The organism is Nitrospirota bacterium (assembly GCA_016180645.1).
GTDB lineage: Bacteria > JACPQY01 > JACPQY01 > JACPQY01 > JACPQY01 > JACPAV01.
This window is the reverse complement of sequence record JACPAV010000008.1, coordinates 1-57,671: the sequence shown is the minus strand read 5'-3', so window position 1 is coordinate 57,671 and position 57,671 is coordinate 1. Positions and strand designations below refer to the sequence as shown.

The following is a 57,671-nucleotide window of genomic DNA, read 5'->3' as shown; positions in this document are numbered from 1 at the left end:
ACGTCACGCTCCTCTTCGCCCGGGCGATGTATGAGCGAGTTTCGGAAGCCTTCATGGAAGGTCTGGAGAAACGACTGGCCGCGGGCGGCGAAATCGGCTCGGTGTGCAGCGTTGCCAGTTTCTTCATCAGCCGGATCGACTCCGCGGTGGATGGTCAGATCGAGGCGCGGCTCAAGGGGGAGATCCGGGCAGTCGACCGGTCGCTTCTGAAAAGCCTCCTCGGCAAAACGGCCATCGCGAATGCCAAGCTGACCTATCAGCGCTACAAGGAGTTCGTTCGGTCAAAGCGGTGGCAGGCGCTCGCGGCCAAGGACGCCAAGACGCAGCGCCTCCTCTGGGCCAGCACGGGAACGAAGAACCCCACGTATCGGGATGTACTCTACATCGAGGAACTGATCGGGCCGGACACGGTGAACACGGTTCCCGGCGCCACGCTGGATGCCTATCGCGAGCACGGCCGGCCGAGGGCGAGTTTGGAGGAGCATCTGGAAGAGGCCCACGACTCGATGGAAATCCTTGAGCAGGTCGGCATCTCGATGGACCGCGTGACCGACAAGCTTTTGGATGAAGCCGTCACGCTGTTTTCGGACGCCTTCGACAAGCTGCTGGCGGCGGTTGAGAAAAAACGCGAGATCGTGTTGGGACCGCGCCTGGATCGTCAGACCTTTACGCTGCCCCCCGATTTGGACAAGGCCGTGAAAACGACCGTGGAGGATTGGCGCAAGGGAGGGAAGATCCGCCGTCTTTGGGCGCGCGATACGGGCCTCTGGACAAGATCCGATGAATCGAACTGGATGGGATGGCTCGGCATCACCGACGACCAGCTCGCACATTTGGACCCTCTGAAGCGGTTGTCCGACGAGGTCCGAACAGCAGGCTATTTGCACGCGCTCCTCCTGGGGATGGGGGGGTCGAGTCTCGGTCCAGAGGTGCTGAAAAAGACGTTTGGACGGATCGCAGGATTTCCGGAGTTGCTCGTTCTCGATTCGACGGACCCTGCGCAAATCGCCTCCTTCGAGGGGCGGATCGATCTATCCAAGACCCTCTTCATCGTCTCCAGCAAGTCCGGCAGCACGCTGGAACCAAATATCTTCAAGCAATACTTCTTCGAAAAGGCCAGGAAAGCGTTGGGCGAGAAGGATGCAGGTCGTCGATTCATCGCCATTACGGACCCGGGATCCAAGATGCAGGCGGTGGCGGAAGGCGATGGATTCGGCCATGTCTTTTTCGGAAGGGCGAGCATCGGTGGGCGCTATTCCGTGTTGTCCGATTTCGGCATGGTCCCGGCGGCGATCATGGGTCTGGATGTATCGAAAGTTCTCGATCGGGCCGAGGAGATGGTTCATTCGTGCGCTTCGTGCGTGCCGCCTGAAAGCAATCCCGGCGTGGCGCTGGGAATCGTTCTCGGTGAAGCGGTGCGCCAGGGGAAAGACAAGGTGACACTCATCGCGTCGCCGGCCGTGGCGGCCTTGGGCGCTTGGTTGGAACAACTGCTGGCGGAATCGACCGGGAAATCCGGCAAAGGACTCATCCCGATCGACATCGAGGAGCCGGGACCGCCCTCGGCCTACGGCCAGGATCGCGTGTTCGTCCATATGCGGCTCGATTCGGCACCCGACCCGAAACAGGATGTGGCCGTGGACGCTTTGGAAAAAGCGGGCCACCCGGTCGTGCGGATCCACATGGCCGATCCGTACGAAATCGGGCAGGAATTCTTTCGATGGGAAATCGCCACCGCCGTAGCCGGCTCGATCCTGGGAATCCATCCGTTCAACCAACCGGATGTGGAGGCGAGCAAGATCGCCACGCGTCGCTTGACGTCAGAATATGAGAAGTCAGGCACCCTGCCCGGGGAAACACCCCTGTTTAGATCGGATGGGCTGGCACTGTACGCGGACGCAATGAATGCCGCGGCACTCAATCGTGGGGTGGGAAAATCGCGTACGCTTTCCGTGTATTTGAAGTCGCATCTTGACCGACTGGGTGCGGGGGACTACTTCGCGCTCCTGGCCTACGTCGAAATGACGGAGGCGCACGAACGCACTTTGCATTCGATCCGCCACGCAGTGCGGGATTCGAAACGGGTGGCCACCTGTCTGGGCTTCGGTCCTCGCTTTCTGCATTCAACGGGTCAGGCCTATAAGGGTGGACCCAACAGCGGGGTGTTCCTACAAGTTACATGCGACGATGCGGCAGATCTGCCCGTACCGGGGCAGAACTACACGTTCGGCGTCGTGAAAGCCGCCCAGGCCCGGGGCGATTTCGAGGTCCTGGCGGAGCGCGAGCGGCGGGCGCTTCGGGTCCACTTGGGAAAAGATGTGGAGTCGGGCTTGGCTTTGTTGGGGAAAGTCATTCGCGAGGCTCTGCGGTAGTATCGAAAGGGAGGAACGTATGAAGATGGGAATGGTCGGCCTCGGCCGGATGGGGGCCAACATGGTTCGGCGCCTCCTTCGAGGCAAGCATGAATGCGTTGTCTTTGACCTGAGCGCGGACAATGTGAAGGCGATGGCCAAAGAGGGAGCGACTGGGGCGGCGTCCCTCGACGATTTCACTTCCAAACTTGGCAAGCCAAAGGTCGCCTGGGTCATGGTGCCGGCGGGGAAGCCGACCGAAGAAACCGTATCGGCGCTCGCCAAAGGCATGGGAAAGGGGGACGTCATCATTGACGGCGGCAATTCGTATTTCAAAGACGACGTTCGCCGGTCGAAAACGCTTGAGCCCAAGGGGATTTCCTACGTGGACGTGGGAACCAGTGGAGGCGTCTGGGGTTTGGAGAGGGGCTACTGCATGATGATCGGCGGTCCGAAGAATGCGGTCGATACGATCACGCCAATCCTGAAGACGCTGGCCCCTGGAAAAGGCGATACGCCGCGAACGCCGGGTCGCGAGAAGAAGTCGGGAACCGCGGAGGATGGCTACCTCCACTGCGGGCCTGCGGGGGCGGGCCATTTTGTGAAGATGATTCACAACGGGATTGAGTACGGTCTGATGCAGGCCTACGCCGAGGGATTCGATATTCTGCGGAATGCCAACGCCAAAGAGGTGGCGGAAGATTGCCGATACGATCTGGACATCGCGGACATAGCGGAGCTGTGGCGGCGGGGAAGCGTGGTCGGCTCGTGGCTTCTCGACCTGGCGGCGATGGCCCTCGTGGAAAACCAGAGCCTCTCCAACTACACGGGATTCGTTCAAGACTCCGGGGAGGGCCGGTGGACGATCCAGGCGGCCATCGAGGAGGCGGTGCCGGCCGATGTTCTTTCGGCCTCGCTTTACGCCCGGTTCCGTTCAAGGCAGGAGCACACGTTTGCGGAGAAGATCCTCTCCGCCATGCGGCAGAAGTTCGGGGGGCATGTGGAACGGCCTACGGGAGGATGAAGGCGGAGAGGGAGAGGGAAATATGGTAACGAAAGACCTGACCCCAACGCAAGGGACGCAGAGGCCGGGAGACCCTTGCACGGTTGTGATCTTCGGCGGCGCGGGAGATCTGACCAAGAGGAAGCTCGTGCCGGCCCTCGTCAATCTCGTAAAGAGCGATCTCCTGTCCCGGGATTTCGCGATGATCGCCGTCGCCCGCGAACCGATGACAACGGAAGAATTCCGGAAACGAATGGATCGGGATATCCGGGAGTACGCCACCTCCGCCGTGGACGGCGCCATGTGGGAATGGTTTGATCGCCGGATCTATTACGTCCCTGGGGAGTTCAAGGATCCGGCGCTGTACAAGAAGCTTGGCGAGGTTCTGACTCAGGCCGAGAAGGAACACGGCACGCACGGTCATCAACTGTTTTACATGGCCACGCCTCCGGTCTTCTTCGGAGAAATCGTCCGCCAACTGGGCGACGCGGGCCTGGTGCGCGAAGACAACAGCCGGTGGCGAAGGGTGGTCTTCGAAAAACCGTTCGGCCGGGATCTCGATTCCGCGCGGGCGCTGAACCGCGAACTCACAAAAGTCCTCGACGAACAGCAGATCTACCGGATCGACCACTACCTGGGAAAGGAAACGGTCCAAAATATGCTTCTCTTCCGGTTTGCCAACGGAATTCACGAGCCCGTGTGGAATCGGAACTTCGTCGATCACGTCCAAATCACCGTCGCGGAGACCGTGGGCGTCGAGCAACGCGGCGGATATTACGAGGAAGCGGGCGCATTGCGGGACATGGTTCCCAACCACCTCTTTCAGCTTCTGGCCCTCACCGCCATGGAGGCGCCGATCTCCTTCGAGGCTGATGCCGTGCGGGATGAGAAAGTGAAAATTCTTCGGTCGATCCATCCACTTGCCCCCGAAGACATCCTGACAAGCAGCGTAAGGGGGCAATACGGAGACGGCATGATCGGCGACAGGAAACTCCCCGGCTATCGCTCGGAGCCTCACGTCTCGCCCCAATCGCACACCGAGACGTTTGTGGCCCTGAAACTCTTCGTCGAGAATTGGCGGTGGGCGGGCGTTCCCTTCTACCTGCGAACAGGGAAGCGTCTGCCCAAACGCATCAGCGAGATTGCCATTCACTTCAAACGGGTCCCGTACGTCTTGTTTCGGGACACGCCCGTCGAACTCGTCGAGCCCAACCTGCTCGTGGTCCATATCCAGCCGGACGAAGGCATCTCCCTGCGGTTCGAAGCCAAAATCCCGGGGCCACAGATGCGCATGGGTCCGGTCAACATGGACTTCCGGTACGCCGACTACTTCGGAGCGGCGCCCACGACGGGCTACGAGACTCTTCTCTATGATTGCATGATCGGCGATGCCACGCTCTTCCAGCGCGGAGACATGGTGGATGCGGGCTGGACGGTCGTCTCGCCCGTCCTCGATGTCTGGAAGGCGCTGCCGGCGCGGCAGTTCCCGAACTATCCCTGCGGGACGTGGGGGCCGAAGGAAGCGGATGAATTGCTGAGACGGGATGGCCGGCAGTGGCGGATGATCGAGGACAGCGGCGGCAAGTGAGGTTCCAATCGGGCGAACGGAAATCATTCCCCCTCGCCCTGGCCTACTCCGCCGAAGCAGCTTCGGCTGCGAAGGCTGGAAAGGGGAGAGGGAGGGGGTGAGGGTCCGCACCAAGCGCCGCGGATCAAAGCCCACCGCGAAAGCCCTCCGCATCCTCGCCGGTGATGTCGGGGGTACAAACACCCGCCTAGCCTGCTACGATACGGATGGTCGCCGCTGGTCGGCCGTGGCCGAGCAAGTTGTTCCCAGCCGTGATCATCCGGGACTGGATGCGATCGTCACCGCATTTAAGTCCTCACGTCGCCTGCGCTTCGACCGCGCATGCATCGGGATCGCGGGTCCCATTCGGGATGGTCGGTGCGAGGCCACCAATCTGCCATGGGTGGTGGATGCCAAACGGCTCGCATCGGAGCTCCGTCTTCCGCACGTTCGGCTGATCAACGATTTGGAGGCCAACGCCTATGGGACCGGGGCGCTGGAACCGGCTGATTTCGAAATTCTCAATATCGGAAAGGCAGGCGCCACGGGCAATATGGCGGTCATATCGGCGGGAACGGGACTCGGCGAGGCGGGCCTCTTTTGGGACGGCACGCTGCATCGTCCCTTCGCATGTGAAGGCGGCCATTCCGATTTTGCGCCCGCCAACGAACTTCAGGTCGGTCTTTGGACGTTTCTGTCGAAGGGGCAGGGTCACGTGAGCTGGGAGCGAGTGCTATCCGGCCCCGGCCTCCACAACATCTATCGCTATTTGCGGGACGCGGGGCGGGGGGACGAACCTTCGTGGCTCAAGGAGGATCTGGCCAAGGGAGATCCCTCGGTCGCGATCTCGAAGGCGGCACTCGCCGCCCGGTCGGATCTGTGTGTCCGCGCGCTCGATCTGTTTGTCGAGCTTTACGGCGCCGAAGCGGGAAATCTCGCGCTCAAGGTGATGGCCGTAGGAGGCGTATGTGTGGGCGGCGGAATCGCGCCGAAAATCATTGAAAAAATGAAAAGTTCTGCTTTCATGGCCGCGTTCACCGCCAAGGGGCGCATGCGGACACTCTTGCAGGACATGCCGGTCCGTGTCATCTTGAACGACCGAGCAGCCCTGCTGGGCGCCGCTCGATGCGCCTGGCTGGGCGTCTGACGAAGGACAAGACAATGATGACTCGGAAAACACTCGCGCACTTCTTTGCGGAGGAGGTCCGTGCGCATCCCGCGGTTCCGGGGGCGCTGGCCGGAATCGTGTCCCAATTGGCCCTCGCCTCGAAGGTGATCGCGCGGGAGACGGCCCGAATCGCGTTGCACAATCGTACCGGGTCGGCCGGCGAGGCGAACATCACCGGGGACGAGCAGAAGAAGATGGATGTGTACAGCAACGATATCGTACTCAAAGCCCTCCGAGGCGCTCCCGGAGTGGCCGCATTCGTTTCCGAAGAAATGGATGAAATCCAGGTCTTGTCCGATGCGGCTGAGGCGCAATTCATTGTATGCGCGGATCCCTTCGACGGTTCATCCAACACCGACATCAACGGGTCCGTCGGCACGATCTTCGGGATCTATGGCACGAAGTCGGCGGGTCCACTCGATCCCTCGCAGGACATTTTGCGGAAGGGTTCGGAGCAAGTAGCGGCGGGGTATGTCATGTACGGCACGAGCACCCTTCTGGTATTGACCCTTGGGCATGGAGTGCACGGCTTCACCCTGGATGGCGATGTGGGCGAATTTGTTTTGACACATCCGGACATTCGATGCCCGGCGAAAGGAAAGTACTACAGTGCGAATGTGGGAAATCACAGGGCGTGGGACGGCAGCACCAGGCAGTTTGTGGACTACATCACGGAAAAGGATCCGGCTACGAAGAGGCCGTACTCGCTCCGGTATTCCGGGGCGCTGGTAGGAGATCTCCACCGCATTCTCCTCGAAGGGGGCATCTACTTCTACCCCGCGGACGCGAAGAACAAGAGTGGAAAACTGCGGCTTCTCTATGAATGTGCGCCGCTGGCGATGGTGGCGGAGCAGGCCGGCGGAAAGGCCACGACGGGGGACCAACGAATCCTCGACCTGCGCGCGGAGTCGGCCCATCAGCGCGTGCCCCTGGTGATCGGGAGCGCGGAGGACGTGGCTTTGTTTGGCAAGTTTTCACAAAACGGAAAGGCGCAATAAAGGAGGCGAGACCATGAAGGATCGCGTACGCGAAATATTGAGTTGGTATGGCAGCGACAATCCGGGGACGCTGACCAATCTGGCCCGGCTTTTGAATCACGGGAAGCTCGGGGGCACGGGCAAGCTGGTCATCCTCCCGGTGGACCAGGGATTCGAACACGGACCGGCGCGCAGTTTCGCCCCCAATGCTCCCGGATACGATCCGAGGTATCACTTTCAACTCGCTCTCGATGCGGGCTGTAATGCCTATGCCGCTCCGCTCGGCTTCATGGAGGCGGGCGCTCGGGAATTTGCGGGCGATCTCCCGTTGATCCTCAAGGCCAACAACAAGGATTCTCTCCATGAGGACAAAGACCCGGATCAGGCGATGACCGGTTGCGTGGAGGCCGCCCTCCGGCTGGGGTGCGCCGCGGTGGGACTGACAATCTACCCGGCTTCGAACAAGAGTCTCAGCATGTATGAGCACGTTCAGGCCATTGCCGAAGAAGCGAAGCGCAACGGTCTCGCCGTGGTGGTCTGGTCCTATCCCCGGGGGACGGGCCTGACGAAGGAAGGAGAGACGGCCATCGATGTGTGCGGCTACGCGGCTCAGATCGCCTGCCAGCTTGGGGCACACATTGTCAAAGTGAAGTTTCCCGCGAGCCACATTGAGCAGGCGGCGGCGAAGAAGGTCTACGAAAAAGAGAAGATCCCTGTCGAGCAGCCGGTGGACCGCATCCGGCACGTCGTGCAATGCGCGTTCGGCGGCCGGCGGATCGTCATCTTCTCGGGAGGCCCCGCGGAAACGGATGAGCACGTGTTCAATGAGGTGCGGGCCATCCATGCGGGCGGTGGTTTCGGTTCGATCATTGGTCGCAATTCCTTCCAGCGAAAGAAGGCCGACGCGATCAAGCTGCTCGACACGGTCATGCGCATCTACAAGGGCGAGTCCGCCTGAATCCGCACGGGGCCGAAATCCGCGTCTTCGAAAACGCCGATGCGCTCGCGGCGGCGGCGGCTGAGGAATTCTCGCGGCGTTCACGCGAAGCCATCGCCGGCTCAGGTCGTTTTTCCGTGGCCCTCTCCGGCGGCTCCACGCCGGGAAAACTCTACTCGCTGCTCGCGACGAACCATGGAATCGATTGGGAAAAGATCCATTTCTTTTGGGGCGATGAGCGGCACGTCCCGCCGGACCACGCGGATAGCAATTTCCGCGTCGCCCGGGAGACACTGCTGTCCGTAGTTCGTCCGCCGGAATCGAATGTTCATCGCGTACCCGCAGAGGAACCGGACGCCTCAAACGCCGCGCGCTCCTATGAGGCCGATTTGAAAACGTTCTTTAGCTCGGATGGAGGGGGTTGGCCACGGTTCGATCTCATTCTCCTGGGCATGGGACCGGATGGGCACACGGCGTCGCTGTTTCCAGGAACGACCGCCCTTGAGGATCGCGAGAGGTGGGTGACCTCGGCGTGGGTGGAAAAGTTCCAGGCCTTTCGCATCACGCTGACATTCCCCGCGATCAATCACGCCTCATGCGTGATGTTTCTGGTCTCGGGAGCGGACAAGGCAGACACGCTGAAGAGGGTCATCCGGGATCTTGAGCCCCTGCCGAGCGGCAGGGTGAAACCGGAATCGGGTAAACTCGTTTGGATGGTGGATCGTGCGGCGGCCACACTTTTGTAGAAGTCTTGGCACCGGCTTCGCGGCGCTGGCCGCGATGACGGGACTGGCCTGCGATGAGGAACTGGGGTCGTCCAACGGCGTGGCGGTCGAGGAGGCCCGCGCCAAACAGATCTTTCTGGAGGTTCGAGGGACCGGTGAAGCGGGGTTTTCCGGGAGGGTCGAAGCCAACCTCGATGATGTGTTCGCCGGAAGTACGGACCCGTATGTCATCTGCCGTTCGGAGAAGAAAGAAGTAAGCGTGGCCATCGCTGATCTGGGCAAGGCCAGGCCGAACATCCCGCTCCTGGTCCTTGCGGGAGTTGATGGCGAAGGACCCGGGGTCACGGGCGACTACCGGACATTCGGATCGTCCGGCTACGCCGTGAAGAATGGGCAGCCCGTGCAGGTGGATGCCTACATCGATCAGAAGGGGATCGAATACTTGGTGGGGAAGGGCGCGATGAGCTTCTTCAATGCCAAGCAGGACTGCACGATCAGTATCCAGGCTCAAACGGGAACCTATTCGTGCAATTTTGTGGAGCCGGGCATCGTCCGCGAGACCATCGCGGGGAGTTGGAAGTGCCACGGGCGTTTCAACGAACCCGTAAAGGACTGAACCGGAGCGCGGAGGAACGTCATGAGCCGAAAGAAAGACCGGACACGCATTCAACCGGCCCCTGCCGCCGCTCCAAAGGGGGGCGCCAGGATGTGCTTTGTCGCCTTGACGGGAGATGTGCGTGGGACGCGTTTCGAGATCCACGACGGTGTGAACCGAGTAGGGCGGGGCGCCGAGGCGGACATCCGGCTGGCCACCGACGAGTATGTCTCGCGGCTTCACGCCAACTTCGTGCTGAAAGAGGGAACCGTGGTCGTACGTGATCTGTACAGCACCAACGGTACCTATGTGAACGGAGAGCGTGTGACGAGCATGACGCTCAGGAACGGGGATCGAGTCCACATCGGGACGACCGCCATGAAGTGTCTCTTCGCCGATGACGTGGAGGCCGCCTACTTGGAGGAAATGTATCGCATGGCGACGAGGGACGGCCTCACGGACCTGTACAACAAGAGGTACCTGTTGGAACAGCTCGATAAGAAACTGAGTGAGACGCGGCGGTCAGGGGTGCATCTGGCCGTTCTGTTGGCGGATATCGACCATTTCAAGAAGATCAACGACCAGCATGGCCACGTGGCCGGTGACCAGGTCCTTCAAGAAATCGCGAAGGTGGGCAGTGCCGCCCTCCGGAAGGAGGACATCTTCGCCAGGTTCGGAGGTGAGGAGTTTTCCATTTTGGCCCCTCGAACGGATGCGGAGGCCGCCAAGAAGCTCGCGGAAAAGTTCCGGCGTGGAGTGGCGGAGATGAGAATCTCTTTCTCGGGAAAGCGCATTTCGGTGACGACGAGCGTCGGCGTGTGGTCGGGGATCGCCTCGCGCGAATGGACCTCCGAAGAAGCGCTGCGCAAGGCCGACCAAGCCCTCTACCAGGCCAAGCACGAAGGCCGCGATCGCTGTATCGTCGGCTCCTGAACTCGTTTCCTGCGTCTGTCTTCAAGATTCCTCGCAAGATCGTGAATATTTGCGGGACGGATGGGGCGCGTGCTACAGTTTGCGCCTCATGCCCAAGCCCGTTCTCGTCGTAGGCTCGGTGGCTCTCGACACCATTGAGGTGCCCTCTCAGAAGGTCGAAGAATGCGTCGGCGGCTCTGCGACCTATTTTTCCCTGGCTTGTTCACTGTTCGTCCCGACACGGGTGGTGGCGGTCATCGGCCATGATTTTCCTGCCTCCCACTGGAATGTGTTCAAGCGGAGCGGCATTGATACCCGAGGGGTGAAGAAGGAGAAAGGGCTGACTTTCCGGTGGCACGGCCGGTATTCCGCGGCATTGAAGAGCCGGGAGACCGTCCACCTCGCGCTGAACGTGTTTTCCGATTTCCGGCCGACACTCCCGGCGGCCTACGGTCGATCACCCTTCGTGTTTCTCGCGAACATCGAACCCGGACTTCAGGACAACGTTCTTCGTCAGGCCAAGGGGACCGTGTTTGTCGGAATGGATACGATCGATCACTGGATCAGGACCCGGAGGGAAGAACTGATCTCCACGTTGCGGCGGGTCGACGCCTTGATGATCAACGATGAAGAGACCCTGCTCCTGACCGAAGAGGAAGGCTACCCGCAGGCCGCGCGGCGTGTTCACGAATGGGGACCGAGAATTCTGGTCGTGAAGCGAGGCGACGCGGGCTCGCTCCTGTTCGTCAAGGGACACCAGCCCTTCTTCGCCCCTGCGTTTCTCCTGGAACATGCCGTGGATCCAACGGGCGCGGGCGACACATTCGCCGGTGCCTTCATGGGATGGTTGGCCTCAAAGGGGAAGGTGACGAACCGCATTCTTCGCGAGGCCGTTGTGACGGGCTCCGCGGCGGCGTCCTTCGCCGTCGAGGATCTCGGAGTCCACCGGCTCTCCAATGTGAAGGCCGCGGATGTGAGTCGGCGCCGCATGGACCTGCTGGCGCTGTCGAAGGTTTGAGAACCACACCCGAAGACATCTTGGCGGCTGTAGCCGATACGCTCTTCCCGCAGGGCGGCGATCTTTCGCTGGGCGCGGCGGACATGCCGATGTCGGAGCGACTCAAATCCATTCTGGATCGCATGCCGCGCGGATTGGCCCGGCGGTTCGACACATTGCTGCGAGTTTTCAACGCGTCGGTAGTCCTGACCTCGGGTCACACCTTCCTCCGACTCACTCCGGAGGCACGTTTGGCCTATTTTGGGGAGTCTGACACGAGCAGGAACCCCATCCGCAAGAACCTTGCGATGATCTTCAAGCTCTTTTGCGAACTCCTCTACATGAGCGACGAGCGGGTCCAAAGGGCGGTGGGGTATGACGGGCTGTCCAAGAAACCGCGCTCCCGCGATTTCGGCGACTCCCCATCGCTCCACTGCCGGATGTATCCGGACATCCGTGACGAGGAGTGGGAATGCGACGTGTGCGTGGTGGGGTCGGGAGCAGGTGGGGCCATCGTAGCCAAGGAGCTGGCCGAGGCGGGGTTCAAGGTCCTCATCTTGGAGGAGGGCGGACCGGCCACCCGGACCGACTTCGACCGTCACGATTTGCTCGAGCGGGTTGGGCGGTTCTACCGCAGTCACGGGTTCACTACGACGTTCGGGACACCGCCGATTCTGCTCCCCATGGGCTGCGCCGTGGGGGGCACCACAGTGGTCAATTCTGGAACGTGCTTCCGGACCCCCGAGCCTGTTTTGGCGGAGTGGGCTGGGGAGCGCGGAATTGCCGGCATGGACCCGGAAGCCATGTCCCCGCTTTTCGATCGGGTGGAGCGGATTCTGAACATCCAACCGGTAGGGGACGAGATCATGAGCCGAAACGGAGAAGTGCTCAAACGGGGGGCGGAGGCGCTTGGCATTTCCGATCACGGACCGATCCGGCGTCCCGTTCGCGACTGCCACGGCTCAGGCGAGTGCGCTTTCGGATGCCCGACCGACGCCAAACAGGCGATGCACCTCTCCTACCTCCCCCTCGCCGTTGAGAAGGGCGCCGTCATCGTGGCCCGGTGCCGGGTCTCCCGCGTGGAGTTCCAGGCCAACCGCGCTGTGGGCCTTGAGGCCGAGCTCCTCGATCCGCAAACGAAGCGACCCGCGGGGCGCATCCGGGTACGCGCGCGTCGGATCGTACTGGCTGCCGGCGCGATTTATACGCCTTGGCTCCTTCACCGCAGCGGATACCGCCACGCGCTGCTCGGACGCAATCTTCGCATTCATCCTGGATGCGGCATCGCGGCGCTTTTCGACGAGGAAATCCTGGGATGGAAGGGCGTGATGCAGTGCTACTACGTGCACGATCTTCACGAGAAGGGGATCCTCCTCGAGGCCACCTTCCCGCCGCCGATCGTGAGCTACTCGGCGGGCACGCTGCCCTTCGTGGGGTTGAAGCACAAGGAATTGGTGGCACGTTATCGCAACGTCTCTACACTGGGAGTCATCCTGTCCGACCGGAGCGAGGGCCGTGTCTCCTTCACCCCCTTTGGACCGGTGATGCGATATTCGATGACCTCCGAGGATGTGCTTCGGATGAAACAGGCCATCGAGTGGGGCGCGCAGATCTACTTTGCGGCCGGTGCGAAGCGCGTGTTCACCATCCTTCCGGGACTGGATGACGTGAGTCGCGCTGAGGATGTGCCGAAGATCTCAACGAATCGCGCCAAAGGATCGTCGCTCAAGCTCTCGGCCTACCACCCGATGGGAACGTGTCGGATGGGGGCGAACGATGATGAGGGGGTCACCGATGCGGACGGCCGCGTGTTCGGAATCGATAACCTGTACGTGGCGGATGCGAGCCTCCTGCCCGGTACGCCGCATGTCAACCCGCAAGTCACGATCATGGCGCTGGCCACGAAAGTGGCATTTGGGTTGCGTGAGGGCGTGAAGTCATAGAGAAGTGGAATCGAAAGAGAGGACATCATGAAGAAACAGGACATTATCGTATTGTTCATGCGGATCTATGCGGCATCGTTTCTGATTGTCGGTCTGATCTTCCTGTGGACGCCGAATGGACTCATCCATTTCTTCAACGATCTCGGCGACCGGATCGGGATGTTCGCCGATGTGCCCGACACGGGGGCCCTGTTGTGGCTCTCACTCTCGGTGGCCTACATGGCCACGGTGACCCTTCTGGCGCTCTTCATACAGGCCGACCCGGTAGGCAACAAGAAATCGCTCTGGGCGCTGACGGTGGCGAAGGGGGTTTCGGCGGGGACGAGTCTGGCGTTCTACTTCGGAAGCGCCAAGGCGTTCCTCTATTTGGTGAACGGTGTGACGGACGGGAGCATTGCGTTCCTGTGCCTCGTCTTTCTGAGCTGGCTCCGGGGCGGGAAAAAAGGCTGAACTAGGGCGTGTTGGAGCCTCTCGTGTTCTCGCGCTCCGGCAAGGGGGTAAGGGGGAAGTCACCTTGGATCAGCTGTCGAGGAAACCGTCCGTCACGCACCCGGGATCGCTGCTGACTTTTCCGCAGGTGACGAGCGATTGGGTCTCGAAAATCGTTTCGCTTTGGATGCGGGGCGTCTCGTAGGGTATCTTGGGCGGCCGTGGGCCGTCTTCCGAACGCTTTTCATTTGCCATGAGCGGTACCTCCCTCAGTTCAATTCCACGGAAAACCGGCGGACCGAACCTTGCGGCGATGCGGATGGAGCCGGGTTCCCCGGGGTTTCGCGCGCTATCGTGTGCAGGATCTCGGCCTCCATGCACGTCCAATCCTCTGCTCCGGTGTAATCGCCGGTAATGGAGTAGACGGCGCCTGAGCTTCTGCGACACTGCGCGCGGTAGGAGCAGGGCTTGCAGGTCGGGAAATCTTCCAAGGTCAGGCCACGAATCCGTTGCAGCACCGGGGAGTGAGCCCAGATGTCGGCAAAGCTGCTTTCCCGGAGGTTGCCCGCGGCCAGCGGTGCTCCAATACACGGGTAGACCTCTCCGAAAGCCGTAATGCCGCACGTGGAGCGGGCGCAGGAGCATTGGGGGGGCAGGTGTGGGGGTGAATTGGGAATCGTGACGGTTTCGCGGAGGATGCCGCGGTACAACGATGCGAGGGTGGCGGCGTCCACCCGGAGATCCGAGGAATTCTTGGTGCCGTCGTATCGCGCGGTGATCTGGGGATCGAGGCTGTAAGGAAGTCCCTGGGACTTGGCATAGTCTGCCATCGTTTCGATTTCGTGCAGATTCGTTCGGAGGATACATATGGAAAGATGGACGCGGAGTCCCGCCTCTCGCGCTGCCCCAATCCCCAACAGAGCGCGGCGGAAAGAGCCGGGAGTCCGGGTGAAGGATGCGTAGGTGGCCTCGCTGAAGCCATACAGGCTGATGTCTGCCCCGTACGCCCCAGCCGAGGCTATGTCCCGAGCCCTCGACGGGTCGAGCCTGAGTCCGTTGGACTTGATCTTGACCATCATGTGTCGCTGCCGTGCCCGACGAATGATGTCCATGAGATCAGGGCGGAGCGTGGCTTCACCACCCGTGAGATTGAGATAGAGTGTGCCTGCTTCCGCCAATTCGTCGATGATTCTGAAGATTTCCGCGGTGGCAAGCTCAAACCCCGCGCGATGGGCGGAATACGGTTCCGCGCGGTCGAAGTTGTAGCAGTGGTGGCAGCGGAGGTTGCAACGGAGAGTGATTTCGAGCGTGGCGTTGATCGGAATACACTTCTCGAAGACGGTCCGCCGCACCTTGGCGAGAACGGAGTTCTCTCGATTGACGGTCTCTGTTTCCCTCACGGGTATGGGTAGTCTAACCTGCCCAAGGGGAAAGGGTCAAGGAGTCGGAGAGGGAGGGATTCAACGGATTGCATTCCCGCATTTCGGTTCACTTCCGCGGCCCTTTCCGCAGCCTTCCGGGTCGCCCTGACCCTCCCGGCATCTTCAAGGGCCGTACATCCATGTACGGAGAGGGTGGGATTTGAACCCACGGGACCGATTTCTCAGCCCAGCCGCTTAGCAGGCGGCTGCCTTCGACCGCTCGGCCACCTCTCCAATTTACCCGGCCTCGCTGACCTGCCGTTGGCACTGCCTCGCGTCACGCTCGGCTTTCTTGCGGCAGGTGCCGCACCTTCCGTGGCTGGCCGCTCGGCCACCTCTCCCAAATTACTTGGCCTCGCTCCGCCACTTGCCGTTGCTCTTGTCTCGCTATCCTGCTCGACCTGAGTCGGCAAGTGCCGCGCCGTCCATGGCTGGTCGGCCACCTCTCCACGGAGGTGAATAGTGATGAGTGATGAGTGAAGAGTCAACCTGTAGGGGGCGGCGTCGCCGCAACGGACTCCACCTGGATGTTCGAGTGGGAGATGGCGTAGCGGCGATCGAGCAGCGTATGGATATCCTTCACGACGCTCTCGCTTTGGGCCAGGGGCATGTCATCGACCACCACGTGACAGGTGAGCATCGGCATTCCACTGGTAATCTGCCAGATGTGGAGATCGTGGACCTCTCGCACGGCGCCGACATTGAGAATGGCTTCCCGAACGTCCGGAACACGAATTCCTTTCGGGACCGATTCAAGGAGAATCCCCACGCACTCGCGAATGAGGCGCCCCGACCAGAGGAGGATCATGAAACCGATGGCCAGGCTCATGAGGGGATCCAGGAGGTCCCATCCCGTGAACATGATCATGATGGCTGCGACGACCACGCCGACGGAGGAGAACATGTCGCCCAAAAGATGGAGAAAGGCCGAGCGCGCATTGAGGTCGCCCTCGTGCTTGTGGTGAAGGAGCAGGGCGCCGACGAGATTGACCGCGAGGCCCGCGGCCCCGATGGCCAGGCTCACTTTGGCGTTGACGTGAGCGACATCGGGATGCCTGAAGCGCTGAATCGACTCATAAACGATGTATCCGACAATCGGCAGGAGCGTCACGCCGTTGAACAAGGCGGAGAGAATTTCGGCGCGCCAGTAGCCGAAGGTTTGGTTCTCGGATTCCCGACGAGTGGCCACGAGGATTCCAATGTAACTGATGAGAATCGAACCCACGTGGGTGAACATGTGGAATCCGTCGGAGAGCAGGGCGAGGCTGTTGGAGAGCAGGCCGCCGACGATTTCAACCACCATCATGGCGGCCGAAATGCCTACAATCCAAAGGAGGCGGGTGGAAACCTGCTCCCGAGGCTTGCATGCCGCCTCGTCGGAATCGGGATCGTGGTTCTCCAGACGGGGGTGGTGATGGTGCTCCACCGGCTCAGATTATCAGACGCTCTGCTCAGTGCAAAGTCGAGGGGGTGGCGGGGAGGGGCTGCGAAGAGGCGACGGACGGGCCGGGGACGTTGAACCGCGAAATCTCGGCCTCAAGCGTTTCGGCCAATCGAGCCAATTCATCGATTTTCTGGCGCATCGTGTCGATGTTTTCCAGGGAAAGAAGGGCAACCTCCTCCAATTTCTCAACGGCCAGTTCGATCAGGCCGTAGCGCTCCAGACCCTGGCTCTTCGAGGCGCCGAGCGCGCGAGAGAGATCGACGATCGTTTCAACTCCTTTGGCCACGGTATTGCCGGCCTCGGACTGTTCGGCAATCATGCGTGTGCCTCGATCGGCGATGTCGCGAAGCTCTTCACAGGAGCGGTTGATGGTCTCGGAGGTCTGGGCCTGCTCGCCGGTGGCGGTGGAGATGGACCGGGCCATGCGGTCGACCTGTTCGATGGTGATACGCACCCCGTCCGTGCTTTCCTTCTGAGCCTGGGTGAGCTTGCTGATCTCTTGGGCCATCTCGGCCCCGACGGCCAAGGCTTCCAGAATCTCCCGGAGAGACCGTTCAAGTTCTTCGGAAAGACCGATGCCGCGTTTGACGCGGTCTTCGCCCATTTCGACGGCCTTGCGCACCTGCACGCCCTTGTCCTGAACCGAGGAAACGGTGGACTCGATCACGCGGAGGGAATGGGTGGTGGACGTGGCCAGTTTCTTGATCTCGTCCGCCACCACCATAAAGCCCTTTCCATGCTCCCGGGCCTGGGCCGCGATAATGGCGGCGTTCAGCGAAAGAATATTGGTCCTGTCGGCCAGATCTTCAATGACCTGCACGACCTCCGTGATCTTCCGGAGCTCCGTGTCGAGAATCTGGGTGTGATCCTTGATCACGGTGAACGTTTGGAAGATTTCGTTGGAGCTGGACAGGGTGTTCTTGAGGATTTCGCTGCCCCGTTCCGCGGCCGCTTGCGCGTCACGCGAAAGTCGAGCGGTGTCCAGGGAGCGGCGGGATATCTCGTCCGTTTTAGCTGCGAGGGACTTCGTGGCCAGAGTGGACTCCTCGCTTACGTGTTTGAGCGTCTTGGCGCTTTGCGCCACTTCGGCGATGGAAGCCGCCATCTGCCGGATGCTGGTGACGGTCTGCGCGAGGAGATCGGAAAGGGTGGCGAAGTACTTCTTCATCTCGCGGACGGAGGTGGTCAATTCGTGGACCGAGGAACCGATGTGGGAGGCCGATTGCTCGATCGTTTCCGTCTGTCCTGCAATCGAGTGGAGAACCTGGGCCAGGCCGGTGGTTGCGGCGCGGGTGCTCTCGAACTCCTCTCGCTGGGCCGCGGAGCCGTCTTTCAGGGCGGCCGCGGACGATTGAAGATACTCGGAGGTGTCGCGGATGGCGCGGAGCGCGGCGTGGGTGTGGTCGAGGACCTGCGCGAGTCCGCCGAGCATCAGGTTGAGGTTTCGGGCGAGGGCGCCCACCTCGTCGCCTCGGTCGTCGCGCGCGAGCCGCCGAAAATCGCCTCGGCCGATTCCGGAGGCGATCTCGGCCATTTCGTTGATCGGGCGAACCAGCCGCGCGGCGAGGGGAAGGGAAACGGCGATCAGGAGCAGCGCCACGGCCCCCAGCGCGATCCCTGAGCGAGCCGCGATCCGACGGCTCCAGACGGAGAGAAAATTCTTGGTGATGCCGGAACGGATGAAGTAGATGGACTCGGCCGTGCTGCCGTCCTCATGGATCGTGACGGTGACGAGCTTGCTCCAGACATCGAATGCCTCGGCTTCTTCCCGGATCTGGAGCCGATCCGTCGGGAGGGCACGGACCGGATCCAGGGCGGCCGTCGGAGGTTTGGACTGAAGGTGCTGAAAGGCGAGGGTTCCGTCCGAGCGATAGATTTCCAGCCAGGCGAGGTCCGGGTCCGCCGTCAGTGGCGCGAGGGTTGCGCCCAGCACGTCTTCCCGCGTGGAGCGGACGACGGCGGAAGCGGTTCGATTCAGGGTTTCGGTTCGCGCCAGCCATGCCTCCCGCAACGGATCGCGGAGGACGATGTGAACCAGGACAAACGCTGCCGCGGCCGTGAGGACCACGCCGGCGGCGGCAAGGCCCACGATCCTCCATCGGAAGCCGCCTTGAGATTCGGGACCGGAGGGGTGGGCCGCCCCGCCATCCATCTGAGATTTGAGATTTGAGATTTGGGATTTCATGGCGGGTGGTGGGGCCATGGGCATCAGAATGCTTGGTTTCCTAGAGATCCGCAAGCAGCTTCTCGAGGTCGAGAATGGAGAGAAGGTGGGAATCCTCCAGCTTGCCCACCCCGATGATGTATTCCATGGCCTCCGGGCCGGCTACGGTGCCGGGGGGGTCCACCACACTGACGGGGAGGTGCATGACTTCCTTCACCGAATCCACGAGCAGGCCGATTAGGGATCCCTTGGCGGAAACGATGATGATGCGGCGGGTGCGGGTGTCCTCGGGCCGCTCGCCCTCCGCATCCGCCGTCGGGGACGGTTCGCGCGCTGCGCCACCGGAGACTCCGCGCTCGGTGTCCATCATGCCGAGTTTTCGGCGCAGGCTGATGACGGGCAGGATACGTCCGCGCAGGTTGATCAGGCCCTCCATGTAGGGCGGTGAATTGGGGACGGGACAAACTTCCTGGTGACGGATGATTTCCTGGATCTGCTTGATGTCAATCCCGAACAACTCGGCTCCGAGGCTGAAGGTGACCAGGTGGTGGAGGGGCGATGGGGCGGGCTTCGGCGAAGGCGGTTTTTGAACGTTCCCTTGTGCAGGGGGTGAGGGGACGGGCGTTGGCATGGGAAGAGGCATGGCGCCGGAAGGCGCCGGAAGGATCGACTGGTGCGGTCCCCCGCCGGGAGGGTTGGGCGGGGCGGGATCGAAAGCCCATAGGCTGTCGCGATCCAGGGCCTCGAGAGGATCACGGCCGAGCGGGGAGGGCGGTTCTTTGGATTCAGGCATGGCCGATTCTTCCGGCCAGAAGACGGCTTCCGATCCGGGTGAACGCCTGCGTCGTCAGGCTTTCGGGTGCGAATTGGAACAACGTTTGTCCGTAGCTCTGGGCCTGATCGACCGTGTCGTCGTGTGGAATCGCGTCCGCCGAGAGCCGCGAGCCGAAATAGCGCCCGAGCCGATCGACCACGGCGCGAGCGACGGGGGTGTCGCGGAACAGGGTTGGCACCACGAGGACGATGTCGAGTTTCTTTTGCGGAAAATGCGACTTGAGCTTCTGGATGGTTTTCAGGATTTCCGCGCATCCGTCCAAGGCGAGATAGGTGCACGAAACGGGAATCACGATTTCCTCCGCGGCCATGAGGATGTTGATGGTCAGCAGGCTCAGGGAGGGAGGCGAATCGATGAAAACGGCGTCGTAGGCTGCCGCCTCGCGGAGTGTGTGGCTGAGCTTGAGGTGGCGGTCGGGATGACGGAAGGCATTGAGGGCGAAATCGCTCATCGTCTTGTTGCAGGGGGCCAGGTCGAGTCCCGCGATCGCCGTGGTCCGAACCACGGGGCCCAGACCGATGCCGGCGCCCACCAGAGCGTCCAGCAGCGTGGCCGATAGTGCGTTCACGTCTTTCCCCAGCGCCTTGCCCGCATGCCCCTGCGGATCCATGTCGACGAGCAGCACCCGCCGTTTCTGAAGCGCAAAGAAGGCGGCACAATGCACGGCGAGAGTCGTCTTGCCGCTGCCGCCTTTCTCATTCATGAACGCGATGGTTCTCGTGGAAGACCCTCGATCTTACACGCGCTGGAGGTAGAGCTGTTCGTCGGGTGTCAGCAGCTCGTGAACGACGAGGAGAAATACGATGCGTTCGTCGAGCTTGCCCACGCCGAGAAGGGCTTTCTCGGGAAGATGGGTGAAATTTCGCGGAGGCGGCTCCACGTTGGCCGGATCGATGTCGACCACCTGGGAAACGGCGTGCGCGCGAAACGCGACGCGAGGACCCTGGACCGACGATCCGCCGAAGAGGGAGATGATGAACCGCTCCCTGACCTCGTCCGGATTCTCCCCTGGAAGACCCAGTTTTCGGGAGAGGTTCATGACCGGGATGATGTTGCCCCTGAGGTTGATGACCCCTTCGATATACTCCGGGGATTGGGGGAGAGGGGTGATGCCGATGGGGCGGATGATCTCCTGAATTTGGGCGATATCCATGCCGAACTCCAAATCGGCGATCCGGAAGATGACGAATTTCACCCCACCCCCTGCAACGCCGCACCCTGCGGTGCGGCCAGTTTCCTTCGGCCCCAAGGGCCGGTTGCAGGTGGTGGGGTCACCCTTTCCTCACACCTTCAATGCCGTCACCAGATTCATCAGCTCGACGGTCAGTTTCTTCAGCTCCTCCGCGGCCTGGGAAACCTCCGTGATCCCGCTGGCCGTCTCCTTTGAGAGTTTGGAGATGTCCGTGATGTTCGAAGAGATTTCCTCGGTGGCGGCGGACTGCTGTTCGGCGCTGGCGGCGATCTGGCCGATCATGTCGGCCACCTTCTCGACGCCCTGAAGGATGTTGCTGAGGGCCTCGCCGGCCTTCGTCGCAAACGTGCTTCCCTCGTCCACCTTCTCCACGCCGCGGCGCATGGCGTCGACGGCGCCGGAGGTCTCCATCTGAATCGTGCGGATGGTTTCGGCGATCTCCTTCGTGGCCCGTGTTGTGCGTTCGGCGAGTTTGCGCACCTCATCGGCAACGACGGCGAAGCCGCGGCCCTGTTCCCCGGCGCGGGCCGCCTCGATGGCCGCGTTGAGGGCGAGGAGGTTGGTCTGGTCCGCAATGTCGTCGATCACCTGGACCACCTTGCCGATCTGTTCGGATTTCTCGCCGAGCCGTCGAACGGTCTGGGCGCTTTCCTTTACGACGGCGGAAATCTCCTGCATGCGCGTGACGGTTTCCGAGACCACGTCGCTTCCGTGAACGGCCGTTTTCTTGGCTTCATCGGCGGCCAGCGCCGCGTCGTGGGCGTTCCGGGCGATTTCCAGGACGGTGGCGGACATCTCTTCCGCGCTGGTCGCCACCTGGCCGACCTTCGATGCGGACTCATCCGCTTTCTTGGCGATATCCTCGGTGACGGAGGAAACCTGTTTGGTGGAAGAGAAGACGAGCTCCGTGGACTGGAGGATTTTCCGGACCAGAACGACCAGGCGGTCCAGATGGGCATTGAACCAGTGGACGATGTCGCCGATCAGATCGGCGGATTCGAGGGCGAGCCGTTCGCGCAGGTTGGGTTCGCCCTCCGCGAAGGTGCGCAGCATGCCGACCATGTGGCCGAGCGGCCGGAGAACGATGAGGTTCATGAGCAGGAAACTGACGAGGGCCATCAAGAGTCCCATGAAGATCGAGCCGGCCACGAAGAAGGTCATGTTCACGGGGGTCATGGCGGGAATGAACAGGTAGGCGAACAGGGCAAGCAGGACGCCGCCGCCGAGTCCTGAGAGGATCAGGAAGAGGATGAGCCGGTCGAGAATGCTGCGTCCGGGCTTGAGGAGCAGTCCTCCATGGCGGCTCCGTGTGGGGGTGGGGTTTTCTGGGCTCATACCGTGTCCTCCTTCGTGCTGGGGGTTTGTTTCTTGGCTTCAATGTAGCTCATCAGGGCCTCCTGATCGTCCGGATCGATGTTGATGAAAAGGATACCGAGGTCGTAGAGCCGGCCCGGCTCGATTTCGTCCACGCGGACGACGCGTCCGAGGACCACCACCTGCTGAGCCTGCGCCGAATCGGGCTTGAAAAAGCCCGGCCGAAACCGGTGGATTCCCGACACGTTGAATTTCATCTTGATCAAGGTGCCGAGGGCCACGGGGGCGGGCGCGCGGAGCAGAACTCCGGTGGCGCTCACGTTTTGCGTCGTTCCTGCGACATTCGCTTCTTCTCCCCATTTCAGTTCCGCAAATTCGACATCGAATTGTCTGGGCAGGCGATGGAATTGTCTGTGGTCACTCACTGGGGGCGGGGGGGGCGGCCTCCGGTGGGAACCCTCTCCGAGGTCTCAGGCATTTTGCGCCATCTCCGGCGCGATCTGGTCGAGCCGGAGGACCTTGTCCACGACGCCGGCCTCCACGGCCGCGCGGGGCATTCCATAGACCACGCAGGAACTTTCGTCCTGCGCAACGGTATAGCCCCGCACGCGGCGAATGGCGCGGAGACCTTCCACGCCGTCATTTCCCATTCCGGTGAGCAACACGCCCATGCAGGTGGAGGGGTAAGCGTCCGCCATGGACAGCATCGCGGTGTTGATCGAGGGCTTGTAGGGCGCGTCCGCCGGCTCCTTGGACAATTGGATCAATCCGTCGGGGCCTCGTTTCTTGATGGTGAGGTGATAGTCTCCGGGGACGACGTAGGCGTGACCCTCCATCAACTTCTCGCCGGCGCGGGCTTCCAGGATTTGGATCTGGCTCATCTGAGCCAGTCGTTCGGCGAACATCTGGGTGAAGGGGGACGGCATGTGTTGAACGATCAGAATGGGCACGGGAAAATCCTTGGGCAGCCTGGGAATGATTTCCTGCACCGCTCGAGGCCCGCCCGTGGAGGCGCCGATGGTGATGACCTTGAATCGATGGGTGGTTTTCGGTGGAAGGACGACCATGCCCGGCGTCTCGGCCTTTTTCCGGGCGCCGAGGACCCGCGACCCGGCCACGCGCTTGATCTTCTCGATCAGGTCCTGCTTGAGCCGGAGGATGTTGAGCGTTTTGCCTTCAAGATTCTTGGGAATGAAATCCACCGCGCCGGACTCCAGCGCCTCCATGGTCTCCTTCGCGCCTTCGATGGTGAGCGAGCTGACCATGATGATCGGCACGGGAAATTCCTGCATGAGCTTCTTGACGGCTTGAAGCCCGGTCATGACCGGCATTTCGATGTCCATCGTGGCCACGTCCGGCTTGATCTGCTTGATCTTGTCCACTCCGTCGGCCCCGTTGGCCGCTTCGGCGACGACGGAGATCGTGCCGTCGGACTCGATCATGTCCTTCAGGGCCTTGCGGATGAAGATGGAGTCATCCACGACGACCACGCGAAGCTTCCGTCCGATGACGTCCATGGGATCCCTACGCCGCCCTTCTCCGCAAGGCTTCAAGGACGGCGATTGGAGATACCATGGGATCGCTACGCCGCTTTCTCGTGGAAGCCCACGGCGAGGTCGGAGAAGAGCTCGGGCAGATCCGCAACCAGGACGATCTGTCCGTCCCCCGTAATGCTTGCCCCTGCGATTCCTCGCACGTCCGTCATGACTTTGCCCACCGATTTGATGGTGATTTCCTCGCCGCCCAGGAGCTCGCCGACGGCGAGACCTACCCGTTTTTCCGCTATGCCGAGGACAATCACGTAGGCGCATTCTTCCAGAGAACGCGCGCCATGCAAGCCAAATTTTTCTCCGACGCTGGAGAGGGGAAGAATGTGGTTTCGCAGGTTGAGCACCCGGCGCCGGTTGACCAGTCGGATTTCCTCGGCGCGAAGCTTGGCGATCTCCAAGACGGAGGTCAGGGGGAGCGCAAACACCTGCCCGCACTCGCGCACGAGAAGGGTTTGGATGATCGCGATGGTGAGGGGCAGCCGGAGGGTGATGGTGGACCCTTTGTCTTCCTCCGTGTTGATCTCGATCGTGCCGTTCAGTTTGGATACGTTGTTTCTCACCACATCCATGCCCACGCCGCGGCCGGACACGTCGTCGACCTGCTTGGCCGTGCTGAAGCCGGGGAGGAAGATGAGATTCAAGATCTCGTCGCGGGTCATCCTCTCCAGGTCGTCCGTCGTGACTTTGCCGGTCTCCAGGGCCTTTTGCTTGATGCGCGCGATGTCCATCCCACGCCCGTCGTCCGAGATGGAGATTCCAATGCGGTTCCCCTCGTGGAACGCTCTCAACGTCACGCGGCCCTTCGGAGGTTTGGAGTTTCGGACGCGAACGTCGGGCTCCTCGATGCCGTGGTCGATGGAGTTGCGCACCAGGTGGATGAGGGGATCGCCGATCTCGTCGAGCACCGATTTGTCCAGCTCGGTCTCCTCGCCCTCGACGACGAACTCGATTTCTTTGCCGCGTTTCTTGGCGATATCTCGGACCATCCGGGGGAACTTGTTCAGGAGGCGGCGGACGGGCTGCATCCGCGTCTTCATGACGCCCATCTGGAGGTTGGTGGTGATGATGTTGAGATGGGAAACGGTCTCGACGAGCGATTCGTAGCGCTCGTCCTCGGCCAGGCGGGATTCCAAATCGCTTGAAAGTTTCATCAGCCGGTTGCGGCTGAGCACCAGTTCGCCCACGAGGTTCATGATCTCATCGAGTCGCTCGACGTCGATCCGAATGGTCGTTTCGACCTCTTTGGCCACCTCCGGTTTGTGCGCGGCTTGCTGGACCTTGATGGCTTCATGAATATCGTTCTGCGTCGCGAGGCCTCTCTTGACGAGGAGGTCGCCCAGGCGGGGCGGTTCCGGATGTCCGCGCTGTTCCTCCAGGACGTCATGAAGTTCCTTGTCCGTAATGATTCCAAGATCGATGAGGATTTCGCCGAGCATCTTCTTCTTCGCCTCGCGATCGGCGGGGAGGTGGGGGGTGGGCGCGGGAGCCATGGCCGCCTGATCCGCGACGGCCGACGGGGGGGGGGCCGAGGGTGGAGCGGTCGTCGCCGATTCGATCCGGGTGGACGGAGCGGGCGTCGATGGGGCGTCGGCCGCCGCCGGGGAGCTCGGCGGCGCGGCAGTGACGGAGGGCGCGGCGGCCGGCGCAGAGGGGACGGCGGTGGTTGGGGGGGGGGAGGCGTCGGAGGTTGAGCCGCCGGCGCCGCGGCCGGCTTGGACTGGGCCGCCGCGTCCAATTGTTGGATGAGGGCCTCCACTTCCACGGCGTCGGGGTTTCCTTCCTCAATGGTCTTCAGGCACGCCTTGGCCAGATCGAGGGCTTGGAAAACGACGTCGATGATTCCCGGTGTCATGCGCAGGTCTTTGTTGCGGGCCTTGCTCATGAGGCTTTCCGCGTGCTGGCAGAGATCTACCAATCGCTGGAAGCCGAGGAAGCTGGCTCCTCCCTTGACCGTGTGGAAGCCGCGGAAAATCCGGTTGATCAGCTCGGAGTCATCCGGGGTTTTCTCGAGTTCGACAAAATCCTGATCGAGAGCTCCGAGGAGATCGTTGGACTCGCGGATGAAGTCCGCGGCAATTTCTTTTAGGTCGTCGTCCACGAATGCGGGATCGTCATCCCCACGCGGGGGAGGGAGCGCCTACGAGGCGCCCGGGGGCTTGGCGCCGGCGGGTGCGGGCTTGGTGAAGACTTGACCGAGTCTCTCCAAGAGAGTTTTGGCCGTGAAAGGCTTGACGATGTAGTAGTTCACGCCGGCTTCGATAGCGTCCTTCACTTTTTCCATTTCGTTTTCAGCCGTCACCATTAGAACGGGAAGCGCTCGAAGTTGATCGTCGGCCCGGATGGCCTTCAGCATCTCCAACCCCGTCATGCGAGGCATGTTCCAGTCGGAAACCACAAGGTCGAAGGTCTGTGCCTTCAGCGTCTCCAAGGCATTGATGCCGTCCACGGCCTCGGAGACGTTCTCATAGCCGATCTGTTTGAGAAGGTTGCGGATGATCTTCCTCATGGGCTGGAAATCGTCTACAACCAAGATGCGGATTGTGATATCGGGTAACGCCATCGCGCAGGTTATTGTACAATACCCCCGCAACAGTTCAAGGGATTTCGGATGAAGCTCGGAATTCGCCTCTTGTCGGTGATGCTGCCGGTCTTGGCGGTCGGTGCCGGATGCCCGGAAAACGTCGGCACGGTATTCATCCAACTCGCGCAGCCTCCGGCCCAGTATGCCCGCCCGCTGGCCGGAGTGCGGCAGCTTACGGTGCGAGTGGAGCGGGACGGCCGAGTGGTGAAGGAACGGACCTTCAGCAGACTGGATGAGTACGAATTGGGCAACGTGGGCCCGATCTCCAACGCCTACATCGTTCTGGAGGGGGAAACGGTGGCGGGCGAAACCCGGAGAGGCAAGGCGGGGCCGATCGATCTCGGGGCTGCAAGGGGGGATACCTCCATGGTGGTGACGCTGTTTCTGGGGGATGTGGAGGGCTTTTCGCCGTTTGCCGAGATCAGCTCGGCGCGCGCCCATCATGCCACGGCCGTCCTTCCGAGCGGGGACTTGCTCGTGACGGGGGGGGAGATCGCGGAGTCCTTGGGGGGTGGCACGGCGAAGCGCTCGGTGGGTTTGTATGAATTGCTGGATGCGCATTCGCTTGAACTTGTTGCGCTCCAGCCGCGGTTTGGATTCTCGCCCAACGCGCGCTCTCAACACACGGCCACCGTGAATCAGGACAGTCGAGTGGTCCTCATCGGCGGTGCGAACAAACAGCCTTCTCAGGCGAATGCCGAAGACGGCGAGTTGCGCGACGACGTTGAGATTTTCGATCCCCGGCAGACGTTGGCGCGACTGGGGCAGGGGCCCAAGCTGACGTTTGGGCGTCGACAACACACCGCGACGCTTCTGGGCGACGGAACGATCTTGGTGGCCGGCGGATTCGGGGGTGAGGGGAGGGCGCGATTGCCCGGCAAGGTCATGCCGTTCCCGAATGAGAAGACGGGTGAAATGTCGGCCGGAGCCGAACTGATCGATGTGGACGCGATGTCCGATACGGCTCTGCGCGAGGGAGCCATGGTCTGCCCGCGTGCCGGCCACACGGCCACGTACATTCCTGGGATGGATGTGGTCGTTCTGGCGGGCGGGGTGACGAGTGATGGCGGACCGGCCGACTGTGTCGAGATCTACTATCCCGATCGGCGCCGCTTTGAGGCGGCTGCCATGATTCCGTCGGACGGACAGAGCACTTGGGTGGGGCGTTCCGGGATGGCGGCCGTATACCTGCCGTCCATCGAACGTCTGGCCCTGATCGGCGGCTTCAGGCGGGAGCTGGACGAAGCCGGGAAAGATACCGGGAAGGTGGCCTCGGTCAACTACCTCGATCTCGTCGCGTTTGACCCTGCGTCGAGGGGAATCTCGGGATTTGAACGAATCCTCATTCCGCAGCGCATCGGAGATCGGGATGTCAAGGCCGCGGCCCGAGGGGGGATGAAGGTCGTGGAGCTCAGGGATGGGCGGATCCTGTTGGCCGGCGGCACGGGATACGACCTGGGATTCAAGGGCGAGGTCCGACTGTTGGATTGGATGTATTTCACGCCGGAAACCCGCGAAGTCTCTTTCTCGTTCAATGTCCTTTCCCAGGCCAGGAGAATCGGTCACACCGTAGACATCCTTCCCAACGGGGAGGTGGTTCTCATCGGGGGTGAGGTCGACGAGTTGAGCCCTTCACGCCTGGTTGAATGGTACACGCCGAAGGAGTAGGAGAGGGCGAATGGAAAATCCGCTGGATCTCTATCGCCTGGATGATCTGGGTACGCCGGAAGAGCGATCGGTTCGGGATGCCGTTCGCGAATTCGTGAAGCGGGATTTCATGCCGATCGTTCGGGACCATCATCGTGCAGGCACTTTTCCCATGTCGGTCGCACCCCAGATGGCGGAGTTGGGGATTTTCGGCGCGCACTTGAAAGGATATGGCTGCCCGGGCTTCGGTCCGCTGGCCTACGGTCTCATGATGCAGGAGCTGGAGCGGGGTGACTCGGGACTGCGGAGCTTCGTCTCGGTGCAGAGCTCACTGTGCATGACGGCCATCCACCAGTTCGGTTCCGAGGAACAGAAGACGGCCTGGCTTCCCCGTCTGGCGCGTGCGGAGAAATTCGCGTGCTTCGGCCTCACCGAGCCGGATTTCGGGTCGAACCCCGCCGGGATGAGGACGACGGCAAGAAAGACCTCCGGGGGTTTTCTCCTGAATGGGGCGAAGATGTGGATCACGAACGGCACGCTGGCCGACGTGGCCGTCGTGTGGGCCAAGATAGACAAGTCACAAGAGAGCATCCGGGGATTTCTCGTGGACAGAGGGACGCCGGGCTTCACGGCGCGCGACATGCACGGGAAGTTCTCGATGCGGGCGTCCGTGACATCGGAATTGGCGCTGGATGACGTCCGCGTGCCGGAGGAGGCGATCTTGCCGAAGTCCGAGGGACTGAAGTCGGCGCTGAGTTGCTTGAACCAGGCCCGCTATGGAATCGCCTGGGGCGCCATCGGGGCCGCCAAGGCCTGTTTCGAGGAGGCCCTCGGTTATGCCAAGACCCGTATTCAATTCTCGAAGCCAATCGCGGGGCACCAGCTCATTCAGGAAAAACTCGTCTGGATGGCCAACGAGATCACGAAGGCCGAGCTCCTCCTGAGACGCCTGGCCCAATTGCGAGCGGATGGGGTTTCCCGGCCCGTGCATGTGTCGCTGGCCAAGATGAACAACGTGAATATCGCGCTGGACGTGGCCCGCATGGCGCGGGACATCCTCGGAGCGAACGGTATCCTCGACGAGTACCAAACCATCAGGCATCTGATGAACCTCGAAACGGTGAAAACGTACGAGGGGACGCACAACATCCACACGTTGATCGTCGGTCAGGAGCTCACCGGCATTCCGGCGTTCGAGTGAAGCGGCCGCCTCTTGACGATTCACGATTCACAATTCACGATCCATGTTCGGTCGGAGAGGTGCGTGACCAGCCAGGACGGTGCGGTCGCGCACCATCGAGGCCAGGATGGCCTCGCGCCGTCAGGCGCACATTTGGAGAGGTGCGTGAGCGGTTGAAACGGCTCGCCTCGAAAGCGAGTGTGCCCTCGTGGTACCGTGGGTTCGAATCCCACCCTCTCCGATTGACAAGTCCGCGAAGTCAAGCGGAGAGATCTTCAGGGAGCACTGGATGTGCGACCTCCACAGGGATGCTGGGAAACGGCAGGATTGCCGTTTCAGGATCCCACCCTCTCCGCTTCTCCGACGGATCCCTGGGAGAGATCGATGGTGCTGATAGATGCCAAACCGCACTAGGTTAGACCGATGACGGATCGACCTCTCATTGCCCAACATCGGGAATGCGACGGGAAGGCGCTCGTGCTGACCTTGAACAACCCGCCTCGCAATCCCCTGTCCGAGGCCGTGATGGACGCGCTGGACACGTCCCTCAGGAAGGCTCGGGAGGACAAGGGGATCCGATGTGTCGTGCTGGCCAGCTCGGGGATGGAGTATTTCAGCGTCGGGGCCAACATCAAGGAATGGCCGCAAATTGCCGCGGAAGGCCGCACCTTGGAGATGATTCGGAACCGCCACGCCCTGATCGAATCGATGTTCCATTTCCCCAAGCCGATCGTGGCCGCCTTGAACGGAACCGCGATCGGGGGATCCGCCGAATTGGCCGTGGCCTGTCACTTCCGAATCATGGCATCCACGGCCTCGCTGTGGTGGAAGGAAATGGACCTGGGATTGTTTCCGGCGTGGGGTGGAACTTCCATTCTGCCTCGACTGGTGGGGCGGCCCCGCGCCCTCGATGCGCTGGTAAGGGCCAGGCCGATAGCGGCTGCGGAGGCGCTGGAGTGGGGCCTTGCCACGGCCATATTCGAGGCGGCTGAGTTCAAGGCCAAGACCATGGAATTCGCCGAGCATCTTGCGTCTTTGCCTCCACGGGCGGTCCGCTCGGTGTTGAAAGTCGTGTCGGACGGTGTCCTGCTTCCACTGGCAAATTCGACGGCCATGGAGCGCGAGGAGGTCGAACGGCTTTACGCGTCGAAAGATGTCGTCGAAGGGGTCTCGGCTTTCATCCAGAAGCGGAAGGCTGTTTTTACGGGGGAGTGACCGGCCGGCTACCGGTCGATTTCTTTCTCGAAATCGAAGTCGCGAGCGGCGCCTTGCTGCGCAAGGAAGCGTTCCGCAAAGCCGGGGTAGGCCCGCTGGAATTCAGCGAACATTTCGTCCAAGGGCACGTCCGCGTACGAACCGCGGTACCGCACGTATTCCATGAACTTCTTGCCCTCCTTGTCGAAGGCGTGGAAGAGGGAGTCATGTGCGCCGTCGAAGTCGAGTGCCTTCACGCCGAACTTCTCGCAAAGAGCGAGATTGAACGTGGGCGTGGCCTTGACCCAGCGGTCGGCAAGAAACAGTTCGGTGAAGCCGTGAAAGATGAAGAGGTCCGAGCCGAGGCGGTCCAGAAGTTTCTTTGTGGCCAGGTGATTCCGCACATCGGCGAACCCGAGCCGGGCCGGAATGCCGACGACACGGGCGGCGGCGGCGAGGAGGACGGCCTTGGGGACGCAGAAGGACGCCCCGGCCTCGAGCACGGTGCTGGCTTTGAAACACTCGGGGTTGGGCCGAAGCGAGTAGGGGTCGTAGCGGATGGAATCGCGGACGGCGTAGAAAAGTTTCACCGCCCTCTCGGAAACGGATTGGATTCCGGCGACGGTGTCCATGGCGAATGCGCGGACTTGCGGGTGATCCGTGTCGATGTAAAACGTACCGCTGAGGTACGCGTCGAGATTTACAGCGGGGGTCATGGAGCGATCATATACCCGGAAAAGCAGAATGTCCCCATTTGTCACGGGTAGCCGCGGCCTTCAGGCCGCGCTCATTCTCGCAGGCTGAAGCCTGCGCCTACGGCAGAAAAACTCAAGCCGAGCAGGGCGGCGCCGAAGGCCCCCATGAGCTGCGGCTCATCCGGGAGCTGGACCGGCTGTTCGAGAGTGTCGCCGAGCATTACACGAAAGGCGTCGTTTCGGGCGACTCCCCCTGAAAGCATGAGTGGAGGCCGAATCCCGACCGCGCGAACCATGGCGCTCACGCGGCTGACGAGAGAACGGTGAAGCCCTTTGAGAATCGGTCCAATTTCCACGTTGTGGGCCAGGAGAGAGATGATCTCCGACTCCGCGAACACGGTGCACGTGCTGGTGATGGCTTCTTCGCGAGGCGCCCCCAAGGCACGTGGGCCGATTTCCTCGAGGTTCACGCCGAGTCTTGCGGCCGTGTGTTCCAAGAATCGCCCCGTTCCGGCCGCGCACTTGTCGTTCATCGTAAAATCGATGACGCGCCCCTGCGGACCGATGACGATGACCTTGCTGTCCTGTCCACCGACGTCCACCAGGGTGCCCTCGTGCTTGAGCAATTCAAAGACCCCGCGCGCGTGGCACGTGATTTCAGTGACCTGGCGCGACGCCCGGCGGACGAGTTTCCGGCCGTAGCCGGTGGCGACGACGGGAATGGAGGCGACTTCGAAGTGGAGGGAGGCCGCCATGGCATCGAGAAGATCGGACGTCTGATCCTCGATCCGTGGGAGAGCCGTTTCCAGCCGGGACCCGACGATGGCGCCCGTGGAATCCACCGCCACGAGTTTGCAGGTAGTGGATCCGGAATCGATTCCGACCGCGGCGATGCCGGCCGAGATCAGTGCAGCATCTCCGCGAAAGCTTCGATGCGGCCGAGCGCCTGTTCCTCGGAGAAAGCGCGGGGATCATTGTGGTCGGCTTCGAGGAGAACGGCCGCAAGACCGAGATCCTTGGTGAGGCGGTCGCGCTGGTCGATCTGGCCCAGGGAATAGGGTTTGCAGGACCGGTCGGAGTGAAGGATCACCCCGTGGAGGTCGAAATCCTTGACCATCCGTTTCATCGAGCGGAGTTTGTCCCCCGTCGACCGATTGAGAATCGGATGGAGATAGACGCGGGCCGCCGTGTCCAGAGGTTTTTCCACGTCCATCATGGGCGCGAGTTCACCCCAGGCATAGGTGTAGTCGGAGGCCACGAGGTTGATGCCCTGCTTGCCGAGCGTCTTGGAGAGCCATCCCATTCGATACCAGATGGGGAGGTTGTCCCAAAGGACCCGATATTTTTCGCCTTTGACGGCGGGAATGCCGGCGGCGATCCGCTCGTCGATTTCCTCAAGCAGGCTCCGATAAAATTCGACCGTCTCGGCCTCTCCGCGCAGATCGACGATGGGCCCCATGTTCGTGAATCCGTCGAACGCCGTGATGGGAGAGGGCTTCTGGCGGCCCCGGTTGAGAATCTCCAGCCACAACTCGGCGGCATCCTTGCTGTACCGGGCCACCTCTTTGAGGCGGGCCATCGAGAGGGATTTCCCCGCCACGCGCTCGGCCACGGGGATCATCTCCTCGATCTGGCGCTTCACGAATTCGATCTGGTGGGGCTGGGCGGGTTCGTAGAGAAAAGGAGTGTCGATGAGGACGAGGGGAACCTTCATCCGAGAGGCCAGTACCCGGTACCACAGATGCACGGTCTGACAGATGTTGTTGCAGCAGAGGAGGAGGTCCGGTCTCGGCAGCCGGCCGACAATGGTTTTGCCGGAAAGCAGGGTGCCGAGATCGGTCCGGGCATAGGAGCAGAGGTCGCGTGAGTACCCTGCGTTTTCGGCCTCCGTGCAAATCTCCTCCGCTTTCTTCCGGGCGCCGCACAACGCGGCGTGGTTTTCGGGATAGATGAGGACGAATCCGAGCGCCTGGAGAATTTCCACGGGCGCTCCCGAAGTGACCCAGGCGACTTTCCGAACGCCGTTTGCGTATCGCGCCTGGAGGTAGTGTCTGGACATCATCTCTTTCATGCGTGCGGTGCGTACGAGCGGCGGGGCCAGGAGCTGTTGGGGTTTCTGTTTCAGGGCCTTGAGTTTGCGCTCATCCTGATGCCGTTGATACGCGAGGAATGGTTTTCCCACGAGTTGATAGTTGAACACGTAGGAGGCGACCGAGATCAGGCTCAGGCCGCCACTTTTCCGAGGTTCGATATTTGAGATCTGAGACGGGGGAGGGGGTGGTGGGTTCATCGGAGCATCTCCACGAAGGCTTCCATTCGAGTCAGGGCCTGGCCGGAAAGGGTGGCGCCCAACTCGTGCTCCACATACAAGAAGGGAAACCCGGCGGACGTGAGGGCGTCGCGCACCTGCGGGAGATCGAACAGCTCCGGTTCGCAGAATTTGACGTCGTACACCAGCACGCCGCGGGCGCCGCTTTCGCGAACGCGGGCGAGCAGGTATTCGATGCGGTCCGGGATCGGGGCTCCGGAAATGGGATCGGGTGGGACGCCCATGAGCGTCGCGGCCATCAGGTCGTACGGATCCTGGGGTCCGTTATGAGGAGTGCGGTAGAGGCGCCGGCTTCCACAGGCGAGGTCATCCGATACCACCTCGGCGCCCATTTCATTCAGCCTGTCGAAGAGGTCCATCGGTTCCGGAACAATGCCGCTGAGGAGGAGTTTGACTCTGGAGGGGACGGGATCTCCATCCTGGGGGTTCGCGGGCAGAGATCGGAAGAATTCCACAAACTGGCCGGGTGGAAGGTACTCGCGCGATCGGAGGGCTTGGTAAAACGTGCGATCGCTCACCGGATAGCGACGACGATGGAGACAGGCGTCGGAAAAAACCTCGTCAGCGGCCGACTCGATGGCGATGGCCTCGCAGAGTTCGGTGTCCGAGGGCGAACGGCCGGAGATTTCCCCCAGGACCGTAGCGAGACGACGGAGTTCCTTGGAAAGATACTGAAGGTCGGCCTCGCGCCGTCCCTTCGGGAGGTAGACGGTGAGGACGGGAGAGGGCAGTCCCGCGAAATCACGAAGGACCGATCCCATGCCCTGGAGGGCATCGCAGTTGTGGGGGATGAGGACAAGATCGATCATGCCCGGTCCCTGGCCGATGAGGAAGGACGCCGCCTGGCGAACGAGCGCGCAGGTATAGGCCTGAAAATGTTGATTGCCGGCTGAGGAATCGACGCCGGGCGGCCCCCACACTTCGATCGGGTGGATTCCGTGGGCGCGCAGGAGAGCTCTCGGGTAGTGATACGGCATCACGGCGGCGATTTTCTGATTCCGATTTCGGGCCTCCGCCATGACGGCGCTGCGACTTGGCGGTCTTGGTGAGTCTTCTGACCGTTCGGGCATCGAATTGCCACTGTGCCAGAGATTCAGCGGGGAACATTGACCGGAATCAGATTGTGACGAAGGAGGTGTGTCCGAAAGAGAAATCTCTGTTTGCTTGTCACCCCGGCCCCGTATGAAGCTACGGGGTGAACTCCGGCCGGGGTCCAGGCCTCATGGCCACTCTGGATTCCGGCCTTCGCCGGAATGACGGAACTCCAATCCTGGTAGCCGCAGCCTTCAGGCTGCGTTCCGGACGCGGGCTGAAGCCCGCGCCTACCGAGTAAATATTACGTACTATTAATAATATGTTACAATACATGCCTGGGCATCTGTCCTACCTTGACACGCGCAGTCCACAAGCCTAGAATCGTTCAAGACAGTCATCTTGGCCAAACCAACAGGCCAAGGGGGTTAGATGAGGCAAGGGGCTAAATGAGAGATTCAAACATGGGCAACGGGGGTCTGTCCACACGTGATGGAAAAGAATCCCTTATAGGAACTCGCCACGCGGCACAACTCCTTGGCGTCGGATTGTCTACAGTTCAGCGATGGATCGATTCCGGCGATATCCCCGCCCACAGAACCTTGGGTGGGCATCGGCGAATCCAGATGCGGGACTTGGTTGAAATGGCCCACGCGAAAGGATTGCCGCTGCTGGGTGAGATCCCGGTTTCCAGTCGGACGGTGCTGGTGATCGACGACGAGCCGGATGTGCTTGAAACGCTCGCCGTTCGGATCCGGGGCATGCGTCCGGACCTGAAGGTGCTTGCGGCCGACAGCGGCTTCAAGGCCGGAGTTCTTGTCCGCTCGACGGCACCGGCGCTGATTCTCCTGGATATCCGGATGCCCGGAATGGACGGCATCGAGGTGTGCAGGATGCTGCGGGCCGATCCGGCGACCGCATCCTCGCGGGTGGTGGGCCTCACGGCCTATCGCGAGCGGCGGGACGTGGAGGCGCTCAAATCGGCGGGCGCCATGGATGTTTTTTTCAAGCCGTTCGAACCCGAGGCGCTGGGGGAGCTTCTCGATCGAGTGCTCCCTCGCCATGCCATCGAGGCGGCGGCAGGTGGCACGGGGGATTTGTCGGAGTCGAAGGAAGGTTTCGGAGGGCGGAGCAAAGGAGGTCCGAATGTATAGCCCCGCGGTCCGAGTTCTTCTCGTGGAGGACAACGAGGACGACGCGCTCATAGTCCGGGAGGCATTCCAGGCCACTCGCCTGGCGCACCTTCTCGACGTCGTGCGCGACGGAGAAGAAACGATGTCCTATCTCCGGCGCGATGGCCGGTTCCGGGGAGCGCCTCGTCCCAATCTCCTTCTGCTGGATATCAACATGCCGAAAATGGACGGCTTCGAAGTTCTCCGGGAACTCAAGGCCGACCCGGACCTCAGGTCCATCCCCGTTTTAATCCTGACGTCCAGTGATCGCGAGGAGGACGTGGTCCGCTCCTACTCCGAAGGGGCGAGCACGTTTATCACCAAGCCGTATCGATACAAGAACTTCGTGCGGGTCATGAAACAGGTGGCCCTCTATTGGGGACTCGCGGCCGCGGTGCCTGCCGAGGCCCACGCGAAGCAAAATTGAGGAGCGCGAACGTGGACCAGAAGACCGTCCGGATTCTCCTGATCGAAGACAGCGAGGCGGATGCGCGTTGGATCCGGGATACGTTCGCCTCCCAATATGCCGATCGTTCCACGGGCACGCCTCCGTTCGAGTGGGCCTGGGCCGAATCGCTCATGAAGGGGATCCGGCGCGCCGCGGAGGGAGGAATCGACGTCATTCTGCTCGACCTCACGCTGCCCGACAGCCAGGGCCTTCCGACATTTCTGAAACTGCGTTCCGTGGTACCGCATGTCCCGATCATCGTGCTGACGGGAGTGCAGGACGACCAACTGGCGGTGCAGGCCGTCCACGAAGGCGCGCAGGACTACCTCGTCAAGACCGATTTGACTCCGGGACTCCTCCAAAGGGCGGTCCGCTATGCGGCGGAACGGCAGTCTGCCTTGGAAGCGCTCCGCGAGAGCGAACAACGGTTCCGCAGCATCATCGAGACGTGCCCGGACGCCATCGTCATGACCGACCTTGAGCCGAAGATCATTCTCTCCAACCGTCAGGCCGCCGTGAATGGCGGATTCGACCGACCCGAGGCATTACTGGGGAAGAACGCCTTCGACCTGATCGCGCCCGAAGACCACCTGTCGGCCCGCGAGGGCATGATGGTGACGCTCCAGACGGGAGTCGTCCGCAATCGCGAATACACCCTGCTCCGTCAGGACGGATCCCGGTACTCCGCCGAATTGGACGCTTCGCTCGTTCGAGATGAACGAGGCGACCCCAAGGCATTCACGGCGATCATTCGGGACATCACCGCGCGCAAGCATCTGGAGGACGCCCGCCAGAAATACGAATTCATCGTCAACACCAGCGAGACCTTCATGACCCTGGTGGACCGAAGCTACACGTATGAAGCGGTGAACGACGCGTATTGCTTTGCCCACGGCAGGCGGCGCGAGGAGATTGTGGGGCGGACGGCGGAGGACGTGTGGGGCAGGGAGCTTTTTGAAACGACGCTGAAGCCGAAGTTCGACACCTGCTTTGCGGGGAATGAAGTGACCTATGAGGCGTCTTTCCCGTTCCCGGCGCTGGGCATCCGGAGTTTCGACGTGTCCTATCACCCCTATTTCGATGGGCGGGGAAACGTGAGCCACGCCGTGGTTATCTGTCATGACATCACGGAGCGGATGCAGATCGAGCAGGCCCTGGCCAAGGCGCATCTGAAACTCAAGGCCGCTCATGACGAACTGGAGGAGCGGGTGGAGGAGCGGACAAACGAACTCTCGCAGGTGAACCGCGATCTCGAGACGCTCCTGTATGTGATTTCTCACGACCTCAAGGAACCGCTCCGGGCGATCGAGAACTTTTCGAGACTCGTCCGCGATCGGTACGGTTCGGAGGTGGATGAGAAAGGAAAGGATTTCTTGAATCGGGTGGTCCGGGGCGCGGGCCGGATGAGCGAGCTGCTCAACGATATCCTTGTGCTGTCGAGGGTCCGCCGGATGGAAGCATCGATGGAGGAAGTGGACGCCCGGCTCGTGGTTTCGGAAGCCATCAGCCGGCTGGATATGCGGATCCGGCAGACGAAGGCCCGCGTCCGTATTGCCGACGATTTGCCGCGGCTGCGCGTGGAAAAAGCCTGGGCCGTCGAGGCGCTCTACAACCTGGTCGAGAACGCCCTGAAGTTCACGGTCAGCGGGGTGTCTCCGGACATCGAAGTGGCGGGTTACGCGGGCACGAACGGCGGCGCCGGGTCCATAGGAGTCGTGGTCCGCGACCGCGGCCCCGGAGTGCCGGCTGAGCAGATGGACCGCATCTTTCAACTCTTTCAACGGGGCGTGGGCCGGGAAATCGACGGCACCGGCGCGGGTCTGGCCATCGTGCGCGAGATCGCCCGGCGCCATGGAGGTTCGGCCTGGGTGCAACCCCGGGCTGGAGGCGGTTCGGAGTTCGTGGTCACATTTGCATCAAATGGAGGTGATTAGTGCGGAATGAAGGGCTTCACGTGTTGCTGGCGGAAGACAACGAAGACGATGTCGTCTGCCTCAAAGAGATGTTGGCGGACAGCCGGCTGACGGTGTCCCTGCACATCGCGCGGGACGGTCTGGAGGCCCTGCGATTTCTCATGAAGCATGGCAAGTACAAGGAAGCGCCGACGCCCGACCTCGTGCTTCTCGATCTCGGACTCCCGAAAGTCACGGGATTTGAGGTGCTCCAGTACATGCGGAAAGACCCGGAATTGAGCCGCTTGCCGAAGCTGGTCCTGACCGGTTTGTCGGACTCTCGCTGGGTGGAGCAGGGGATCGAGATGGGGGCCGATGCTTATCTCATGAAACCGCTCAGCCCGGCCGTGCTCCGCGAGGCTCTGCGTTTGCATCTGAGGGATGGCGCCGCCCTGAAGGCGGCCGGCACGGGCGAGGAGACCGGGGGTGAGATTCTCATCGTTGAGGACAACGACGACGATGTCCTTCTGTTTCGCGAAGCCCTCGCGGGGGCACGATGGGAGGCGTCCTGCCGGTTCATCAAGGATGGGGATGAAGCGATGAGTTATCTCTTGAAGGAAGGCGTCTACGCGCAGGCAAGGCGCCCGTCGTTGGTCGTGCTGGACCTCCATCTACCCCGTCGGGATGGGCTGGACGTTCTGCATCGCATCAAGACCAATCCGCGACTCTGGGATCTCCCGGTGGTTATTTTCAGCACCAGCGATCGGGAGGAGGACATCCGGCAATCGTATGAGCGGGGGGCGTGCCTGTACGTGACGAAACCCGCGCGCTTCGAAGAGTTCCAATCGACCGTCCGGAAGCTCTCGTTCTGGCTTCCCTTCATGGCGGGCCAGACGGTGATGGGGGGAGCGTGATGCCTGCCGCGCGGTCCTGGATTCTGTACGTGGAAGACAACGAGGATGATGTCCGTCTCGCGCGGGAGTTCCTCCCGGTGGCCCAATATCCGGTGGCGTGGGCTCCAGATGCCCAAGCGGCGCGGGAACGGTTGGCGGCGGAACGGTTCGACCTGATTCTGCTGGATCACGGCCTGCCGGATTCGAACAGTCTTCGGCTCCTGGATGATCTGAGAAGGGACCATCCCGCCACGCCGGTCATCATCCTGACGGGGCGCGAAGACGAGGTCCTCGAAGTGTCCGTGCTCAAGAAGGGGGCCGAACGATATCTGCTGAAGGACCGCATGAGGGAGGAACTTCTGGCCGTAGTGACGGACACGTTGGGCGCGCGGCAGGACGCGCCGCGGACGGACCGGCGAAAGGGGATCCAGGCGAGATATGTCGGAGAGGCGAGTCAACGGGTCCATGCCGCTCTTCTGGCCACGATGAACGAAGGGTGCGTGCTCGTGGATGTATTCGGGATCGTCACTTTCGCCAACGAGGCCGCGGGGAGGATGCTGGGCGTCTCCACGGGCGATCTGCTGGGCCGGAACGTGGCCGATCTGTTTGATGCGCCGACGGGAAAGCGGGTTCAGGCCTTCCGCCAGGAGGTGGCGGATTCCCCGTTGGCAGGGCCGGTGAATTTCGAGGGACGGCTTAGGAATCCCGTGGGGAACGGGGCGAGAGGGCGGTCCGTTCTGGTCTCCGGCAGCGCCGTCCACACCGAGCTGGGAAAGTACGAAGCGTGCCTGCTGGTGGTGACGGATATCAGCGAGCTGGTGGAGGTGAGAATGGCCCTCCAACTCCGCCTCGGTGAAATGGAACGCCTGCAAAAGTTTTTCCTCGAACGGGAGAACGCGATCATCATGCTCAAATCGCGCATCGCCGAATACGAGCGTCGGCTCGGGGTGCAGACTCCCGGTTTGTCCGATGAAACCCGGCGGGAGCTGGAACGCCGATTGGCAAAGTTGAGGCCGAGCACATGACGGCGGGCATCGCGGTGGAGAAGCGGGATCGCGCCATGGTCGTCACGCCGGCGACCGATACGGATCTCATGGCCGGAACCGAAGTGCGCGCCCAGCTCCACGCGGCGGTCAAGGAATCGAAATTCATCATCCTGGATCTCTCCGCCCTCAGGAGCATCGACTGGGACGTGGTCGGGCTGCTCCTGGAGCTGAAGAAGGCGCACCGTTCGCAATGGGGAACGCACGTTCATCATTTCAAACTCGTGGCGGGACCGGGCCACCTGCGGAAGCTGATCGCGGCCATGCAGATGGACCACATCCTGCCGGCGCACGCCTCGGTGGACGAGGCGTTGGCCACGCTGCCCCGGCGGCGGGCGCTCCACGTGGAGCCGGATGCGGATCTTGCGTCCCTGGTGGAAATCCTCCTCGAATCAAACGGGTTCGAAGTCATGAAGATCAGGCGCCCGGAGGAGCTTCCGGATCCGGAGGGGGAACGTTTCGATGTGGTTCTCACGGAAACGGTGTTTGAGGGACGGACGGACCCGGGGTGGGTCGGGAAACTCTGCCTGGATTTCGGATGTCCCGTGGGGGTCCTGACGGGATCTCCCGGCGTCAACCCCGGTGGCGCGGATTTCGTGCTGGAGAAACCGGTTCATCTGAAACGTTTGATGGATCGGATCCATCTGGCCTTGGAACGCCCCCTGCGCCACTTCTACGAGAAGGTCTTCGACGAATTGCCTTCGGCGATGCTCCTGGCCTCCGCATCAGAGGGGCGGATCACGTGCAATCGGGCGTGGATATCCTTCTTTGCCGTTCCGAACTCCGGAAGCTCCATCGGGGATCTCCCCTCGGCTTTCCCATCGGATTTCCCGGCCATGCCGAGGATTCGTGAGCGGATTGCCTTTGTGGCGAAAGCCGGGGGAACGGAAGACATGGAAATCCATTGGCCGGGCAACTCGGGGCTGCATCCGCCGCTGCACATCACGATCAGCGGCGTCGGGTTTCTCGAGGGCGAGTCTCAGGCCATGGTGTTGGCGAAGCCGCAGGCGCCGGGCAACGGCGCCGAATCCTGGGCGATGCGGCTCAAAGATGCGGAGGATGTGCGGCATGTCCTCCTGTCCCTGATCGAGGACCTGGATGGGGCTCGAGCGAACCTGAGGTCGGCCAACGATCGGCTCCAGGAAGTGGACCGGCTCAAGGATGAGTTTGTATCCACCGTTTCGCACGAACTCCGGACGCCGATGACGGCCATCAAGGGATCTACGGAGAACCTTCTCGATGGGTTCCTGGGTCCGGTGAGCGAGGAGCAGAAGAGCGCGCTCAAGGTCGCCCTGCGGAACTCCAAGCGGCTGGCCCGGTTGATTGACAATCTTCTGGACCTTTCCAAGATGGATGCGGGCCGGATGGAATTCCGCCGGCGGAGGACGGATCTGCGGGATTCCGTGCGACTGGCCGTGGAAGACCTGCAATCGCTCGTCGGAAAGTCGGGGATGGCGCTGGATTTGCGCCTGCCCGATGCCTCGGTCGTATCGGAAATCGATCCGGACCGCATGGCGCAGGTCGTGTCGAATCTCGTGGACAACGCGATTCGATTCGCCCGAAGTCGCGTCACGGTACGGCTGGAGAGTGTGGGGCAGGAGGCGCACTTGGCCGTGGAGGACGATGGGCCGGGCATCCCGATGGATGCGATGGACCGCATTTTCGACCGCTTCGGCGTGGTGAAGGGAGCGGGAGAAAAAGCCCACACGGGTTTGGGGCTGTCCATCGTCCGGGCGATCGTGGAGGCCCAAGGGGGAAAGGTGTGGGCTGAGAACTTGTCGGATGAGATCGGAGGGGCGAGGTTTGCGCTGGTCCTGCCTCTCGTGGGGTCCGATCCCCGGGTCGAAGCGGTTGCGGCAGGGGAGGCACGAACGTGAAAAACGTTCAGTCCGGGAAGGTCCTCGTGGTGGACGATGATCCGGACGTCCTCCAGACGGTGGTGACACGCCTCAAGGGGTCGGGCTGGATGGTGGGGGAGGCAAGAGACGGCCGATCGGCGCTTGAACAAATTCGAAACGGCAAGTTCGACGTCATTGTGCTGGACGTCATGCTGCCCGATGTGGATGGGTACACGGTGCTTCGGCAGATCCTGGCGACTCCCGACCATCCGAGGGTGATCTTTCTCTCCGCTTTGTCGTCCACGGAGAACCGGCTCAAGGGACTGGGGAGCGGGGCGGTGGACTACGTCAGCAAGCCGTTCGATCCGAGGGAGCTCGCGGCAAGGGTGATGGCGGCGGCGCGGGAGAAAGCGGAACTGGACGAAGTGCGGCGCGCCTCTGAAATGGATCCGCTCACGGGATTGTGGAATCGAGGGGCATTTGGGCGAACGCTGACCCTGGAGGTGGCACGCTCCAGGCGGTACCGGCGGCCGCTGGCGCTCGCCTATGTGGATGCGGACGGCATGAAGCAGATCAACGATACGTTTGGGCACGTCACGGGGGATCGATACATCCAGGCCGTGGCGAAGGCCGTGAAGGCGACGTGCAGGAGAGCCGATTTTCCCTCGCGCATCGGAGGAGACGAGTTTGCCGTCATTCTCGTGGAAACGCGGAGGCCCGGAGCCGACCAATACGCGCAGCGATTCAGATGGATGATCGGGCGGGACCGCTCCGTTCGGTCGCCGGAGGGCCAGTGGATCCCCGTGTCCGCCTCCATCGGCACGGCGGTCTTCTGGGTGGACGCGTACGACCAGGAGTCCCTCTGCCGGGCGGCCGATGCGGCCATGTACAGAGTGAAGAAGGCGGCGTAAGATGGAGTAGACCGTTCGAAAGGGGGGAAGGGGATGAATAAAGGGGTAAAGCGAAAACCATCCGCCGGTTCGCGCCGCGTCAAGGACCGGGCGCTCGGACGCGAGGTCGGTTTCTCCTGGGACCGCGCAGCCGCGGATCTGCTTCCAGAGCCCATCCACGTGGCCATCGATATTCTCTCCCGCGGAGTCCGCCTCGCGGACAACCTGATCGACCTCGGGCACGACGTGGAAACCCGCCTGCGACGCAATCTCGACCGTTTCGCGGAGCGTCTCGAAGAATTGCGGATGTAGGAAACCTCTACTCACGCCTCGATCTTCTGTGAACCTGACGACAAGAGGCGGCCGCCTCAAAGTGTCAGGTTCAGAAAAGGTACTTGAGTCCGAGGATCAGATTGGAATTTTCCTTCAGATACCCGATGGGGTGGAGATCGGGGAGGGGGTCGTTCTCGCCCACCCCCAGGAGCTTTCCCGGTTTTCCGACGAAATAGGTGGCAGCGGCAAAAGCCTTCCACTGGTCGGAGAAGGTATACTCGCACCTCGGCGTCCAAAGCGACTCGCCGAAGGAGGGCAGCGCCAGAGCGCGCGCCTCGATCGTGAGGTCCTCGTCGAGAAGCATGAGGCGCGCCAACCCGATCACGGTGTAGAGGGGGTTTCGGATCAGGAGAAGGTCCACGGGGACCAGGTCGGCGCCGGACAGTTTCTGTTTCGGGAGGTCGGGGAACCAGACGCCCAGGGCTTCCAGACCGATCATCACGTGATTGCTGAAGAGCACGCGATCGCCGCCCACTCCGAACGTGAAATCCGCGCGATCGAATCGTGCAAGGTCCCGGTCATACACGGCTCTCCGGCTGGTGTATAGCGTGTCCATCCCGAGGTTGGTGTCGAGGAGGGTGGCATTGAGCGAGATCCCCGCTTCATGGTGGCGGGGAAAAGTCATCCGGAAGGGGTCCTCCATCTGGGTGATCTGAAGGAGTTCGGTCTGGCTGATGAAGGCGTCCTTGATGAACCGGACCAGGGCCGGATTCGCATCCACGGCGGGGAGATCGTCGTGCGTGTAGAAGTAGGACGCGGCGGCGCTCAGAGGATCGAGCGAGAAGGTCGCCCGTGCGCCCAGCTCGCTTGCGGAAAGATCGTCCTCCGGAAAGTCGGTGGCCTTGAAGACGCTGTTGGCGCGGTGCTGCAGCTGGGGGTCGCGGAAGATCGACTGGGGGTCGTCGCCCAGGATCAACAGCTCCCCGGGTGCCTCGACGGTGATGGTTTCGTGTTTCAGCATCGCCTGATCGCGCGCAAAGAGATCGAATCCAGCCTCGCGGAAAAAAGGGATCCAGACCCCTTCAAGCTTGAGGTCCGGCAGAGGGTAGTATTGGAGTTTCGCCGCTAGGAGCGGAAGCTTGAGTTCGTCGGAATCCGGATCGAGAAGGGTGCGGATGTCGGGCGGATTCAACGTGTCGATGGGGCTGAGCAAAAGGTTCTCGGCCCAGGTCATCGTCTGGTAGCCGATGCGCGCATCCAGGTCGCCGCGGGAGAAGTCGCCATACAACTCGTGGAGGCCGGCCTCGACCGCGCCTTCGGTCTTGGGATCCAGCCGGCGCGAGAGAAAGACGTCGTATCGCAGCTTCCCCGAAAGGACGAGGGAGGACGATTCGCCCGCATTGAGCTTCGCCTCGGCGAAGACTTTTGCGGCGTTCTGGGAGTAGTCCTCCCGTGGGGAATCGTCGCGAAGATCTCTCGATAGTGCGGTTTTCGCGTAGCCTTTCAGCCGGGCCTCCACGGCGCTTCCAGTAACGGGAAGCGCGAGCGAACCGAGGACGGCCATGAACAGGAAGCCGGCCGGCCGGAAACCGATGGCTGCGTGTGATGCCTGGAAGGGTCGATGACGGTTTCCCAATTGCGTTGCGGAGCCTTTAGGCTCCGCGGAGATCATTACCCGCGCTCAAGCGCGCGCAGGGTGAACTCGGAATCCTTGAGAGGGGCGCCCAGCTTCAGATCGCGCAGTTGCATCTGGGTGGTGTGTCCCTTCTGCACCGTTTGCATGGTGCTATCGGTGACCACCAGCGTCTGCCCCTGCTTCTCAAACTTCTGGATGGTGAACTTTTTCTTCGGCTGATCGGAACCGCTGTAGAAAAGAACCTGGACCGGGAGGAAATTGTCCTTCCGGATCCACGCGACGATCCGGTCGTAGGGCTCGTCCTCTGTTTTCGGAATGGAAGATTCAACCACGTGGCAGTCGGCGCCATCGATGGCCTCCGACCTGAGGTTCCGATGTGTTCCCTTTGAAAAATGCGAGAGTTGAATGTCGGAATAGGAAAAGTCGCTCCCCACGAAACTTCGATTGCTCTCGGCACCGGCGATGCGCCGGGTACGTTTCAACTCGGGAATGAACATGTAGATCTCGGCGTCCTTGTCTTTCTCCTTCTTCATGAGAAAAGCGGTGCCTTCGACCTCGGGCGGGGCCACAAAGCGGATCACGGCATCGCCGTCATCGCCTTGACCCCGCCGCTTGATCTGGAACTCGCGCAGTCGTTCGTTGCCTTCCTTGTCCCGGAGAACCATCTTGATCGTGGCGCTCATGTTGTCCGGAAATTCATTCTGCTTGGCTCGCTCGACGATGTGATCGACGGTAAGCTCTTCGGCGAACGCCGGGGGGAGGGTGAGCAGGCACAGAATTACGAGGAACGTGCGTGTCCACATGGCTGTCTGTACCCGTACCACAAACGCCTTCCGTGCTCAATGCTTCAATGAACCGGAGCCGTCGGCGCCGCATCCCGGCCGGAGCGGCCTTCCCCCGAAGGGGGGGGGCGGCGTCCTACCAGAAGATCCGCCTGAACCGAACGGTCGCGGCCAATTTCTTCGCAAGGGCTTCGACCCGGTCGTCGGCGCCATCCGCATAGCCTCGGAAGAGGCTCCGCGCAAGAGGGTCAGGGGAAGAAATGTCCGACGCGTGCATCCCTTTCACGATGGAGCGCGCGAGCCGGATGATTTCTTTTTCGGAGGCGGAGGAGGGAGCCGGGCCGGCGGTATACCGGGCGTCGTCGAGATCGAGGAGTCGGGTCGGGCGGTCCTGGGAAGGCATGATCACATTCATCGTATTCAAGTCGCCGTGGAGGAATCCGGCGCGGTGCAACGAGCGGACCTCCCCTCCGAGGGCGATCATGTCTTTTTCGGAGGCACGGCCCGACGCGAGCCTCTGGGAGAGCGTTTCGGCCGGCGCGATTTCCTCCGTGATGACGGCCAGGCGGACGATGAGCGGACCCGCCGGCTCTGAAACCACTCCCACAAGCCGCGCCGAGGGCAAGCCTCTTCGGTAGGCTTCCGAGTAGCGGGCGAGCAGCGCATCGACCCTCCATGGGGGATAAAGGTCCGGAAGCAAGGGCGCGAGAAGGCCGCCGCGGCATTTACGCTTGGCTCGTACGGTCCCGTTTTGCGCGGGAAACGCCAGTGCTTCTCCGCGATGCTGGTTCCATAAGGCGGGAAGGGGGATGACTTGGGCGATATCCTCCCATCCGCGACGGAGATGGAACGCCGTCGTTCCGCGTTGCAGGAGCGTGATGTCTTCTTGCATCGGCCGACCCCGGACGCGGGGCCGGTGTGAGAATACTAGGAGCGGGCGCCGGAGTCCAGAAGGTCCGCGATGGTCGGAAGCTCCTCCTTGACGCACGTGAAGATGGGCGTGTCTTTGAGGGTGTACTTGCGAACGGCGGTGGCCCGCATTTCCATCACGAGATCCAGGAAATCTCCCGGTTTGTTGGTCTCGAAGGCGACGACGAACTCCTGGTCGTCCAGCCCGAACGAATATGTCGTGTTGACCTTGACGGAGGGGTATTTGTGGCCGTACGCGAAATGGGCGTCCATCATTTTCTGCCGTTCCTCGAAGGGCAGGAGATACCAGTCGGGTGTCTTGGTGAAGGGATAAACAAAGAGATATTTGTATTGTGCCGGAATGATTTCCAGTCGGCTGGCGTGGCCGTCTTCATGGGAATGTTCCTTGACGTAGGTTGAACGGCTGGTCATGGCCAGATAGGAGTACGAAGGAGTCAGATACTTCCCCAGGCCCGTCGAAAAGATTTCAGAGGACATCTCCTGGAAATCTTCCAGACGATAGGAGATGCGCCAGAGCATGAGATCGCAATCGGCCCTAATCCCAACCGTGGAATACGAATAGACCATCATGCGTTTGTCCCAGCGGCCGCACACGCCGAGGAACTCCTGCTTTCCCTTCTTGCGCTGGGCGGGCGGAAGCCTTCGAAAAGCGGGGTCCAACCGAAGGAACCTGAAGTTGACGTACTGCCTCCTGGTCTCGGGCGATGCGGGTGCTTTCGTGGATTCGGGGCCGGTCATTCGGGGAGTGTATTTAAGATTACCTCATGAGTCAACAAAGCAGTCTCTCAGTGGGCGCGGACGTTCCCGAATCTCTCGATGTGCAGGCGCGGCGAGAAGCCGTACCCCGAACGTTCGCACATGCGCCGGACATGGGTATAGGCGATCTCGATGTCGGGTTGGGTTGTGACCTGCGGCATCAGGAGGATAAGCCGCGGATCAATGGGAAGTGTGCGGGAGAGAAAATCGATTTCATCCAGATCACGGTCGGCCTCCACCACGAACTTGAATTGGATCCGGTTGGTCAATTCGAGCGTCGAAGCTCCATTTGCGCCTGCGTGAGCGATAAACATCTTAAGCGCATCCGCGTTGAGCCGGAGACGATCATGCCAATGGATGGGTGCGGAATCGCCGTTCGATGATGATGGCGGCTGGGGCACGGAGCCGCGGAGCTTCGGACTGACTGAGAACAAGTCGGCTTGAGCTGGATAGAATATAGTACCGTTAGTCTCGATGGTTACATGGATTCCCTCATGCCTTAGATCGGAACTGATCGAGGCGAGATCGTGGGCTTGGAGGAAGGGCTCTCCACCGGTGATGACCGCGTGGCGAATGCCCTTCGTTCGGCACAGGTCCAGGACCTCTTGGAGCACGAGAGACGTGTCACGGGTCACGAATTCGGGCTCCCAGCTTGTGTAGGGGGTGTCGCACCACCGGCAGCGGAGGTTGCAGAAGCTGGTTCGAACGAAGACGGACGGCTTGCCGGCCAGTTTTCCTTCGCCCTGGATGGAGGCGAAGATCTCGCTGATTTTCACCCCGCTACCCCCTGCATCGCTTGCCTCGGTAGGCGCAGTCTTTAGGCTGCGTCTTCAAGCGCAGGCTAAAGCCTGCGGCTACCGGAGTGATCCCCACGCCGGATCCGGCAGGCCCGCTTCCTCGAAGCCCTTTCGCCGGAGGATGCAGGAGTCGCAGGCCCCACAGGCGGCGCCGGTCGGGGCAGGGTCGTAGCAACTGTGAGTGAGCGAGAAATCGACGCCGAGCCCGCTTCCGCGGCGGATGATCTCAGCCTTGGAAAGCTCGATGAGCGGCGCATGGACGCGAAAGATGGCCCCCTCTACGCCGGCCTTCGTGGCCACGGCGGCGAGGCTTTCGAACTGGCGGACGAATTCCGCGCGGCAATCGGGGTAGCCGCTGTAGTCCAGAGCATTGACTCCGATAAAGATGTCGCGCGCACCGAGCGTTTCCGCCCAGCCCAGAGCCACGGAGAGAAAAATCGTATTCCGGGCGGGGACGTAGGTGACCGGGATGCCGGAGCGGATCGTCTTGTCGTCGCGATTCTTCGGAACGGGGATATCCGCCGTGAGCGCCGAGCCGCCGATGCCCCTGAGATCGAACTTCACCACGAGATGTTCCACCGCGCCCATCGCCGCCGCCACCTTCCTGGCCGCTTCAATCTCCACGGCGTGGCGCTGTCCGTAGTCGAACGTCAGCGCGTAGGGAAGGTAGTTTTTCCCCTTGGCCACGGCGAGCGTCGTGGCCGAATCCACACCGCCGCTTAACAGCACCACGGCTTTCTTGGCCATGGAGGAAACGTTACCCCCATCCGATGTGCCTTTCAATGAGGGTAAGCGTTCAGCGGTCAGCTCTCAGCCATCAGCCCCATGCTACGGAAGGCATGGGACCGTGCAATGTCGCCGCGCTCAGGACGACGCGGCATGTGACACAGCTTCGGATCAGGAGGGGAATACAAGACACGAGCACTTCCTTCCTGTCCCGAAGCTGAAAGCTGACTGCTGATAGCTGAACGCTTGGCAATGAGCGGATTTTGACGTCGCCGGTCAAGCCGAGTAAGATCGCGCACCTATGGGCGAGAAAGTGTACATCTACGACACAACGCTCCGCGACGGCACGCAGGGCGAGGATGTGGCCTACTCCGCGGCGGACAAACTCAAGATCACGCACCTGCTGGATGAATTGGGCATCGACTACATCGAAGGGGGGTACCCCGGATCGAATCCGCGCGATATCGAGTTTTTCAAGAAGGCCCGGAAATCACGTCTGCGCCACTCCAAGCTGGTCGCCTTTGGCATGACGCACCGAATCGGTATCAAGCCCGATCGTGATCCGATGCTCAAGGCCCTCATCGGCGCGCACGTGCCCGCCCTGGCCATCGTGGGCAAGACATCGACCCTGCACGTGAGGGACGTGCTGCGTACCTCTCTGGAACGTAATCTGAACTGCATCCATCAGACCATGAAGTATCTCTCAAAGTATTCATCGGAACTTATCTTTGATGCGGAACATTTCTTCGATGGATATAAGGAGAATCCGGAGTATGTCATGGCGGCGCTGGAAGCCGCCGCATCGGGCGGCGCCCGCTGGCTCGTTCTGTGCGATACGAACGGGGGGAGCATGCCGATCGAGGTGGAGGAAGTGACCAAGGAGGTATGCGCCCGGTTCACACAGGGCGTGGGCATCCATACGCACAACGATGGGGAGCTGGCGGTGGCGAACGCGTTGGCGGCCATTCGGGCGGGCGCCACGCAGGTGCACGGGACCATCAACGGGATCGGCGAGCGGTGCGGGAATGCCAACCTGTGTTCGGTGATTCCCAATCTGGAGTTAAAAATGCGCCGTGCGACGATCGGCAGGGAGAATCTTCGTCGATTGAGAGAGGTCTCGCGAACGGTTTTCGAGCTGACCAACATGGTGCCGCCGAAGCACCAGCCGTTCGTGGGGGACGCCGCCTTCGCGCACAAGGGCGGCATGCACGTGAGCGGCGTCCGGCGGAACGTGAAATCGTATGAGCATATCGATCCGGCCCTCATCGGCAACCGCAGGCGGATTTTGGTATCGGACCTCTCGGGGAGCGGAAACATCGTCTCGAAGGCGCAGGAGTACGGCATTGACATCCATTCAAAGGACAAAGCCGTCAAGAGCCTCCTCACCGAACTGAAGCATCTCGAAAATCGCGGCTACCAGTACGAGGGCGCCGAGGGTTCGTTCGAGCTGCTCATGCGCCGGGCGATGGGGAAGGGTTCCAAGGTGTTCAAGCTGGTGGGTTTTCGCGTGATCGACGAGAAACGGAGCGAGCACGAGCCGCCCTATGCAGAGGCGACGATCATGATCGAAGTGGATGGTGAAGTGGAGCACACGGCGGCCGTGGGGAATGGTCCTGTGAATGCCTTGGACCAGGCGCTGCGGAAGGCGCTCGAAAGATTCTATCCATCCATCCGCGAAGTGGAGCTGCGCGACTACAAAGTGCGCGTCATCAGCGGGGCCGAGGGGACGGGTGCCCAAGTGCGCGTGCTGATCGAATCCGGCGACCACAAGGACACGTGGAGCACGGTGGGCGTGTCCCACAACATCATCGAGGCGTCGTGGCAGGCGCTCGTCGACAGTCTCGCCTACAAGCTCCACAAAGACCGGAAACGCGCGTAGCGTGGATCGGAACAGCGTGTTGGCGGCCTTGGCCGGGATGGGAATCCTCATCCAGGCCGCGAGCAGCGCCTTGGCATCCCACGCAGCCGTCGCGGTTGTTTCCGAAGCCGCGGGCGGCGATTGGGCCGAAATGAACTCGACGGGAAAACCAGCGGTCGTCCCGGTAGGCACCCGTCTCGACGTGAGCCCGATCCAGCCGGTTCGGGGCCTTCTCTTCTTCATGAAAATGGATCTCCGATCGGCGGGGCGCGACGATCTGTCCGCCCTCCCTGGAATCGACGGGCCCGCGGCATCGCGGATCGTGGACCTTCGCGAAGCGTTGGGCCGGCCTCTCACGTGGGGCGATATCGACCGCGTCCCGGGCATCGGCGGGAAGTCCTTGGACGTGCTGCGTCACTTCGGTGAGTTGAAATGAGGAGGCCGATGCCTCGCGGAAGGGGTCTGATCTTTGTGGTCTCGGCGCCCTCGGGAACGGGGAAGAGCACGGTGGTGAGCCGGCTTCTGCGGAAAGACCCGCGGTTGGCGCGGAGTGTCTCGTGGACCACCCGGGGGCCGCGTCCGGGCGAGAGGATCGGGCGGGACTATGAGTATGTGACACCCGCCCGGTTCCGGTCCGAGGCGCGGCGCGGCGCATTCATCGAGTGGAAGAAAGTCTTCGGCTTCTTCTACGGCACTCCCATGGGTGAAGTGAAGCGGATTTGGAAGAAAGGGAAGGACGTCGTGTGTGTGATCGACGTGAAGGGGGGGCGAGCGCTGAAGCGCCGTGATCCCTCCACGGTTCTGATTTTCATGTTCCCGCCCTCGATGAGGGAGCTTGAGCATCGGCTTCGGAATCGGGGCGCCCTGCCGGAAAAGGAGGTTCGAAAACGACTGAGGGTGGCGCGAGATGAACTTCTCCGCGCAAAGAGGTATGATTACCGCGTGACGAACAACGACATCCACGAAACGGTCGATGCCTTGCGGAGCATCGTCGCAGCCGAGCGGCAACGCGTTGGGTCCGTCCGGTCCGGGAAATGATTAATTGAAACAATGAACCCATGATTCAATTCTTTCGTCAGGAGGTTTGATGGCTCGTATTACCGTCGAGGATTGCCTCGAGAAAATCGACAACCGCTTCGAGCTGATCATCATGGCCAGCCAGCGGGTCAAGCAGCTTCTCCAAGGGCAGGCGCGCCCGCAGGTCGAGTGCGACAATAAGGAAATTGTGACGGCGCTGCGCGAGATCGCCGAAGGCGTGGTCAAGAAGCGAGTGCCGTCGCCGGAGGCCCCCGGGGAAGGTGGCACGATTTAGCGACATCCTCCAAGGCCTCGACCAGCGGTACACCCCGGACCAGCTGGATACCGTCAAGGAGGGGTTTGTCTTCGCCTCCCGCGCCCACAAGGGGCAAGTTCGCGTTTCCGGCGAACCGTATTTGAATCATCTCGTCGAAACCGCGCACATCCTGACGCAGATGAAGATGGACCCGGAGTCCATCACCGCGGCGCTCCTCCACGATACGCTGGAGGACACCCCCACCACGCCCGAACAGATTGAGCAACAGTTCGGGCGGCGAATCTTCAACATGGTGGAGAGCCTCACCAAACTGAACCGCATCGACTTCAAGAGCAAGGAGGAGAAACAGGCCGAAAACTTCCGGAAAATGATCCTCCACATCGCGCGGGACTATCGCGTTCTTCTCATCAAGCTGGCGGACCGGCTCCACAACATGCGCACGCTCGACGCTCTCCCGACCGAACGTCGAGAGAAGATCGCCGTGGAGACGACGGACATCTACGCCCCGCTGGCGCATCGGCTGGGAGTGGACTGGATTCGGCGCGAGTTGGAGGACCTCTGCTTCAAGGCCCTCAAGCCCGAGCCGTACAAAAACATCAGCCTGAAGCTGAAGAAGCTGAAGGACCAGCACGAAGCGCTCTTTTCCCAGGTGGCCGAGACGGTGTCGGTGAAGCTGCGTGAGATGAGCATCGAACATGAGTTCCAGTCCAGAATGAAGAACGTCTACAGCATTCAGAGAAAGATGGACGAGGAAGGGCTCGATTTCGAGCAGCTGTACGACATCCTGGGGTTCAGGATCATCACGCAGAATGTGAACCAATGCTATCAGGCGCTGGGACTGGTGCATTCGCTGTACACACCCATCCCCGGCCGATTCAAGGACTATTTGGCGCTCCCGAAGGCGAATCTGTACCAATCGCTCCACACCTCCGTGATCGGTCCGGCCGGCGTGCGGATGGAGGTTCAAATCCGGACGAAGGACATGCACTGGGTGGCCGAGGAGGGGATCGCAGCGCACTGGCGGTACCGGGAGGGGCGGTACGACCTGAGCAAAGAGGACGAGGCTTTCTCGTGGCTCCGGCGGCTGATCGAATGGCAGAAGTCCATCCAAGATCCTAATGAGTTCCTGGATACGTTGCGCGTAGATCTTTATGCAGACGATATTTTTGTCTTTACTCCGAAGGGAGATATCCGGCAATTTCCCAAAGGCGCCACGCCCCTCGATTTTGCCTACAGCGTCCACTCCAATCTTGGAAGCCACTGCGTGGGCGCGAAGGTGAACGGCCGGCTCGTGTCGCTCTCGCACGAGCTGAACGACGGCGATTCGGTCGAGATCATCACGAATGCCGAGCAGATGCCGTTGAAGGAGTGGCTCGATTTCGTGGTCACCGCGCGGGCTCGGAGCCATATCCGGCGGTGGGTCAAACGGGAGGAAAGGACCAAGAGCGAAGGTTTGGGGAAGGAGTTGCTGGAGAAAGAGCTGCTCAAGCGGGAGCTGACTCTGGATCAAGTCATGAACAACGGCGCCTTGACGGGCCTCCTGGCGGAACTCAAAACGGGCCAGATCGAGAGGCTCTATCAGAAGATCGGATTCGGCAAGGTCAGCGCAGGGGAGGTGGCGGACCGGGTCGTTCCCAACGTGGAGGTGAAGCGGGACCTCACGCAGAAGATCATCAGCCCCATCCAAACGATCTTCATGAGGGCGATGGGGCGTTCACCGGGCGTGGTGAAGGTCGAAGGAAAGTCGGACGTTCTCGTTCATTTCGGCCGGTGCTGCGACCCGCTGCCGGGTGAGGCCATCGTGGGATATATGGTCTACGGCAAGGGCGTGAGCATCCACTCCGCGTCGTGCGCGAACGCCCTCAAGCACGATCCGGAGCGCCGGGTGGATGTGAAGTGGGATGTCAAGGAGCGGAACGCGATGCCCGTGAAGGTGAAAGTCTTTTCTTCCGATCGCATCGGTCTCCTGGCCAAGGTAAGCAAGGTGATTTCCAAGACCAAGACGAACATTCTCTCCGCCCGGATCTACACCACGCAGGACAGCAAGGCCGTGCAGATTTTCGAATTGATGGTGTCCGATTCGGATCAGCTCCACACCGTCATCCGGGCGATTGAGAAACTGCCGGACGTCATCACCGTGGAGCGCGTCCGCGAAGCCGCCGATAATCGGTGACAGTATACTTTATTTGTTGAATTAGAGTATACTGTCACCGATTATGTGGATGAGCCGATGGATCAAGGCGTCAGGCTGATGATGGGGAGGCTGTCTCCCATCTCGCTTGCGCCGTCGCCGAGGTTGTTTGTGCTCCCCTGGCCGAGCTGCCCCGAGGCGTTCCCCCCCCAGCACTTCACGGTGTAGTTGTCCAAGAGGGCGCAGGAGAAGTTGTTCCCGCAGGCGATTCCCAAGGCCGTGCGCCCCGTGCCGAGGTCCACGGCGGAAAGGTTGTCCCCCATTTCGTTCGCCCCGTCGCCGAGGTTGTTGGTGTGGCCCAGGCCGAGTTGGCCCACATTGTTGTATCCCCAGCACTTGACGGTGGCGTTGTCCAGGAGCGCGCAGGTGTGCCGGTAGCCCAGGGAGAGCGCGGTGGCGGTCCTGCCCGTGCCCAGGCTGACCGCCGAGAGGCTGTCGCCCATCTCGCCCCCGCCGTCGCCTAGGTCGTTCGCGTGGCCCTGGCCGAGCTGGCCGGAGTCGTTGAAGCCCCAGCACTTGACGGTGCTGTTGTCCAGGATGACACAGGAGTGATCGTGCCCGGTGGCGAGGGCCGTGGCCGTCCTGCCCGTGCCAAGGCTGATCGCGGAGAGGTTGTCTCCCATCTCGCCCGCGCCGTCGCCCAGATTGTTCGCAGCGCCCGTTCCAAGCTGCCCCTGGCCGCCGAACCCCCAGCACTTGACGGTGCTGTTGTCGAGGCGCGCGCAGGTTTGGGCGCCGCCCGCCGTGATGGCCAGCGCCGTGCGGCCCGTACCGAGGCTGATGGCGGAGAGGCTGTCGCCCATCTCGCCCGCGCCGTCGCCCAGATCGTTCACGTTGCCCTGCCCAAGCGGTCCCCACGCCCCATCCCCCCAGCACTTGACGGTGGCGTTGTCCAGAAGGGCGCAGGTGTGTTCGTCGCCCGCGGCGACGGCGGTGGCCGTCCGTCCCGTTCCCAGGCTGATGGCGGTTAGGTTGTCGCCCATTTCGTTCGCGCCATCGCCCAGGCTGTTCACGTTGCCCTGACCGAGCTGACCTTGGCTGCTGGATCCCCAGCACTTCACCGTGCCGTTGTCCAGGAGCGCACAGGTGTGCTGCGATCCCGGCGCGACCGCGGTGGCGGTTCGCCCCGATCCCAGACTGACGGCCGCCAGGTTGCTCCCCATTTCGTTCGCGCCGTCGCCCAGGTCGTTCGTGCCGCCCTGGCCCAACTGACCCGTGGTATTCTTGCCCCAACATCGCACCGTGTTGTCGTTCAGGACGGCGCACATATGGAGGCCGGTGGTGCCGGGGTTGACCGACGCAAGCCTTGAAACATAGCCTCTCGTTCTCGCGTTCACCTCCGTGGTGCCGGAATCCCGGTTGCCCACGCCGTCCTCCGAGCGGGCTACGAAGAAGTATTTCGTATCGGCCGCCAAGCCCGTCACGCTGTAACTCGTGGCTCCCGCGGACGTCGTGTAGGTTGTCGTGAACGACGAACCGCACGAGCCGGTCGTGGTGGATTGGCAGATGGTGTAGACGATCGCAGACGCGGCGCTGACGCCGTCCGACGCGGCCGACCAGGAGAGGTTGATCTGGGTTGTTGAGGCGCCGGTGGCCGAGGTGAGGCCGCCGAACGTGGGGGCGGTGAGGTCGATCGTCCAAGTGGAGGTGGCCGTGCCTGTATTGCCGGCGGTATCGGTGGCCCGGACGCTTACGGTGTGGGAACCGGAGGACAGGCCGGTGTAGGTCTTCGGACTCGTGCAGGAGGAGTATCCGCCGCTGTCGATGTCGCACGTGAAGGTGGCGGATGTGTCGGTGGAGCTGAAGACAAACGTGGCGGACGTGGACCCGCTGACGGATGACGGTGTGGAACTGATCGTTGCCGTGGGCGCGGCCAGGTCGATTGTCCACGTGGCCGTGGCCGCGGAACCGGCGTTCCCCACGGTGTCTTTCGCGCGGACCGAAAAAGTGTGCGAGCCGGAAGAAAGTGGTCCAGTGATCAAGTGGGGAGAGGAACAGGAGGCATAACCGCCGGAGTCGAGGTCGCACTCGAACGTGGCGGAGGTGTCTGTGGAGCTGAAGGCAAACGTGGCGCTGGTCGAACCGCTGGCCGCCGACGGCTGAGAGCTGATGGTTACGGAGGGCCCGGTGAAGGCAGCCGTCCACGTGAACTCGGCCGGTGTCGAATCTTTGTTGTTGGCCTTGTCCACCGCCGCCACGGCGAAGTGGTACGCGCCATTCCTATCCGGCTTGGCGGTGTAAGGCGAGGCGCAGGACGCAAAGGTGCCCGTCGCGGCGGGGGTGTCCAGCTTGCACAGGAACGTGCAGGTAGCCGCAGGCTTCACGCCTGCGTCCGAAAACGCACCCGTAAAGGGTGCGGCTACCGGATCGGAGCAGGAGAAAGCAAACGTGATTTCTGTCTTGTCCAGCAACTGACCACTGGCCACTGACGACTGACCACTCACGGCGCTGAGCGCCGTGTCCGGCGGCGTCGTGTCCCCCTTTGGGGCCTGAATGGTGTATTTGAATTCCGCGGGGGTGGTGTCGCGGTTGCCCATGGAATCGGAGGCGGTCACGCGCAAGGTGAACTCGGCCGAGGCGGCGCCGAGGGCGGACGCGCCGGGCGTGGTGAGGACGAATGGAGTCGCGCAGGTCTTCGATTTGAACGCCCCCGCCGGCCCGCTCAGGTCGCAAACGTATGTGCAGTCTTGCTTGGTACAGGTGAACGTGAAGGTGATTTCTTCTCCGCTTGCGACCGACTGGCCACTGACCACTGGCGACTGGCCACTCACGGCGCTCAGCGCCGTGTCCGGCGGCGTGACATCGAGCGTCTCCACGTCGATTTTCGGCGCCTCGACCTCCATTCCCTGACCCTTCAGATCGGCGGCCGCCTTCTGCTCCAGCTTCGCGGCCATGACCGTGAAGGCCGTCTTCACCTCCTCCGCCGTGGGCTTCAGTTCCGAAGTGGGGTCGTTGGCGATCTGGACCGCCTGATCCAGCGGGAGGCCCTTCGTTACGAGTACGGCCACCTCCATAAGCGACGAAGTACCGTTGCCGTCGGAGTCTACCAGTTCGACGTCCTCCGCGTTGGGCTGCACGGAGGCCGTGCCCCCCGCTGATGTGGTAGCGGGGTCCAGCGATGCCTTGGCCTCGATCAGGGGCGTTTCCGGGCTGCTCTTTGGCCGAACGCGGAGTGTCACCAAAGGTTTCCGCATCACCGTGAAGAGATCGGGCGCCGGCTGCACCGGAGGCGGTTCTTGGGCGGCGATCAGGACCTCCGACGGAATGGTTACGGGTTTGTCGGATTCGAGTGCGAAGGTGACTTCGGCTTCTTCCTCCGGGGAAGTGCGAAGTGCGGAGCAACGTAGGGGCGGATCTTTAGATCCGCCCGATTCGGAGGGAGCATCTGAAGATGCTCCCCTACGGCGTATGGCCGATTCGGAGGGAGCATCTGAAGATGCTCCCCTACAATCTTCGGAGCCGCCGGGGGCCTGTCTCCGCACTCTCATTCCCATCGCGGACGTACTGTCCACCGACAATGTCGAGAGTACGGCCGGCATCACGCCGGACCGCACTCGAATGCCTCGTACCCCGCCTCTGACTCCGCCTCTTACACCTCCGCGCACGCCTGCCCGGACTCCCATGGAGGCGCCCGAGGCGGCCTGGATGCCGTTGACCTGCACGTCCATCGCCAGCCCGTCCGCCTCGGAGATGGTCAGGAGGGCCGCCGCCGCTTCCGGCGAGACCGGCAGGGCGGTCTGCATGGACAAGCCTCGTTCATCGGCCGTTTGGGGTCCTCGGTTGCAGGAGGGGGCAAGGAGCAGCAGGAGAGCGATGTAGGGGAGGGTCTTTAGACCCTTCAGAACGTAGGGGAGGGTCTTTAGACCCTCCCGAATAGAGGGAGCATCTGAAGATGCTCCCCTACGAATACTTCGGACATCTCCATCGCTCATGACGCATGACCCATGGCGCATGACGCTCTTGTTCATTGCGCGACCTTCCGGATGCGAAAGTTGCCGGAATCCGCGATGTAGAAATCCCCGTTCGAGTCCACGGCGACGTCTTTAGGCCAGTTCAGCATTGCCGCCGTG

At 61.8% G+C, this 57,671-nt stretch carries 53 protein-coding genes and 2 tRNA genes (1 of these 55 running past the window's edge); 29 read left to right on the top strand and 26 right to left on the bottom strand.

Annotated elements, in window-relative coordinates; genetic code table 11:
- From HYT87_06940 to HYT87_06885, 12 genes are all read left to right on the top strand, one after another.
- Positions 1–2,372 carry the 3' portion of a bifunctional transaldolase/phosoglucose isomerase gene (locus HYT87_06940; protein ID MBI2059492.1) on the top strand. The gene continues 502 nt to the left of window position 1, outside the view, so the window shows 2,372 of its 2,874 coding nt (coding positions 503–2,874); its start codon lies off the left edge, out of view; its stop codon occupies positions 2,370–2,372.
- 19 nt (positions 2,373–2,391) lie between these two features.
- Complete coding sequence (gnd, locus tag HYT87_06935; GenBank protein ID MBI2059491.1) at positions 2,392–3,375, top strand: decarboxylating 6-phosphogluconate dehydrogenase; 984 nt, start codon at positions 2,392–2,394, stop codon at positions 3,373–3,375.
- Positions 3,376–3,397: 22 nt separating this feature from the next.
- Positions 3,398–4,942: a glucose-6-phosphate dehydrogenase gene (locus HYT87_06930; GenBank protein ID MBI2059490.1), complete on the top strand. Its 1,545-nt coding sequence runs from the start codon at positions 3,398–3,400 to the stop codon at positions 4,940–4,942.
- Between the two features lie 151 nt (positions 4,943–5,093).
- Positions 5,094–6,068 carry a glucokinase gene (glk, locus tag HYT87_06925; protein MBI2059489.1) on the top strand — a complete coding sequence of 325 codons (975 nt, stop codon included), beginning with the start codon at positions 5,094–5,096 and terminating at the stop codon, positions 6,066–6,068.
- 17 nt (positions 6,069–6,085) lie between these two features.
- Entirely contained in the window at positions 6,086–7,087 is a 1,002-nt protein-coding gene (gene fbp / locus HYT87_06920; protein MBI2059488.1) for a class 1 fructose-bisphosphatase, read from the top strand.
- Positions 7,088–7,100: 13 nt separating this feature from the next.
- On the top strand, positions 7,101–8,024 hold the full coding sequence (locus tag HYT87_06915) for a class I fructose-bisphosphate aldolase (GenBank protein ID MBI2059487.1): 924 nt from the start codon (positions 7,101–7,103) through the stop codon (positions 8,022–8,024).
- Positions 8,021–8,749, top strand: coding sequence for a 6-phosphogluconolactonase (pgl, locus tag HYT87_06910; protein MBI2059486.1), 729 nt, complete (start codon positions 8,021–8,023; stop codon positions 8,747–8,749). The genes HYT87_06915 and pgl overlap by 4 nt, the downstream gene beginning before the upstream one ends.
- Positions 8,727–9,344: a hypothetical protein gene (locus HYT87_06905; GenBank protein MBI2059485.1), complete on the top strand. Its 618-nt coding sequence runs from the start codon at positions 8,727–8,729 to the stop codon at positions 9,342–9,344. Before pgl ends, HYT87_06905 begins: the two co-directional genes overlap by 23 nt.
- Positions 9,345–9,365: 21 nt before the next feature.
- Complete coding sequence (locus tag HYT87_06900; protein ID MBI2059484.1) at positions 9,366–10,256, top strand: GGDEF domain-containing protein; 891 nt, start codon at positions 9,366–9,368, stop codon at positions 10,254–10,256.
- Between the two features lie 88 nt (positions 10,257–10,344).
- Positions 10,345–11,253, top strand: coding sequence for a sugar kinase (locus HYT87_06895; protein MBI2059483.1), 909 nt, complete (start codon positions 10,345–10,347; stop codon positions 11,251–11,253).
- The gene (locus HYT87_06890; protein MBI2059482.1) at positions 11,250–13,175 is read left to right on the top strand and encodes a GMC family oxidoreductase; all 1,926 of its coding nucleotides are present in this window, start codon (positions 11,250–11,252) and stop codon (positions 13,173–13,175) included. The genes HYT87_06895 and HYT87_06890 overlap by 4 nt, the downstream gene beginning before the upstream one ends.
- A 27-nt stretch (positions 13,176–13,202) precedes the next feature.
- Entirely contained in the window at positions 13,203–13,625 is a 423-nt protein-coding gene (locus HYT87_06885) for a hypothetical protein (GenBank protein ID MBI2059481.1), read from the top strand.
- Between the two features lie 69 nt (positions 13,626–13,694).
- Here HYT87_06885 and HYT87_06880 read toward each other — a convergent pair whose 3' ends face one another.
- From HYT87_06880 to HYT87_06815, 14 genes are all read right to left on the bottom strand, one after another.
- Entirely contained in the window at positions 13,695–13,859 is a 165-nt protein-coding gene (locus HYT87_06880; GenBank protein ID MBI2059480.1) for a hypothetical protein, read from the bottom strand.
- Between the two features lie 14 nt (positions 13,860–13,873).
- A complete protein-coding gene (locus HYT87_06875; protein MBI2059479.1) occupies positions 13,874–15,004 on the bottom strand; it encodes a radical SAM protein in 1,131 nt (376 codons plus the stop codon).
- 166 nt (positions 15,005–15,170) lie between these two features.
- Positions 15,171–15,259 (bottom strand) — tRNA-Ser (locus tag HYT87_06870).
- Between the two features lie 250 nt (positions 15,260–15,509).
- The gene (locus HYT87_06865) at positions 15,510–16,451 is read right to left on the bottom strand and encodes a cation transporter (protein ID MBI2059478.1); all 942 of its coding nucleotides are present in this window, start codon (positions 16,449–16,451) and stop codon (positions 15,510–15,512) included.
- 25 nt (positions 16,452–16,476) lie between these two features.
- On the bottom strand, positions 16,477–18,654 hold the full coding sequence (locus HYT87_06860) for a HAMP domain-containing protein (protein MBI2059477.1): 2,178 nt from the start codon (positions 18,652–18,654) through the stop codon (positions 16,477–16,479).
- Between the two features lie 40 nt (positions 18,655–18,694).
- Entirely contained in the window at positions 18,695–19,264 is a 570-nt protein-coding gene (locus HYT87_06855; GenBank protein MBI2059476.1) for a chemotaxis protein CheW, read from the bottom strand.
- A 154-nt stretch (positions 19,265–19,418) separates the two neighbouring features.
- A complete protein-coding gene (locus tag HYT87_06850; protein ID MBI2059475.1) occupies positions 19,419–20,171 on the bottom strand; it encodes a ParA family protein in 753 nt (250 codons plus the stop codon).
- A 33-nt stretch (positions 20,172–20,204) separates the two neighbouring features.
- Positions 20,205–20,663 carry a purine-binding chemotaxis protein CheW gene (locus HYT87_06845; GenBank protein MBI2059474.1) on the bottom strand — a complete coding sequence of 153 codons (459 nt, stop codon included), beginning with the start codon at positions 20,661–20,663 and terminating at the stop codon, positions 20,205–20,207.
- Positions 20,664–20,750: 87 nt separating this feature from the next.
- Positions 20,751–21,995: a methyl-accepting chemotaxis protein gene (locus HYT87_06840; GenBank protein MBI2059473.1), complete on the bottom strand. Its 1,245-nt coding sequence runs from the start codon at positions 21,993–21,995 to the stop codon at positions 20,751–20,753.
- Entirely contained in the window at positions 21,992–22,399 is a 408-nt protein-coding gene (locus HYT87_06835) for a PilZ domain-containing protein (GenBank protein MBI2059472.1), read from the bottom strand. The genes HYT87_06840 and HYT87_06835 overlap by 4 nt, the downstream gene beginning before the upstream one ends.
- 45 nt (positions 22,400–22,444) lie before the next feature.
- Entirely contained in the window at positions 22,445–23,491 is a 1,047-nt protein-coding gene (locus HYT87_06830) for a chemotaxis response regulator protein-glutamate methylesterase (GenBank protein MBI2059471.1), read from the bottom strand.
- Between the two features lie 65 nt (positions 23,492–23,556).
- Complete coding sequence (locus HYT87_06825) at positions 23,557–24,774, bottom strand: chemotaxis protein CheA (GenBank protein MBI2059470.1); 1,218 nt, start codon at positions 24,772–24,774, stop codon at positions 23,557–23,559.
- The gene (locus HYT87_06820; protein ID MBI2059469.1) at positions 24,714–25,622 is read right to left on the bottom strand and encodes an Hpt domain-containing protein; all 909 of its coding nucleotides are present in this window, start codon (positions 25,620–25,622) and stop codon (positions 24,714–24,716) included. The genes HYT87_06825 and HYT87_06820 overlap by 61 nt, the downstream gene beginning before the upstream one ends.
- 39 nt (positions 25,623–25,661) lie before the next feature.
- Positions 25,662–26,063, bottom strand: a complete 402-nt coding sequence (locus HYT87_06815; GenBank protein MBI2059468.1) for a response regulator — start codon at positions 26,061–26,063, stop codon at positions 25,662–25,664.
- A 69-nt stretch (positions 26,064–26,132) separates the two neighbouring features.
- Here HYT87_06815 and HYT87_06810 point away from each other — a divergent pair, with 69 nt between their 5' ends.
- The 4 genes from HYT87_06810 to HYT87_06795 all read left to right on the top strand — a co-directional run bounded on the left by HYT87_06810 (position 26,133) and on the right by HYT87_06795 (position 30,147).
- Complete coding sequence (locus tag HYT87_06810; protein MBI2059467.1) at positions 26,133–27,773, top strand: hypothetical protein; 1,641 nt, start codon at positions 26,133–26,135, stop codon at positions 27,771–27,773.
- Between the two features lie 10 nt (positions 27,774–27,783).
- Positions 27,784–28,953 (top strand): acyl-CoA dehydrogenase family protein, encoded by a 1,170-nt coding sequence (locus HYT87_06805; GenBank protein MBI2059466.1) that lies wholly within the window; start codon positions 27,784–27,786, stop codon positions 28,951–28,953.
- Between the two features lie 134 nt (positions 28,954–29,087).
- Positions 29,088–29,173: transfer RNA gene (locus HYT87_06800), tRNA-Ser, on the top strand.
- Between the two features lie 182 nt (positions 29,174–29,355).
- Positions 29,356–30,147 (top strand): enoyl-CoA hydratase/isomerase family protein, encoded by a 792-nt coding sequence (locus HYT87_06795; GenBank protein ID MBI2059465.1) that lies wholly within the window; start codon positions 29,356–29,358, stop codon positions 30,145–30,147.
- Between the two features lie 8 nt (positions 30,148–30,155).
- On the opposite strand, the gene HYT87_06790 is transcribed toward HYT87_06795, so the two are convergent.
- The 4 genes from HYT87_06790 to HYT87_06775 all read right to left on the bottom strand — a co-directional run bounded on the left by HYT87_06790 (position 30,156) and on the right by HYT87_06775 (position 34,169).
- On the bottom strand, positions 30,156–30,842 hold the full coding sequence (locus HYT87_06790; protein ID MBI2059464.1) for a transglutaminase family protein: 687 nt from the start codon (positions 30,840–30,842) through the stop codon (positions 30,156–30,158).
- A gap of 71 nt (positions 30,843–30,913) precedes the next feature.
- The gene (locus HYT87_06785; GenBank protein ID MBI2059463.1) at positions 30,914–31,669 is read right to left on the bottom strand and encodes a 2-hydroxyglutaryl-CoA dehydratase; all 756 of its coding nucleotides are present in this window, start codon (positions 31,667–31,669) and stop codon (positions 30,914–30,916) included.
- A 56-nt stretch (positions 31,670–31,725) separates the two neighbouring features.
- The gene (locus HYT87_06780) at positions 31,726–33,111 is read right to left on the bottom strand and encodes a 2-hydroxyacyl-CoA dehydratase (protein ID MBI2059462.1); all 1,386 of its coding nucleotides are present in this window, start codon (positions 33,109–33,111) and stop codon (positions 31,726–31,728) included.
- The gene (locus HYT87_06775; GenBank protein ID MBI2059461.1) at positions 33,108–34,169 is read right to left on the bottom strand and encodes a 2-hydroxyacyl-CoA dehydratase; all 1,062 of its coding nucleotides are present in this window, start codon (positions 34,167–34,169) and stop codon (positions 33,108–33,110) included. The genes HYT87_06780 and HYT87_06775 overlap by 4 nt, the downstream gene beginning before the upstream one ends.
- Before the next feature lie 561 nt (positions 34,170–34,730).
- Between HYT87_06775 and HYT87_06770 the strand changes: the two genes are divergently transcribed.
- Genes HYT87_06770 through HYT87_06735 form a run of 8 tightly spaced genes read left to right on the top strand, consistent with a single transcriptional unit; the run spans position 34,731 to position 42,670 of the window.
- A complete protein-coding gene (locus HYT87_06770; GenBank protein MBI2059460.1) occupies positions 34,731–35,336 on the top strand; it encodes a response regulator in 606 nt (201 codons plus the stop codon).
- Positions 35,329–35,781 (top strand): response regulator, encoded by a 453-nt coding sequence (locus HYT87_06765; protein ID MBI2059459.1) that lies wholly within the window; start codon positions 35,329–35,331, stop codon positions 35,779–35,781. The genes HYT87_06770 and HYT87_06765 overlap by 8 nt, the downstream gene beginning before the upstream one ends.
- 11 nt (positions 35,782–35,792) lie before the next feature.
- Positions 35,793–37,736 (top strand): PAS domain S-box protein, encoded by a 1,944-nt coding sequence (locus HYT87_06760; protein ID MBI2059458.1) that lies wholly within the window; start codon positions 35,793–35,795, stop codon positions 37,734–37,736.
- Entirely contained in the window at positions 37,736–38,608 is an 873-nt protein-coding gene (locus tag HYT87_06755) for a response regulator (protein ID MBI2059457.1), read from the top strand. Before HYT87_06760 ends, HYT87_06755 begins: the two co-directional genes overlap by 1 nt.
- Positions 38,608–39,612 (top strand): response regulator, encoded by a 1,005-nt coding sequence (locus HYT87_06750; protein MBI2059456.1) that lies wholly within the window; start codon positions 38,608–38,610, stop codon positions 39,610–39,612. Before HYT87_06755 ends, HYT87_06750 begins: the two co-directional genes overlap by 1 nt.
- Positions 39,609–41,507 carry a hypothetical protein gene (locus HYT87_06745; protein ID MBI2059455.1) on the top strand — a complete coding sequence of 633 codons (1,899 nt, stop codon included), beginning with the start codon at positions 39,609–39,611 and terminating at the stop codon, positions 41,505–41,507. Before HYT87_06750 ends, HYT87_06745 begins: the two co-directional genes overlap by 4 nt.
- Complete coding sequence (locus tag HYT87_06740; protein MBI2059454.1) at positions 41,504–42,379, top strand: diguanylate cyclase; 876 nt, start codon at positions 41,504–41,506, stop codon at positions 42,377–42,379. Before HYT87_06745 ends, HYT87_06740 begins: the two co-directional genes overlap by 4 nt.
- A gap of 33 nt (positions 42,380–42,412) precedes the next feature.
- A complete protein-coding gene (locus HYT87_06735) occupies positions 42,413–42,670 on the top strand; it encodes a hypothetical protein (protein MBI2059453.1) in 258 nt (85 codons plus the stop codon).
- 70 nt (positions 42,671–42,740) lie between these two features.
- Here HYT87_06735 and HYT87_06730 read toward each other — a convergent pair whose 3' ends face one another.
- From HYT87_06730 to queC, 6 genes are all read right to left on the bottom strand, one after another.
- A complete protein-coding gene (locus HYT87_06730; protein ID MBI2059452.1) occupies positions 42,741–44,267 on the bottom strand; it encodes a hypothetical protein in 1,527 nt (508 codons plus the stop codon).
- Between the two features lie 35 nt (positions 44,268–44,302).
- Positions 44,303–45,070: an outer membrane lipoprotein-sorting protein gene (locus HYT87_06725; protein ID MBI2059451.1), complete on the bottom strand. Its 768-nt coding sequence runs from the start codon at positions 45,068–45,070 to the stop codon at positions 44,303–44,305.
- 115 nt (positions 45,071–45,185) lie between these two features.
- On the bottom strand, positions 45,186–45,941 hold the full coding sequence (locus tag HYT87_06720; GenBank protein MBI2059450.1) for a hypothetical protein: 756 nt from the start codon (positions 45,939–45,941) through the stop codon (positions 45,186–45,188).
- A 35-nt stretch (positions 45,942–45,976) separates the two neighbouring features.
- On the bottom strand, positions 45,977–46,717 hold the full coding sequence (locus HYT87_06715; protein ID MBI2059449.1) for a chlorite dismutase family protein: 741 nt from the start codon (positions 46,715–46,717) through the stop codon (positions 45,977–45,979).
- A 47-nt stretch (positions 46,718–46,764) separates the two neighbouring features.
- The gene (locus HYT87_06710; GenBank protein ID MBI2059448.1) at positions 46,765–47,511 is read right to left on the bottom strand and encodes a 7-carboxy-7-deazaguanine synthase QueE; all 747 of its coding nucleotides are present in this window, start codon (positions 47,509–47,511) and stop codon (positions 46,765–46,767) included.
- A 78-nt stretch (positions 47,512–47,589) separates the two neighbouring features.
- Positions 47,590–48,279, bottom strand: coding sequence for a 7-cyano-7-deazaguanine synthase QueC (queC, locus tag HYT87_06705; GenBank protein MBI2059447.1), 690 nt, complete (start codon positions 48,277–48,279; stop codon positions 47,590–47,592).
- Positions 48,280–48,559: 280 nt separating this feature from the next.
- Here queC and HYT87_06700 point away from each other — a divergent pair, with 280 nt between their 5' ends.
- From HYT87_06700 to HYT87_06680, 5 genes are read left to right on the top strand one after another with little or no spacing between them, the layout of a single operon-like run.
- Positions 48,560–50,137 carry a citramalate synthase gene (locus HYT87_06700; protein MBI2059446.1) on the top strand — a complete coding sequence of 526 codons (1,578 nt, stop codon included), beginning with the start codon at positions 48,560–48,562 and terminating at the stop codon, positions 50,135–50,137.
- Position 50,138: 1 nt separating this feature from the next.
- Entirely contained in the window at positions 50,139–50,552 is a 414-nt protein-coding gene (locus HYT87_06695; GenBank protein MBI2059445.1) for a hypothetical protein, read from the top strand.
- Positions 50,553–50,560: 8 nt separating this feature from the next.
- Complete coding sequence (gene gmk, locus HYT87_06690; GenBank protein MBI2059444.1) at positions 50,561–51,154, top strand: guanylate kinase; 594 nt, start codon at positions 50,561–50,563, stop codon at positions 51,152–51,154.
- A 49-nt stretch (positions 51,155–51,203) separates the two neighbouring features.
- Positions 51,204–51,428 (top strand): DNA-directed RNA polymerase subunit omega, encoded by a 225-nt coding sequence (locus HYT87_06685; GenBank protein MBI2059443.1) that lies wholly within the window; start codon positions 51,204–51,206, stop codon positions 51,426–51,428.
- Complete coding sequence (locus HYT87_06680) at positions 51,415–53,583, top strand: bifunctional (p)ppGpp synthetase/guanosine-3',5'-bis(diphosphate) 3'-pyrophosphohydrolase (protein MBI2059442.1); 2,169 nt, start codon at positions 51,415–51,417, stop codon at positions 53,581–53,583. The genes HYT87_06685 and HYT87_06680 overlap by 14 nt, the downstream gene beginning before the upstream one ends.
- A gap of 62 nt (positions 53,584–53,645) precedes the next feature.
- On the opposite strand, the gene HYT87_06675 is transcribed toward HYT87_06680, so the two are convergent.
- Positions 53,646–57,569 carry a hypothetical protein gene (locus HYT87_06675; protein ID MBI2059441.1) on the bottom strand — a complete coding sequence of 1,308 codons (3,924 nt, stop codon included), beginning with the start codon at positions 57,567–57,569 and terminating at the stop codon, positions 53,646–53,648.
- A partial coding sequence (locus HYT87_06670) for a hypothetical protein (GenBank protein MBI2059440.1) occupies positions 57,566–57,671 on the bottom strand: 106 nt, incomplete at its 5' end. The genes HYT87_06675 and HYT87_06670, both read right to left, overlap by 4 nt.

Excerpts from the sequence above, each read along its gene's own strand:
- HYT87_06840 (MBI2059473.1), bottom strand. The coding sequence starts at position 21,995 with ATGAGCCCAGAAAACCCCACCCCCACACGGAGCCGCCATGGAGGACTG.
- HYT87_06895 (MBI2059483.1), top strand. The coding sequence starts at position 10,345 with ATGCCCAAGCCCGTTCTCGTCGTAGGCTCGGTGGCTCTCGACACCATT.
- HYT87_06775 (MBI2059461.1), bottom strand. The coding sequence starts at position 34,169 with ATGGCGGAGGCCCGAAATCGGAATCAGAAAATCGCCGCCGTGATGCCG.
- HYT87_06930 (MBI2059490.1), top strand. The coding sequence starts at position 3,398 with ATGGTAACGAAAGACCTGACCCCAACGCAAGGGACGCAGAGGCCGGGA.
- HYT87_06830 (MBI2059471.1), bottom strand. The coding sequence starts at position 23,491 with ATGGACGTCATCGGACGGAAGCTTCGCGTGGTCGTCGTGGATGACTCC.
- HYT87_06850 (MBI2059475.1), bottom strand. The coding sequence starts at position 20,171 with ATGAATGAGAAAGGCGGCAGCGGCAAGACGACTCTCGCCGTGCATTGT.
- gmk (MBI2059444.1), top strand. The coding sequence starts at position 50,561 with ATGCCTCGCGGAAGGGGTCTGATCTTTGTGGTCTCGGCGCCCTCGGGA.
- HYT87_06805 (MBI2059466.1), top strand. The coding sequence starts at position 27,784 with ATGGAAAATCCGCTGGATCTCTATCGCCTGGATGATCTGGGTACGCCG.
- HYT87_06795 (MBI2059465.1), top strand. The coding sequence starts at position 29,356 with ATGACGGATCGACCTCTCATTGCCCAACATCGGGAATGCGACGGGAAG.
- HYT87_06780 (MBI2059462.1), bottom strand. The coding sequence starts at position 33,111 with ATGAACCCACCACCCCCTCCCCCGTCTCAGATCTCAAATATCGAACCT.
- fbp (MBI2059488.1), top strand. The coding sequence starts at position 6,086 with ATGACTCGGAAAACACTCGCGCACTTCTTTGCGGAGGAGGTCCGTGCG.
- HYT87_06880 (MBI2059480.1), bottom strand. The coding sequence starts at position 13,859 with ATGGCAAATGAAAAGCGTTCGGAAGACGGCCCACGGCCGCCCAAGATA.
- HYT87_06790 (MBI2059464.1), bottom strand. The coding sequence starts at position 30,842 with ATGACCCCCGCTGTAAATCTCGACGCGTACCTCAGCGGTACGTTTTAC.
- HYT87_06685 (MBI2059443.1), top strand. The coding sequence starts at position 51,204 with ATGGCTCGTATTACCGTCGAGGATTGCCTCGAGAAAATCGACAACCGC.
- HYT87_06765 (MBI2059459.1), top strand. The coding sequence starts at position 35,329 with ATGTATAGCCCCGCGGTCCGAGTTCTTCTCGTGGAGGACAACGAGGAC.
- HYT87_06750 (MBI2059456.1), top strand. The coding sequence starts at position 38,608 with ATGCCTGCCGCGCGGTCCTGGATTCTGTACGTGGAAGACAACGAGGAT.
- HYT87_06725 (MBI2059451.1), bottom strand. The coding sequence starts at position 45,070 with ATGTGGACACGCACGTTCCTCGTAATTCTGTGCCTGCTCACCCTCCCC.
- HYT87_06700 (MBI2059446.1), top strand. The coding sequence starts at position 48,560 with ATGGGCGAGAAAGTGTACATCTACGACACAACGCTCCGCGACGGCACG.
- queC (MBI2059447.1), bottom strand. The coding sequence starts at position 48,279 with ATGGCCAAGAAAGCCGTGGTGCTGTTAAGCGGCGGTGTGGATTCGGCC.
- HYT87_06915 (MBI2059487.1), top strand. The coding sequence starts at position 7,101 with ATGAAGGATCGCGTACGCGAAATATTGAGTTGGTATGGCAGCGACAAT.
- HYT87_06885 (MBI2059481.1), top strand. The coding sequence starts at position 13,203 with ATGAAGAAACAGGACATTATCGTATTGTTCATGCGGATCTATGCGGCA.
- HYT87_06810 (MBI2059467.1), top strand. The coding sequence starts at position 26,133 with ATGAAGCTCGGAATTCGCCTCTTGTCGGTGATGCTGCCGGTCTTGGCG.
- HYT87_06745 (MBI2059455.1), top strand. The coding sequence starts at position 39,609 with ATGACGGCGGGCATCGCGGTGGAGAAGCGGGATCGCGCCATGGTCGTC.
- HYT87_06720 (MBI2059450.1), bottom strand. The coding sequence starts at position 45,941 with ATGCAAGAAGACATCACGCTCCTGCAACGCGGAACGACGGCGTTCCAT.
- HYT87_06855 (MBI2059476.1), bottom strand. The coding sequence starts at position 19,264 with ATGCCAACGCCCGTCCCCTCACCCCCTGCACAAGGGAACGTTCAAAAA.
- HYT87_06675 (MBI2059441.1), bottom strand. The coding sequence starts at position 57,569 with ATGAACAAGAGCGTCATGCGCCATGGGTCATGCGTCATGAGCGATGGA.
- gnd (MBI2059491.1), top strand. The coding sequence starts at position 2,392 with ATGAAGATGGGAATGGTCGGCCTCGGCCGGATGGGGGCCAACATGGTT.
- HYT87_06735 (MBI2059453.1), top strand. The coding sequence starts at position 42,413 with ATGAATAAAGGGGTAAAGCGAAAACCATCCGCCGGTTCGCGCCGCGTC.
- HYT87_06900 (MBI2059484.1), top strand. The coding sequence starts at position 9,366 with ATGAGCCGAAAGAAAGACCGGACACGCATTCAACCGGCCCCTGCCGCC.
- HYT87_06715 (MBI2059449.1), bottom strand. The coding sequence starts at position 46,717 with ATGACCGGCCCCGAATCCACGAAAGCACCCGCATCGCCCGAGACCAGG.
- HYT87_06860 (MBI2059477.1), bottom strand. The coding sequence starts at position 18,654 with ATGAAATCCCAAATCTCAAATCTCAAATCTCAGATGGATGGCGGGGCG.